The following is a 57,671-nucleotide window of genomic DNA, read 5'->3' as shown; positions in this document are numbered from 1 at the left end:
CACCCTCGTCCTCGGCCTTGGCCTTGCGCTCGACCGCGAAGGACTCGGCGTCGTTGCGCACCTGCTGGGCGGCGGACTCGGCCAGCTCGCGGTGCTGCTCGGCGGCCCGCCGGGCCTCCTCGCGCAGCTCCTTGGCCTCCTCCTCCGCGAGGCGGAGGATCTTCTCCACGCGCGCCCCGAGACCCGCGTAGGAAGGTTCGGCGTCGGTGACCTGAGCCTGGGCGTTCTGCGTCTCGAGGTGCAGCTCCTCGATGCGCTTCTCCAGCGAGGTGATACGGGCCAGCGCGCTGTCGCGGTCCGCGACGAGTTTCGTAATGCGGTCATCCACCTGACCGCGGTCGTACCCACGCCGCACGAGCTCGAAGCCGAAGGGGGAGGAAGTGTCGCTCATGGGGTTCCTGTCGAAAGAGACCGGTGAGGTGATAAGGAGAATCCTAGGGGTCTTAACGGCGTGTCATCGAGTCATTGCGCGTTTGAAGTGGAGAATGACCCCTCATTTGAGTGGCTACCCTTCAGACGGCTTGCCACTCGAACGAGTTGTCCCGGCCCCCGCGGCGGCCTTCACCGCCCCGCCCCCCTTGCCGTCCCCGCCCTGTGTGGGCACCTCGAACGACTCCAGCGCCTCCAGCACGTCCTGGACGCGGGAGATTTCGGTGTTGATGTCCTCCCGGCGACGGACCAGCACCTCCAGCTCGTGCTTGCCCTCCGCGACGATCCGGGCGGCCTCCTCCTTCGCCTCGGCCCGCATCTTCTCCGCGTCGCGCACCGCGGCGGACTTCTTGTTCTCGGCCTCCTTGATCAGGCCCTCGGCCTTCTTCACCGCGGCGATCCGGACCTTGCTCGCCTCGCTGTTGGCGTCCGCCATCAGCTTGTCGGCCTTCTCCTCGGCCTCCACCTGCTGCGCGGTGGCCTGCGCGATCAGCTTGTCGACCCGCTCGCCGGCGCTCTTCATCGCCTCCGCCGACTCCCGACGGGCCCGCTCGTGCAGCTCCTCGACCTCGGACTCGACCCGGACCCGCAGCTCCTCCGTGCGCTCCCTTATGGCCGTCGCGTCCCGACGCGCCTCACCGAGCAGCGTGTCCGCGTCCGTACGGGCCTTCTCCACCCGCGCATTGCCGTCGGCCGTGGCCTCCCGGACGATCCGCTCGGCCTCCTTGCGCGCCGCCCCGACCATCGTGTCGGCCTGCTCCTCCGCGCCGGTCGCCGTCTTCAGCGCCTCCTCCTGCGCCTTGGCGATCAGCTGGTCGGCCTGCTCCGCCGCGTCGCCGCGACGCTTGGCGGCGTCCTTGCGGGCCTCGTCCAGCAGCTGGTCCGACTCCTCCAGCGCCTCCGTACGGGTGAGGTCGGCGGCCTCCTCGGCCTCCTCGCGGATCTTCGCGGACTCCGCGCGCGTCCGGCTGGCGTGCTCCTGCGCCGCGGTGACGGTCTCCGCCGCCTCCGCGCGCAGCCGGTCCGCATCCGCGGTCGCCGTCGCGATCATCCGGTCCGCCTGCTCACGGGCATCGGCCCGGGTACGGTCCGCCTCCCGCTCGGCCTCCGCGGAACGCTCCGCCGCCTCCGAGCGCAGCCGCTCCGCCTCGCCGGCCGCCTCCGCCACCAGCTCGTCGGCCTGCGTCGCGGCGTCGCCCCGCGTCTTGTTGGCCGCCGAACGCGCCTCGTCGGCGGTCCGCTCGGCGTCCGCCCGGGCACCCTCCAGCACCTCGGCCGCCTCGGCCCGCAGCCGCTCCGCCGCCTCGGTGGCGTCCGCCACCAGCCGCTGCGCCTGCTGCTCGCCCTCCGCGCGCAGCCGGTCGGCGGCCTCCTGGCCCTCCCGGACCGTGCGGTCCGCGTCGTCCTGCGCCGAAGACGTCAACTCGGTCGCCTCGGTGACGATCCGTTCGGCCTCCGCGCGCGCCTCGGTCAGCAGCCGATCGGTCTGCTCCGCCGCCTCGGACCGCATCCGGTTCGCGTCGTCCCGCGCCTCGGCCCGGGCCCGCGCCGCGTCCTGCTCCGCCGACGCCAGCGCGTCCGACGCGTCGGTGCGCAGCTGCTGCGCCTTCGCCGTGGCGTCCCCGACCAGCTTCTCCGCCTTGGCGGTGGCGTCCGTGACGAGCTTTTCGGCCTCGGTGGTGGCCTCGGTGAGCAGGCGGTCGGCCTGTTCGGCGGCCTCGGTGCGTGCCGTGTTGGCGTTCCGACGTGCCTCGTCGAGGACCTCGGCCGCCTCCGCCCGCAGCTCCTCGGCCTTGGCGGTGGCGTCCGTGACGAGCTTTTCGGCCTCGGTGGTGGCCTCGGTGAGCAGGCGGTCGGCCTGTTCGGCGGCCTCGGTGCGTGCCGTGTTGGCGTCCCGGCGTGCCTCGTCGAGGACCTCGGCCGCCTCCGACCGCAGCCGCTCGCCCTCCTCGATGGCCTCCGAAACCGTGCGCTCGGCAAGGGACTTGGCGGCCTCCGTCGCCTCCTGCGCCTCGCGCCGGACCCGCGCGGCGTCCTCCGACGCCCGCTCCCGCTCCGCGTAGGCGTCCGCGCGGACCCGGTCCGCCTCCTCCTGCGCCTCGGACTTCGTCCGCTCCGCGGCGTGCTCGGCCGCCGAACGCAGCCCGGCGATCTCCTCGTTGGCCTGCTCGCGCAGCCCCGAGACCGCGTCCCGCACCTGCTGCGCGGTCTGCTCGGCCGTCGCCACCAGCTCCGCCGCGCGCCGGTCCGCCTCCTCGACCAGCCGCTCGGCCTCCGCCTGCGCCTCACTGACCCGCGTACGGGCCGACGCCAGCAACTCCTCGCTCTGCTCCCGCGCGGCCGTCCGCTCCTGATGAGCCTCCTCGCGCGCCTCGCCGAGCAGCTGCTCGGCCTCCCGGCGCCGCCGCGCGGCCTCCTCCTGCGCCTCGGCGAGCGCCTCCGCGGCCTCCGTGCCCGTACGCTCCGCGGCGGCCGCCGCCTCCGCACGCACCCGGTCCGCGGTCTCCTGCGCCTCCGCCTTGAGCCGCTCGGCCTCGGCCGCCGCCTCGCTGCGCAGCCGCGCCGCCGCCGCCTCGGCCTCCGACCGGGCCGCCGAAGCGTCCCCGGCCGCCTCCGACCGCAGCCGCTCGGCCTCGTCCTCGGCCTGCTGCTGCAACGACCGACGCCGCTCCGCGGCCTCCGCCTTGAGCCGCGCGGCCTCCTCCTGCGTCTCCCGACGCAGCTGCTCGGCCTCCGCACGCGCCTCCCGCAGCGACTCCTCGGCCGCCGCCAGCTTCTCCTCGGCCTCGCCGCGCAGCCGGTCCCGCTCCGCCTGGGCCTCGGCCCGGCGCTCCTCGGCGGCCTCCTCGGCCTCCGCGCGCAGCTTCGCCGCGCTCTTCTCCGCCTCGCCCGTCAGCTCCTCGGCGGCCTGGGTGCCCTCCAACAGCAGCTGCTCGGCCTCGTTACGGGCCCGCTCCAGCGCCTCCTCGGCCTGCCGTCGCAGCGCGGCCGCCCGCTCGATGGCCTCGGTCCGCACCCGCTCGCTGTCCGCGACCGCACCCGAACGGGTCTCCTCGGCATCGGACTTGGCCTTCGCCAACAGGTCCTCGGCGGTCCCGGCCGCCTCCTCGATCTGCTGGACCGCCTCCCGGCGCGCCTCACCGCGGATCCGCTCGCCCTCGGCGACCGCGTCCGCCCGCAGCTGCTCGGCCTCGCCGCGCAGCCGCCGTGCCTCCTCCTGGAGTTCGGCGGTCTTGGCGCGGTACTCCTTGGTGTCGTTCTTCGCCGCGCCCTTGAGCTGCTCGGCGGTGTCGTGCGCCTGCTCGCGCAGCCGGTCGGCCTCCGCCTCGGCCTCGTGGCGCAGCCGCTCGGCCTCCTCGACGGCGGCCTTCGTGGTGGCCTTGGCGTCCTCGGACGCCTTGGTCAGGATCTCCTCGGCGGCCCGCGCGGCCTTCGCCAGCTGCGCGGCGGAGTCCTCGGCGGCCCGCGACCGCGCCGACTCCTGCGCCTCGGACAGCAGTCGCTCCGACTCGCCCCGGGCGTCCGCCCTCAGCGCCTCGGCCTCGGCCCGCAGCGCCTCGGCCTCCTTGGTCGCCTCCGCGACCAGTCGGGCCACCTCCGCCTTGGCCGTACGGGTGCGCTGCTCGTTCTCCGTCTCGGCCGCCGACAGCCGCTTCGCGGCCGACTGCTGCGCCTCCTCGACGAGCTTCTCCGCCTCGGCGCGCGCCTCGCGCAGCGCCGTATCGGCCTCCTGCACCCGCGCCTCGGCGGACCGCGTCAACTCGGTCGCCTGCCGGCGTGCTTCGTCCGACTCCGCACCGGCGGTCGAACGCAGCTGCTCCGCCTGGTCGGTGGCCTCCTGGGCCTGGCTCGACGCCGCGTTCAGCAGTCGCTCGGCGTCCGTCCGCGCCCGGCGCAGGATGGATTCCGCTTCGGCGCGGGCCTCTTCCGCGGCGGTGCCCAGCCGCTCCCGGGCCCGGTCGGCCAGCCGCTGCGCCTCGGCGCGCGCCGCCGTCAGCGCCTGCTCGGCCTCCGCCCGGGACTCCTCCATCAGCCGACGGGCCTGGGACTCCGTACGGGCCCGCAGCTGTTCCGCCCACGCGACGTTCTCGTTGACGTGCGACTCGACGGTCTGCCGGCGCTCGTTGAGTTCCTCGTCGAGCCGCTGCCGACGGCTGACCGCCTCGGCGTGCAGCTCGGCCTCCATCCGGGCCTGCCGCTCGGCCGACTCCTGGAGCAGCCGTTGGGTCTGCGCGCGTGCCTCGCGCACCTCCCGCTCGGCGTCCGAACGCAGCTGGTCGGCCTGGATCTGCGCGTTGCGCAGCAGCTGTTCGGCCTGGTGGCTGAGGTTGTCGTAGGCAGGCCGGGACGCGAGGTTGCGGCGCGCCTCGTGGAGCTTGGCGCGCAGCACCTCGACCTGGTACCCGAGGTCGTCGGCGTGCTGGACGGCCTTGTCCCGCTCGGTCTTCAGCCGCTCCATCTCGGCTTCGAACTGCGAGAGGTGGTCGACCTCAGCCCACTGACGCTCCTGGCGCTCGTTGCCCCGCACTGCGCGGTCCCATCCGTCCCCTGGTCATGGCGGCGGCCGGCTCCGGCGCTGCAGCGCGGGTTCCGTACACGTCACCGCGTACCGAACTCGCGCCCTTCGGAGCTGACCCTTCCGAAGAAATGGTGTCAGATCATCGGCAGAGTATGGACCGAGCCCCATTCCCGTACCCCGACCGAAGGTGCACTCTACCGGCCGGGGAAGCGGAAGGTCAGTGGTCAGTCGCGTCCGGGGGCGCGGCGGTGACGAGTTCGGTCAGCACACCGTGGCAGTCCTTGGGGTGCAGGAAGGTGATCCGCGACCCCATCGAACCCCGTCGCGGTTGGTCGTAGAGCACCCGGACGCCCTTGCCCCGGATGGCCTCGGAGTCCTCGTCGACGTCGGCCGTGCCGAAGGCGATGTGGTGCACGCCCTCGCCGTTCTTGGCCAGCCACTTGCCCACCGCGGAGTCCTCCCGGGTCGGCTCCAGCAGCTGCAGGTACGAGGCGCCGCCGTCCGACGTCTCGTTGATCTTGAGCATGGCCTCGCGGACCCCCTGCTCCTCGTTGACCTCGGTGTGGAACACCTCGAAGCCATACGTGGCACGGTAGAACTCGACGGTCTTGTCGAGGTCGAAACAGGCGATCCCGATGTGGTCGATTCGCGTCAGCATGGCTCCAGTGCACCGCCCGCACGGCTGGTTACGCAACGTGCGCGCGATCACACCCGCTTGCCGGTGACCCGGCGACTACCCCTCAGTACATTGACGGGAACCCTCGTTAACTTCCCTGCAAAGGAAGGCCGCATCGTATGTCTGCAACGAACGGCACCACCTCGGTCATCGTGGCCGGCGCCCGCACGCCCATGGGCCGGCTCCTCGGCTCACTGCGCACCTTCTCCGGGGCCGACCTGGGCGGGGTGGCCATCAAGGCGGCGCTGGACCGCGCGGGTATCGGCGGCGACCAGGTGCAGTACGTGATCATGGGCCAGGTCCTGCAGGCCGGGGCCGGGCAGATCCCGGCGCGCCAGGCCGCGGTCAAGGCCGGCATCCCGATGAACGTCCCCGCGCTGACCGTCAACAAGGTCTGCCTCTCCGGCCTGGACGCCATCGCCCTGGCCGACCAGCTCATCCGCGCGGGCGAGTTCGACGTCGTCGTCGCCGGCGGCCAGGAGTCCATGACCAACGCCCCGCACCTGCTGCCGAAGTCCCGCGAGGGCTTCAAGTACGGCGCGGTGGAGATGCTCGACGCGATGGCGCACGACGGCCTGACCGACGCCTTCGAGGGCATCGCGATGGGCGAGTCGACCGAGAAGCACAACACCCGTCTGGGCATCGGCCGCGCCGAGCAGGACGAGATCGCCGCGCGCTCCCACCAGCGGGCCGCGGCCGCCCAGAAGAACGGCCTGTTCGAGGCGGAGATCACCCCCGTGGAGATCCCGCAGCGCAAGGGCGAGCCGGTGCTCTTCAGCAAGGACGAGGGCATCCGCGCCGAGACCACCGCGGAGAGCCTCGGCAAGCTGCGGCCGGCCTTCGCCAAGGACGGCACGATCACCGCGGGCACGTCCTCGCAGATCTCCGACGGCGCCGCCGCCGTGGTCGTCATGAGCAAGGCCAAGGCCGAGGAGCTGGGCCTGGAGTGGATCGCCGAGATCGGCGCGCACGGCAACGTCGCCGGCCCGGACAACTCCCTCCAGTCGCAGCCGTCCAACGCCATCAACCACGCGCTCGCCAAGGACGGCCTCGGCGTCGAAGATCTTGACCTGATCGAGATCAACGAGGCGTTCGCGGCGGTCGCCGTGCAGTCAATGAAGGACCTCGGGGTCTCCCCGGAAAAGGTGAATGTCAACGGTGGTGCCATCGCGCTGGGACACCCGATCGGCATGTCCGGCGCCCGTATCGTGCTGCATCTCGCGCTGGAGCTGCGGCGGCGCGGCGGCGGCATCGGTGCCGCGGCCCTGTGCGGGGGCGGCGGCCAGGGCGATGCGCTGATCATCCGCGTACCGGGCAAGTGACGGGCCCGCGCGCCGGCCGGGTGCCGGCGCGCGGCGCGGGAGCAGCGCGTACCAGCCAGTGAGTCGAGGTCGAAGGAGCCGAGCGCGATGGTGGACGTCCCCCAGCTGGTGGAGCAGGCCCGGCAGGGCCGCCCGAGGGCGGTGGCCCGGCTGATCTCCCTCGTCGAGGGAGCGGCGCCGGAGCTGCGCGAGGTGATGGCGACACTGGCGCCGCTGACCGGCGGCGCGTACGTGGTCGGACTCACCGGGTCGCCCGGCGTCGGCAAGTCCACCACGACGTCCGCGCTGGTCACCGCCTACCGCAAGGTCGGCAAACGGGTCGGCGTGCTCGCCGTCGACCCGTCCTCGCCGTTCTCCGGTGGCGCGCTGCTCGGCGACCGGGTCCGGATGAGCGAGCACGCCTCCGACCCCGGCGTCTACATCCGCTCGATGGCCACCCGCGGCCATCTCGGCGGGCTGGCCTGGGCCGCCCCGCAGGCGATCCGGGTGCTGGACGCCGCCGGCTGCGACGTGATCCTGGTGGAGACCGTGGGCGTCGGCCAGTCGGAGGTCGAGATCGCCTCCCAGGCCGACACCAGCGTGGTGCTGCTGGCCCCCGGGATGGGCGACGGTATCCAGGCGGCCAAGGCCGGGATCCTGGAGATCGGCGACGTCTACGTCGTCAACAAGGCGGACCGGGACGGCGCCGACGCCACCGCGCGCGAGCTGAACCACATGCTGGGCCTGGGCGAGTCCCGGGCGCCCGGCGACTGGCGGCCCCCGATCGTCAAGACGGTGGCGGCGCGCGGGGAGGGCATCGACGAGGTCGTCGAGGCCCTGGAGAAGCACCGGGCCTGGATGGAGGAGCGGGGCGTGCTGGCGCGGCGACGGCTGGCGCGGGCGGCCCGCGAGGTCGAGACGATCGCCGTCACCGCGCTGCGCTCCCGGATCGGCGACCTGTCCGGCGACCGCCACCTGGACGCGCTGGCCGAGCGCATCGTCGCCGGCGACACCGATCCCTATCGGGCGGCGGACGAACTGGTGGAGGGGCTGACGAACGGGGCCTAGGGCGCTTCGTGAGCCTCGGGCGTCGGGGCCGCGGTGGCCTCCCGTGCCGCCGGGCCCTGGCGGTGCCGGGGGCCCGCCTGCGGCCCCGGTGGCGGCGCGGTGGTCGGCGTCAGGGGTTGCCGCGGTGCTTGCGCAGGTGCTCCGCCACCGGGGCGAGGGAGGAGCGGAAGGACTCCAGGTCCTCGGCGGCGAACAGGTCGATGAAGTGGCGGCGGACCGAGGCGACGTGGTGCGGGGCGACCCGGCGCATCGTCTCCCAGCCCTCTTCGGTGAGGACGGCGTAGAGTCCACGACGGTCCGACTCGCAGCTTTCGCGGCGCACCAGGCCGGCGTTCTCCATGCGGGTGATCTGGTGCGAGAGGCGGCTCTTGGACTGCAGCGTGCTGGCGGCCAGGTCGCTCATCCGCAGCCGGTGGTCCTCGGCCTCGGAGAGGTTGACCAGGATCTCGTAGTCGTTGTTGGTCAGGCCGAACGGCTGGAGATCGCGCTCCAGTTGGTGCATCAGCAGTCTGCTGACGTCCAGATGGGTGCGCCAGGCACGCTGCTCCTGGTCGGTCAGCCAGGGAGTGTCGCTGTCGGTCGTCATGGATGAATTCTACCCGTGAAAGTTGAATAGTGAATTAGTTGTCCGTGTGACATTGCGGAAGTCGGCCGGGGCCCGCGGTTGGTCAGACGTTCGAGGTCACCGTCCGCAGACTACCGTTCACAGCCCGAAGCGGCGCTGAAGCCCCCCGAGGCCGCCGGGCGACTGCGGCAGTTGTGAGCCACTTTCCACAGTCGGCGCGCCGCCGCCCGGCACGCCCTCCTCCGCCGGCAGCGCACCGGTCGCCCGCTCCGGCATCAACTGCTCCGTGGACTGCAGCAGAACCGTGCCGGCACCGGTGAACTCGAACTGGTGCTCCTCGCCGGAGGCGCCGCCGATGCCGGTGTGGGCACGCAGGCCGCCCAGGAATCCCCGCAGGTACTGATGGTCGTAGTGGTGGCAGGGGGAGGGGCAGTCGGCCCAGCCGACGAGGGCCTGCGGGTCCACCCGGATCGGGGGCTCGACGAACACCACGGGACCGTTGGAAGCGGCCACGAACTTGCCCGTGCCGATGAGCGTGAGGAAGCCCGGGATGATCGATTGCTTCAGCGACAGAGATGGCTGAAACGCGAGCACGTTGCCGGAGCGAATAGTGAGGTTGCCCTCATCCAGATCATAGGAATTGATGTCGAACGACCGGTCAGCGAGGAGCATCTTGCCCCGGCCCTCGGCGACCACCCAGTCCGCTGCGTGCAATGGCGAATGGAAACTTCCGGCGATCAGGCGGTCCAGGCGGCCGTGTCCGATGCCGTGGAAGTCGATCTGCCCGTAGTAGGCGATCATCTTCCCCTTCTGGAGGAACCACTGGCCGTCGAGGTCGACGCTGAAGGCGTACGGATTGACGTTGTCGTCGGAGGGCAACGAGTGGACGTCGTGGACGACGGGACCGTTCACAGCTTCTCCTCCGACGCCTGTACGTAGACGGTGCCCCGGCCGGACAGCTCCAGTTGGAACGCCTCGCCCGAGCCGCGGCCGATCATCTCGCGCCAACCGATGGCGGTGGACAGGCGGTTGCGGACGTCGCCGCGGTGCGCGACATACGCCTGCGGGTCGACGTGGACCGGGCGCTCGGGGGTGATCGGCAGCTCGATGACGCCGCCGTGGGCCATCACCGCGACCGAACCGTGGCCCTGCAGGGTGGTGGTGAACAGGCCCTGGCCGGTGACCTGTCCGCGGACCATGCCCATCACCCCGCCCTGCGCGCCCATGAACATCGTGCCCTGGGACAGCGAACCGTCGAAGGCCAGCAGGCGGTCGGCCTCCACATAGAGCGTGTCGCCGGTCAGATCGACGACCTGGACGTGGTGGCCGCCGTACCCGAACATCACCGTGGCGGTGGGGGTGCCTCCCCGGCCGTGCAGACCTTGGGCGACCTCGACGGTCATCAGGGGCGTCGCCTCGCCGGCGATCCGGCGGCCGATCATGGAGCCGAGGCCGCCCTGACCGCCCTGGATGTTGGGGGTGAAGGTGACCTCGCCGCGGTAGGCGAGCATCGCGCCGCGCTGGCTGAACAGCCGCTGCCCGGGGACGATCCTGGCTTCCACCATGCGGGAGTTGAGGGCCGTGAACGGCATCAGACCTCACCTCCCACGGTGTTGCGCTCGCTGGGCTGCACATAGACCAGCCCCTCGCCCTCGAAGCGGATCTGGAACGCCTCGCCGGAGCCCTCGCCGAGGAACGTGCGGAAGTTCACCCCGGACTGGAAGTGCTGCTTCAGATGGCCGGTGTGCGCGATGTACGCGCCCGGGTCGACCTGGAGGGGGTACTGCTTGGTGACCCGCAGCACCACGGCCGGGCCGTCGGAGGTGAGCGCGGCCTGCCCGTGGCCCTCCACGGTGGTGGTGAACAGGCCGTTGCCCTGCGAGGCGCCGCGCAGCCCGGTGAACGTCGTGCCGGTGTGCAGCGCCGCCTCGGTGCACAGCAGGTTGCTGGCCTCCACGAACAGCTTCTCGCCCTGGAGGCGGACCAGGTTGATCTCGCTGGCGCGGTCGGCGAAATAGCAGGTCCCCTGGCCCTTCACCTCCATCACGGTCATCTGCTCACCCGTCAGCCGCCGGGTGACCATGCCGCGCAGCCCCTCGCCGCCGCCGGTCATCTTCTTGAAGGTCATCCGGCCGTCGTAGGCGACCATCGCGCCGTTCTTCGCCTTGACGGCGTCGCCCGCGAGGTCGACGGCGAGCACCTTGCTCCCTTGGAGCCGAAACTGAGCCACGGGGCAGACGGTAGTGGGCGCAGGGCGGGCAGGACAGGGCCTTTGTCCCGGAGTCGACCCCGGCCTTTCCCCGAGCTCGCCCGGATCGACCCCGTCCGCGCCCCGCTCGCCCGCGGGCAGCGGTCCGCGCGCGCCCGACCGCCCCGGGCGCGGTGATCGCCGGAGCGGCTGTAACAATGGGGCGGATGCTTGTGAACTCTTGCACAAGCAGTGTGACGCCCGCCTCCCCCTCCGCCCGAACGAGGTTCCCGTGGACATCAAGACCGCCGCCGCCCTGCACCGCCTGCGCCTGGCATCCATCCCGGAGGCGCTCTCCTTCCCGGCGCTGCTGATATTCGGCACGGGCTTCCGGATCTTCCTGGGCTACGACAAGCTCGTCATGCCCCTCGGCCTGCTGCACGGCATCCTGTTCACCATCTTCCTGGTGCTGCTCCTGGACGCCTGGAACCGCACCAAGTGGCCCTTCAAGCGGGTCGCGTTCCTCTTCGTCCTCGCGGTCCTGCCGTTCGGCGGCCTGTACGCGGACAAGGTGCTCAAGCGCGAGGAGGAGGCCGGTGTGATCGCCGCCCGCGCCCGCCGGGAAGGTACGGTCAACGCATGATCGTCGCCTTCTCCGTGAGCCCGCTGGGCGTCGGCGAGGACGTCGGCGAGTACGTCGCCGACGCCGTCCGGGTCGTCCGCGAGTCCGGCCTGCCCAACCGCACCGACGCGATGTTCACCTCCGTCGAGGGCGAGTGGGACGAGGTGATGGACGTCGTCAAGCGCGCGGTGGCCGCCGTCGAGGCGCGCGCCGGGCGGGTCTCGCTGGTGCTCAAGGCCGACATCCGGGCGGGCGTCACCGACGGCCTCACCTCGAAGGTGGAGACCGTCGAGCGCTATCTGGCCGGGGACGAACAGGGCTCCTGACGGGCCCGGCCGTCAGCCGCCGGCCATCAGGGCGATGCCCAGCGGCGTCCGCTCGTAGCGCACCTGATGACCGTGCCGGCGCGAGGTCAGCAGCCCGGCGTCGCGCAGCACGGACAGATGCGCCGAGACCGAGGAGACGGCCAGCCCCAGCCGGTGCGCCAGCGCCGAGGTCGTCGCCGGCGCGTCCAGCGCGGTCAGCACCGCGGCCCGGTTGGCGCCCAGCAGGCGCGCCAGCGCCGGGCCGCCGGCCGGCTCCTGCCACAGCCCGCCGATGCCGCGCGCCGGGTAGAGCACCGTCGGCTGCCACGGCGGATCGAAACCGCTGATCACGTCCGGCCACACGAACACGCTCGGCAGCAGCAGCACCCCCCGCCCGTCCAGGTCCTGCATCTGCGCGAAGTCCGTACGGGTGCGGACGGTCAGCGTGCCGTCGTCCGACCAGGACAGCCGCGGGTGCAGATCGGTGAACAGGCGGCGCAGCCCACCGCTCGCCAACTGGTGCGAGCGATAGGCGATCTCGGCCTCCAGCAGCGTCCGCAGCCGGGGCCAGTCGGGCGCCACCAGGGCCTCCCAGGCCCGTTCGGTGACGTCCGCCAGCTCCTGCACCGCCCGCGCCGGGTCCGCCAGCGCCGCCCGGCCGCGCGGCGACCGTGCCGCCCCGGGCGTACAGGCCAGCGACTTGGCCATCTCGGCGCGGGCCAGCGCCGGATCGGTGGCCCGTAGGCGCGCCAGCTCCGCGGCGAAGTCGGCCAGCGGCACCTCCGGCGGCCGGCCCAGGAAATCGGGGGTGTAACCGGGCCGCGACGACGGCATGAACAGCCACACCGGCGACAGGTCCAGCCCCGCCACCCGCTCCCGCATCCGCCGCAGCCACGGCAGGTGGTAGCCGTGCCGGTCGGTGCGCCGCAGGGTCCGCAGCGCCTCATGGGTCTCGCACAGCGGCGAGATCGCGAACCGGATCCGCAGCAGGTCGTCCGCGCCGAAATGCAACTCCAGCGGCATCGCCGGGCCCTCCCCTCACCGACTTTCGGCTGGAGCCGAAACACTACGGTCCGTCCGGCGGCGTCGGCAGCCTGACTCCATGCCGACGCCTTCCGGGCCCGCACGACCGGGCCCCGCTCCCGCCTGTCCGCCCGCCTCCGGCCCGGGCGGCCCGCCCGCCCAGGACGCCGCCGGGCCGACCGGCACGGGTTACCGCGCCGTCTTCGCCGTCCCCGAATTCCGCTTCGTCTTCGCCGCCCACCTGCTCTCCTCCCTGGGCGTGGTGGTCTGCGAGATCGCGCTCTCCGTCCTCGTCTACCGGCTCACCGACTCGCCGCTGCTCAGCGCGCTGACCTTCGCGCTCGGCCTGCTGCCGTACCTCCTCGGCGGGACCCTGCTGTCGGCTGTCGCCGACCGCTACCCGGCCCGGCGGGTGCTGGTCGTCTGCGACGCGGTGTGCGCGCTGGCCGCCGCGGCGATGGTGCTGCCCGGGACGCCGGTGGTCGTCCTGCTCGGGTTGCGCTGCGCGATCGCGGCGGTCGCGCCGGTTTTCGCCGGCACCCGGGCCGGGACGCTCGGCGACATCCTCGGCGAGGGCGAGCCGTTCGTCCTGGGGCGCTCGCTGATCCGGATCGTCAACCAGGGCGCGCAGTTGGCCGGGTTCGCCGCCGGGGGACTGCTGCTGGCCGCCGTCACACCGGGCGCGGTGCTCGGCATCACCGCGGCGACGTTCACCGCCTCGGCGCTGCTGCTGCGGTGGGGTACCGCCGCCCGCCCGGCCCGCGGAGGCCGGGTGACGGCGGGGAGGGCCGGTGGTGGCGCCCTGCTGGGCGCCTCGTGGGCCGGCACCCGGCGACTGCTGGCCGACCGGCCGATCCGGGCGCTGCTGCTGCTCGCCTGGGTGCCGCCGGCGCTGGTGGTCGTCCCGGAGGCGCTGCTGGTCCCGTACGGGGATCTGCTGGGGGTGGGCCCGGCCGGGCAGGGGCTGTTGATGTGCGGAATGCCGGTCGGGGCGGTGGTCGCCGAGACCCTGGCGGGGACGCTCCTGGGGCCGCGCGCCCGGACCCGGCTGACCTTCCCCATGGGGGTGTTCACGGTGCTGCCCTCGCTCGGGTTCGCCGCCCGGCCGTCGCTGGGCTGGGCCCTGGTGCTGCTGGTGCTGACCGGCACCGGCATCTCGTACAACTTCGGCGTGGACCGGTGGTTCGTCGCCGCGGTCCCCGAGGAACAGCTGGGGCAGGCGATGACCGTGATGCAGGCGGGCCGGATGACGATCATGGGGCTGGCGATGGGGCTGGCCGGGGTGGCCGCCGAGTACGCGCCGCTGCCGGTGGTGATGCCGGCCGCGGGGGTGCTGGGGGGCGCGGCCGTGCTGGCGGTGATCGCCGAGGTGCGGCGCTCCGGGGCGCGGACGGCGCGGGCCGACGGGCCGGTGCCGGCCATTCCCTGAGACCGGAAGTTGAGACAGGGCTGACCAGCATATGACCGGCGGGTAGGGTCGGAAGCGTGCCGAAGCCGCTCAGCCTTGCCTTTGACCCCATCGCTCGCGCCGACGAACTCTGGAAGCAGCGATGGGGCTCCGTGCCCTCCATGGCCGCGATCACCTCGATCATGCGGGCCCAGCAGATCCTGCTGTCCGAGGTGGACGCGGTGGTCAAGCCGTACGGACTGACCTTCGCGCGCTACGAGGCGCTGGTGCTGCTGACGTTCTCCAAGGCGGGCGAGCTGCCGATGTCGAAGATCGGCGAGCGTCTGATGGTGCACCCCACCTCGGTGACCAACACCGTGGACCGGCTGGTGAAGTCGGGCCTGGTCGCCAAGCGGCCCAATCCGAACGACGGCCGGGGCACCCTGGCGTCCATCACGGACAAGGGCCGCGAGGTGTGCGACGCGGCCACCCGCGACCTGATGGCGATGGACTTCGGGCTCGGGGCGTACGACGCCGAGGAGTGCGCGGAGATCTTCGCGCTGCTGCGTCCGCTGCGGGTGGCGGCGGCCGACTTCAAGGACGAGTGAGCAGCACGCCGGAGGCGTTCCCCGGAGTGCTCCCGGATGCCTGCGCGAACGCCTTCCTGGGCCTGTTTCGGGCCCGGGGTTGACGCGTTCTGCCAGGTCCGTGGCGTGGTCGTGGGGGCGGTGTGCGGTGGCTCGCCGTGGAACGGGGGGTGGCGAAGATCGCCCCGGAAGGGGCCGTTACGCTCGGGGGCATGAAGCGAAGCGTGCTGACCCGTTACCGGGCGATGGCCTACATCACCGCCGTGATGCTGCTCGTGCTCTGCGCCTGCATGGTTTTCAAGTACGGCTTCGGGATCGGCAAGGACCTGACCCTCGTCGTCGCGCAGGTCCACGGCGTGCTCTACATCATCTACCTGATCTTCGCCTTCGACCTCGGTTCGAAGGCGCGCTGGCCGTTCGGCAAGCTGCTGTGGGTGCTGATCTCCGGGACGATCCCGACCGCCGCGTTCTTCGTGGAGCGCAAGGTGGTCCGCGAGGTCGCGCCGCTGCTGGCGGAGGCCGCGCCGGAGCCGGTCAAGGTCTGACGGCGGCGGCCGGGCCGTCGGGCCCGCGCCTCTTCCGTTGCACGCGCCGCGCCTCTCCCGTTGCGGGAGGGGCGCGTTTGTGCTGTCCGCGGCCGTGTCGTCCGCGGCGTTTCCGCCGCGCGGGTGCCGGGCAGCCCCCCGGTGGGGGAATGCGCGACCCCTAGGGGGTCGCCCCGGCGGGTGTCAGGGAGGGTTCGGGGTCGATTCCCATCGACAGATAGTAGGACGTCCTAGTAAATTCATCGGCATGGACGCTGACGCGATCGAAGAGGGCCGCCGCCGCTGGCAGGCCCGGTACGACACCGCCCGGAAGCGCGACGCCGACTTCACCACGCTCTCCGGCGACCCCGTCGAGCCGGCGTACGGGCCGCGCCCTGGCGACTCGGTCGAGGGGTTCGAGCGGATCGGATGGCCGGGGGAGTACCCCTTCACGCGCGGCCTGTACCCGACCGGCTACCGCGGCCGGACGTGGACGATCCGCCAGTTCGCCGGCTTCGGCAACGCCCAGCAGACCAACGAGCGCTACAAGATGATCCTCAAGGCCGGCGGCGGCGGCCTCTCGGTGGCGTTCGACATGCCGACCCTGATGGGGCGGGACTCCGACGACCCGCGCTCGCTCGGCGAGGTCGGGCACTGCGGTGTCGCCATCGACTCGGCGGCCGACATGGAGGTCCTGTTCAAGGACATCCCGCTCGGCGACGTCACGACGTCCATGACGATCAGCGGGCCCGCCGTGCCGGTCTTCTGCATGTACCTGGTCGCCGCCGAGCGCCAGGGCGTCGATCCGGCGGTGCTCAACGGCACCCTCCAGACCGACATCTTCAAGGAGTACATCGCGCAGAAGGAGTGGCTCTTCCAGCCCGAGCCGCATCTGCGGCTGATCGGTGACCTGATGGAGCACTGCGCGCACGGCATCCCCGCCTACAAGCCGCTGTCAGTCTCCGGCTACCACATCCGGGAGGCCGGCGCGACGGCCGCCCAGGAGCTGGCGTACACCCTCGCCGACGGCTTCGGCTACGTCGAGCTGGGCCTCTCCCGCGGACTGGACGTCGACACCTTCGCGCCCGGCCTGTCGTTCTTCTTCGACGCCCATGTGGACTTCTTCGAGGAGATCGCCAAGTTCCGCGCCGCGCGCCGGATCTGGGCCCGCTGGATGCGCGACGTCTACGGCGCCCGCACCGAGAAGGCGCAGTGGCTGCGGTTCCACACCCAGACCGCAGGCGTCTCGCTCACCGCCCAGCAGCCGTACAACAACGTCGTCCGCACCGCGGTGGAGGCGCTGGCGGCGGTGCTCGGCGGCACCAACTCGCTGCACACCAACGCCCTGGACGAGACCCTGGCGCTGCCCAGCGAGCAGGCCGCGGAGATCGCCCTGCGCACCCAGCAGGTGCTGATGGAGGAGACCGGCGTCGCCAACGTCGCCGACCCGCTGGGCGGTTCCTGGTACATCGAGGCGCTGACCGACCGGATCGAGGCGGACGCCGAGAAGATCTTCGCGCAGATAACGGAGCGCGGGGCGCGGGCGGTGCCGGACGGGCAACACCCGATCGGCCCGATCACCTCCGGCATCCTGCGCGGCATCGAGGACGGCTGGTTCACCGGCGAGATCGCCGAGTCCGCGTTCCGCTACCAGCAGGCCCTGGAGAAGGGTGACAAGAGGGTCGTCGGCGTCAACTGCCACGAGGGCTCCGTCACCGGCGACCTGGAGATCCTGCGGGTCAGCCACGAGGTCGAGCGGGAGCAGGTGCGGGTCCTCGCGGAGCGCAAGACGGCCCGCGACGACGCCCGGGTGCAGGCCGCGCTCAAGGAGCTGCTGGCCGCCGCCCGCAGCGACCGCAACATGATCGAGCCGATGCTGGCCGCGGTCCGCGCGGAGGCGACCCTCGGCGAGATCTGCGGCGCGCTGCGCGACGAGTGGGGGACGTACACCGAGCCGGCCGGCTTCTAGGGCCTGCCGGCACGACGGGAGCGGCCGGTCCCGGGCGGGCGGCCGCGCCGCCGCCCGGGGATCGGGAGCCGGAGCGCTGTCCCCTCACCCGGCCCCGGTGGGGGGCTCCGCGCCCCGCATCCGCAGGCGGAACAGCGCGCCGCCGCCCGGTGCCTGCTCCGCGGTGAGCTCGGCGCCGTGCGCCCGGGCGATCTGCCGCGCCATGGCCAGGCCCAGGCCCGAGCCGGGCAGGGCCCGGGCGGCCTGGGCGCGGTAGAAGCGGTCGAAGACGTACGGCAGGTCGTCCGCGGCGATCCCGGGGCCGTGGTCGCGGACGGTGAGGTGCAACTCGCCCGCCACGGGCGCGAGTTCGGTCTCGACCGGGCCGCCCGGCGGGGAGAACTTGGCGGCGTTGTCCAGGAGGTTGGACAGCAGCCGGGCCAGTCGGGCGGGGACGCCGGGGAGCGTGGTGTCCGCCGCCTCGGGGGCGATGTGGGTGGTGAAGGCGACGTCCGGCCAGTGTTCGCGGGCGGCTGCCACCGCGTGTTCCAGCAGAGGGGCCGGGCGGACCTGTTCGAGCAGCGGCCGGGGCTCCTCGTCGCGGGCGAGTTCGATGAGGTCGTTGACGAGGGTGGTGACCTCGCGGAGCTGGCGGGTCAGTGCACCCGACGCCCGATCCCGCTGAACATCCGTCAGGCGGTCGGCGCGGGCCAGGAGTTCGGCGTTGGTGCGGAGCGCGGTGAGCGGGGTGCGCAGCTCGTGGGAGGCGTCGGCGACCAGCCGGCGCTGGGCGGTGACGGACTGCTCCAGTTCGCCGAGCATGGTGTTGAAGCTGGCGGCGAGCCGGGTGATCTCGTCCTCGTGGCCGGACGGTCCCGCCGGGAGGTCGATGCGGTGCCGGGGGTCGCGGGTGGTGGCGATCCGCTCCGCGGTGGCGGTGAGCCGGGCGACCGGGGCCAGGCCCGTGCGGGAGACCCAGTAGCCGAGGCCGGCGGCGAGCAGCACGCCCGCGCCGCCGACCGCGCCCAGGGCCCAGGCGGCCTGCCGCACCCCGCGTTCGACGGTGTCGGAGCGCAGGGCCACCTGGAGCACCTCGTCCCGGTGGGGGACGCGGGTGGTGAACACCCGGACGGGGTGGGAGGCGACGGTGAAGTTGGTGTAGTAGGGCCTGCGGTGGCCGGCGGCCACCTCGCGGGTGGCCGCGGAGACCGGCAGGACGTACGGGCCGCGGGCGTCCTTGGCCGGGTCGGCGGGGACGATCTGGACGCAGGCGGCGGCCGGGTACTGGCAGGAGGCGTCGCCCGGGGTCGGGCCCCAGTTGCGCATCCGCTGGAGGAGCTGGGTGGCGGTCTGTGCCAGGTTGAGGTTGAGCTGACGGGTCATCTGCACCCGCAGGACGACGAACGAGGCCGCGCAGACGCCGACCGCGACCAGCGCCACCGCGGCGGAGGCGGCCAGCGCCAGCCGGGTGCGCAGCGGTCGGCGGCGGACCCAGCGGCCGCCCAGGCGGCGCCGGCCGCTCATGCCGAAGGCTCCCTTCGGTCGCCCTCGCATGCGCGAGGCGCGCACCTTTCCATGATTCGCTCGCTCCGCTCACTCATGCCGAAGGCTCCCTTCGCTCGCCCTCGCATGCGCGAGACGCGCACCTTCGCGTGATTCGCTCGCTCATGCGCCCTCCGGCCGGTCGAGGCGGTAGCCGATGCCGTGCACGGTGTGCACCAGCCGGGGCTCGCCGCCGGCCTCCAGCTTGCGGCGCAGATAACCGATGTAGACGGCCAGGGAGTTGGAATCCGGGCCGAAGTCCCGGCCCCAGACCCGCTCCAGGATCGTCTCCCGCGGCAGCACCTGGCCGGGGTGCTGGAGCAGCAGCTCCAGCAGCGCGTACTCGGTGCGGCTGAACTCCAGCGGCCGGCCGCCGCGGTGGCCGCTGCGGGTGGCGGGATCGACGACCAGGTCGGCGAAGGCCAGTCGGGAGTCGGCGGCGGCGGAGGCCGCGGCCCGCCGCAGCAGGGCGCGGACCCGGGCGATCAACTCGTCCAGGGCGAACGGCTTGACCAGGTAGTCGTCGGCGCCGGCGTCCAGCCCGTCGACCCGTTCGCTGACCGAGTCCAGGGCGGTCAGGACCAGGATCGGGGTGCGGTCGTCGAGGGCGCGCAGCCGGCGGCAGACCGCCAGGCCGTCCAGCACCGGCATCATCACGTCGAGGACGAGGGCGTCCGGCTGCCAGGTGGCGACCTCGGAGAGCGCGGCCAGGCCGTCGGCGGCGCCGCGGACCGCGTAGCCCTCGACGGCGAGGCCGTCCGCCACGGCGGCGCGGACCTCCGGTTCGTCGTCGACGACCAGGATCCTGGGGGCGGCGGCCGGCGGGGAGTCGCCGGTGGCGGGCGCGGCGGAGGGGTGTGCGGTCATGGCTCCAGGCTCCCAAACGCTGTCTTAGAACGTTCTTAAGGCGTCGGACGAGCGTGGCGGCCATGCGCACACCACTCTCGGTCGTGATCGGTGCGGGCGGCACCGGCGGCCACATCTATCCCGGAATCGCACTCGCCGACGCGCTGCGCCGGGCCGTGCCGGACGCGGTGATCTCCTTCGTGGGGACCGACCGCGGCCTGGAGACGCGGCTGATCCCGCAGGCCGGCTACCGGCTCCACACCGTCGACATGATCCCCTTCGACCCGGCGCTGGGCGCCAAACGCTATCTGCTGCCGGCCGCGCTGCTGCGCTCGGGCGCCCAGTGCCGGGCGATCCTGCGGGAGCAGGGCGCCCAGGTCGCCGTCGGGATGGGCGGCTACCCGAGCGCTCCGGTGATCGTCGGGGCCCGGATGGCGGGACTGCCCAGCCTGATCCACGAGTCCAACGCGGTGCCCGGCCGGGCCAACAAGTTCGCCGCCCGGCTCACCCCGCACATCGCCCTGGCCTTCGACCGCAGCCGTCCCCACCTGGCGGGCGGCGCGCAGGCCGAGACGGTCGGGATGCCGCTGACCGGGCCGCTGGCCGGCCTGGACCGGGTGGCCCTGCGGTCGGCCGCCCGGTCGGCCCTGGGGATCCCGGAGGAGGCGCGGCTGCTGCTGGTCAACGGCGGCAGCCTGGGCGCCGCCCGGCTCACCGAGGGCGCCGTCGGCCTCGCGGCCCGCTACCTGGGCCGGAACCGGATGCGGCTGCTGATCAAGACCGGGCCGGCGGCGCTGGACGCCACCCGGGCCGCCCTCGAAGCGAACGGCGGGGCGGCGGTCGCCGAGGCGGTGCCGTACCTGGACCGGATGGACCTGGCGTACGCGGCGGCCGACCTGGTGCTGTGCCGGGCCGGTTCGGCGACCGTCGCCGAACTGGCCACGATCGGGATGCCGGCCGTCCTCGTCCCGTACCCGCACGCGCCCGGCGACCACCAGACGCACAACGCCCGGGTGCTCTCCGACGCCGGGGCGGGACTGCTGCTGCCCGACGCGGAGGTCACCGCCGAGCGGCTGGACGCGCTGGTCACCCCGCTGTTGGCCGACCCGGCCCGGCTGGCCGCGATGGGCGCGGCGGCCGACCCCGGCACGCACTCCCGGGCCGCCGACCTGCTGGCCGCGCGGACCCTGACGCTGGCCGGCCACCCCCACCCCCACCACCTCGTCACCGCACTGAAGGAGTCAGCATGAGCACGCAGAGCACCGCGTCCCGGCCGTGGGCCGGTCGGAAGGTCCTGGTCACCGGGGCCGAGGGGTTCATCGGATCGACGCTGGTCGATCTGCTGGTGGAGGCCGGCGCCGAGGTGCGCGCCTTCGTCCACTACAAGCCGTACGCGGAGAAGGGGAACCTGGCCCGCTACCTGGTGCCGGGCGGCCCGGTGGAGATGGTCGCCGGCGACGTCCGGGACGCCGGCCGGGTGATGGACGCCGTCGCCGGCTGCGACACCGTCTTCCACCTGGCCGCGCTGATCGGCATCCCCTACAGCTACGACTCGCCCGGCGCGTATGTGCAGACCAACGTGGTGGGCACCGAGAACGTCGCCGAGGCGTGCCGTCGGCACGGGGTGCGGCGGATGGTGCACACCTCCACCAGCGAGGTGTACGGGACCGCGCGGACCGCGCCGATCAGCGAGGAGCACCCGCTCCAGCCGCAGTCGCCGTACTCCGCCTCGAAGATCGGCGCGGACATGATGGCGCTGTCCCACTGGCACGCCTTCGAACTGCCGGTGACGGTGGTGCGGCCGTTCAACACCTACGGGCCCCGGCAGTCCGCCCGCGCGGTGATCCCGACGATCCTGGCCCAACTGCACTCCGGCGCCCGGCAGATCAAGCTCGGCTCGCTGACCCCGACCCGGGACTTCACGTTCGTCACCGACACCGCGGCCGGGTTCATGGCGCTGGCCGACTGCGACCGGGCGCTGGGGCAGGTCGTCAACCTCGGCAGCGGTCGGGAGATCACCATCGGGGCGCTGGCCGAGGCGCTGATCGCGGCCTCCGGGCGGGACGCCGAGGTGGTGGTGGACGCCGAGCGGCTGCGGCCCTCGGGCAGCGAGGTGGAGCGGCTGCTGTCGGACAACTCCCGGGCCCGGGAGTGGGCTTCGTGGCAGCCGGAGGTCACCCTCAAGGAGGGGCTGGCGCGGACCTCGGAGTGGGTGGCCGAGCACCTGCACCTGTTCCGGGCGGAGCGCTACCAGGTGTGAGGCGGCACGGCCCCGGTGGACGCCGGCCGGGCCGCGGCGGTGGCCGTGACTAGGGCGCTTCTGACGGATCTCCGTGGAAGAAGGAGCGGCGCCTGGTGCGTGCGATCGCAAGGCGCCGGGATGTCTTCATAGCGGAGCTATGGGGACATTTCGGCAACGCAGCGAGCGTGCGTGCCAGGCGCCGCGACGCCGCGGAGATCCGTCAGAAGCGCCCTAAGGCTTCAGCCCGGCCAGGCCGGCCAGCAGCAGCGTGGTGAACTGCCGTGCCCAGTCGGCGTCCACCGGCTCCGCGCTCACCAGGAGCCGGTGCACGACGGCCCCGGCGATGACGTCGAAGATCAGGCCCACGGTGCACTCGGCGGCCTCTTCGCCCTCGGGTCCGCCGGCGTCCGGCGGCAGTTCGCCGCGCGCCTGCGCCCGGGAACGGCCCAGCAGCACCAGCCGTTTCTGCCGGTCCACGATCGCCGAGCGGATCCGCTCGCGCAGCGCGTCGTCGGTGGTGGACTCGGCGACCACCGCCATCAGCGCGGTCTTGGTCTCGGGCCGGGCCAGCAGCGCGCCGAACTGGAGCACCACGCCCTCGATGTCGGACTGCAGGCAGCCACGGTCGGGGAGTTCCAGTTCGTCGAAGAGGACCGCCACGGCGTCCACGACCAGTTCGCTCTTGTTGGCCCAGCGGCGGTAGAGGGTGGTCTTGGCGACCCCGGCGCGGGCGGCGACCTCGCCCATGGTGAGCCCGCCCCAGCCCACGTCCACGAGCGCGGCGCGGGTGGCGTCGAGGATCGCGTGATCGGTCTCGACGCTGCGGGGGCGGCCCGGGCGGCCTTTCGGGGAGCGGGCGGACTGGTGCATGCCGGCGACCATACCGGCCGGTAGGCGATCCGGACCCCGTCCGGTGGTGCGGTCCGTGAGGGAGATCACCCGGCGAGCGGGGGGAGGTGGTTGCCGGGCGGGGGGCGTCGCGAGTTACGCTACGACCCGTAGCGAAAGAGCGATAGCCACTGGCCGTGGGTGGGGACCCATGGCCGCGCACAGCGGCCCCTCGGGGCCGTCCATCGGGCACCGGATCCCCGGGCACGGACCGCACTCCAGCGGGGCCTGCCGACGGGGCGTGGGCCCGCTTTCCGGATCGCTTTCCGGAACCGGCCGCTCAGGGGGGAGGATGGACCCATGCAGCCACGCAACATGTCCATGAGTGGAGTCGTCGACCTCGCCGCGGTGAAGGCGGCCGGCGAAGCGAAGCAGAAGGCCGAGCAGGCCCGCGCCGAGGCCGCCCGCACGGGCGCGGCGCCGGCCGGTGCCACCCGCCTGGTGTTCGACGTCGACGAGGCGGGGTTCCAGCAGGACGTCCTGCAGCGTTCCACCGAGGTCCCGGTCGTCATCGACTTCTGGGCCGAGTGGTGCCAGCCGTGCAAGCAGCTCGGTCCGCTGCTGGAGAGCCTCGCGGCGGAGTACGCCGGCAAGTTCGTCCTCGCCAAGATCGACGTCGACAGCAACCAGATGCTGTTCCAGCAGTTCGGGGTGCAGGGCATCCCGGCGGTGTTCGCGGTGGTCGCGGGCCAGCCGATCCCGCTCTTCCAGGGCGCGGTCCCCGAGGCGCAGCTGCGGCAGGTGCTGGACCAGCTGGTGCAGGTCGCCGAGCAGCAGTTCGGCATCGTGGGCGCGCCGGTCGATCCGGCGGCGGCCGAGCAGGCCGATGCCCCGGCCCCGGCGCCGGTCGGCCCGTACGACGCGGCGCTGACCACGGCGGCCGACGCGCTGGACGCCGGTGACCTCGGCGGCGCCATCCGCGCCTACCAGAACGTCCTCTCCGACGACCCGACCAACCCGGAGGCCAAGCTCGGTCTGGCCCAGGCCGAACTCCTCCAGCGGGTGCAGGACCTGGACCCGCAGGCGGTGCGCCAGGAGGCCGCGGAGCGCCCGGCCGACGTCCGGGCGCAGATCAGGGCCGCGGACCTGGACCTGGTGGGCGGCCACGTCGAGGACGCCTTCGGCCGGCTGGTCGACGCCGTGCAGCGGACGGCCGGGGAGGACCGGGAGGCCGCGCGGGTGCGGCTGCTGGAGCTGTTCGACGTGATCGGCTCGGACGACCCGCGGGTGACCAAGGCGCGCACCGCGCTGGCGCGCGTCCTGTTCTGAGCCGGCGCGTTCCCCCGCCACCACCCCCGGGAGACGGCGCTCCGCGCCGAATTTCCCCTCGTGCCAGGTCTTTTCCGGCACATTTCCGTCCCGTCCGGTTCCGTCCTGTGGCAACTCCCGCACACACGTCCGGCAAACGGAGCAGCGGCCGCGCTTTACCGAAACTTGGTAAACGCGGCCGCTGTTACTTGGAGTAAGAGCAGACGGCCAATTTGCCGGATTCTGTTCGGAATTGCCCCTTGTTTGGGCGTCATCAAGGACGACGCTGGGTGCCCGGGTGATCTCCGTGCGTCGCGGCGTAGTTATCGGCCCGTTACCCGCAAGTAACGAGGGCCTTGTGCGCCGGGCGGGAATGGACGACGATCGGCCACGCTCGGTCCATTCCCGCAGCCCGGCATCCGGTCGGCGCCGCGGGGTACTTGGGTCCCCACCGAGTGGGTCGGCGGCAGTGGCGCCGACCGCGGACAGGGGGGTCTCTGCCCTTGGGCAGGGCCTGTCCGGTGAGGTTGCGCGAGAGCGTGGCCAGTGGTTGTCGCTCGGGGGTGATCGCCGGTGTTCGGATACACGCTGTGCCTCCGAGACGGGCGCTCTCCTTCCCGAGGACGTAGCACTTCTCCCATCCCAGGTACGGCTGCCTTCAACGGAGGCGGCGCGTACTGGAGATGTACGTCCGAGAAGGAGGAAAGTCATGGAGTCCCTGGCTCGTGGCGGGACCAGATGGAAGCGGTTCGCCGTCGTCATGGTGCCGAGTGTCGCGGCCACCGCCGCGATCGGCGTCGCCCTCTCACAGGGTGCCCTGGCGGCGTCGTTCAGCGTGTCCGGCCAGCAGTTCAAGGTCAGCACGGACCGGTTGGACGGCACCGGCTTCGTCCAGTACGGGGCGGTCGACGCCCAGAAGAACGGCACGAACGTCCCGGTGGCGGTCTCGGCGTTCAGCACCGCCAAGATCCGCAACCTGTGCCAGTCCGTCGTCGTGCCCGTCCCGCTCTTCGGCGACGTGTCGATGAAGCTCCAGGCCGGCGGCGGCAAGGACCCGGTGGAGGCCAAGAACCTCTACATCGACCTGGACCAGCTGAACGCGGACGCGACCTTCAACAACATCAACATCGGTGTTGCGGCGGGTTCGACGTCCAAGGGCCCCGGCATCAAGAAGGGCGACAAGGCCGACCCCGGCTCCTTCGCCCAGGAGGCCGACACCGCCACGCTGACCAAGGTGCAGCAGCGTGCCTGGGCCACCACGGCCGGCACCTTCAAGCTCAGCGGCCTCAAGATGAGCGTCAGCAAGGGCAAGAACGAGTGCTACTGATGCGCTGAGCGTGCGGGCGCGGGGAGAGCTGTACGGCGCGAGCCGTTCCCCGTGCCCGTGTGCCCGGTAGCGCTGAAGTGCCTGCAGAACCACCGATTTGCCAGTCCCGAGGAGCCGGACGACATGAGTGACTGGAGCACGGGGGTCTCCTCCCCGGCCGGAGGCTGGGGGAGAGTCGACAACACGTACGCGCGGCGCGGATGTGGGCCCGCCGACCGCAAGGAGGCTGGCGCATGAGCGCGGAACAGCGACCTGAGCCGAACGACACCCGAGGCGGGAAGCGGCAGGCGTTCCGGGAGTGGCGCGGACAACGCCCGTTCTGGGGCGGACTGCTGACCATCCTGGCCGGCGTCCCGATCATGTATCTCCCCTACGCGAACCTCACCATCGGGTCGCTCACCGTCCGCATGGCGACCACCGCCGGCGCCGGCTCGCTGATCATCGGCGTGCTGCTGGTGGTGCTCGGCCTGACCATGTGGTTCCAGCCGGCCTCGCGGGTCTTCGCGGGCGTCGCGGCGATCCTGCTGGCCCTGGTCTCCATCGTCGTCTCGAACTTCGGCGGCCTCGTGGTCGGCTTCCTGATGGGGCTGATCGGCGGCGCGCTGAGCGTCTCCTGGGCGCCGGGCCGGCCCGCGCAGAGCGAGGAGGGGCCCGGCGAACCGGACCGCGTCGTCGGGCCGTCCCCCACGCCTGAACGGCGCGGGGGGACCCCCCTCGCCACCAACCCCGCACCGGCGGCCGGTGGCCCCGGGTTGGGCAACGGACTGGACAACCTGTCAGGAACGAGCCCGACCAACGGAACGAACGGGAGGCACCGTGCCGGGTGACGAGCTGCACGAGGACGGCGCAGCCGCCGGGGCGAGGGGAGTCCCCCCGCGTCGTCCAGGCGTGGGGGGCGGGCCGAAGCACGCGGCGCCCCGAAAGCCGCTGCTGAGCCGCCTGCATGTGCCCGCGGGCAAGGCGATCGCCATCGCGGCGATGCCGTCCGCCGTCCTCATGGGCATGGGGCTGACGCCCCAGATGGCGATAGCCAAGCCGGCGCCGCCGGAGAGCCCCTTCAGGAACGGCCCCTGCGTCACCGCCCCGGACACGTCCGGCCAGGACGCCAAGGCCAAGGACGGCGCCAAGGACACCAAGGACGCCAAGGACGCGGCGAAGGGCGGTGGCAAGGGCACCGCCGGGGACACCGCCAAGGACGGCACGCCGTCCGCGAAGCCCAGCGCCTCGCCGTCGCCGTCGGCCGGCCAGGACGCGGGGAGCACCAAGCCGGTCGCGCCGTCCGCCTCCGCGACCCCGTCGCCCTCCGCCACCCCGGAGAAGAAGGACGACGGCGGACTGCTGGGCGGTATCGGCGATGCGCTCGGCGACCTCTTCGGCGTGCACAAGAAGACCGCGGAGCCGTCCGCCTCGCCGAGCCCCTCGCCGTCCGCGTCCGCGACGAAGGCCCCGTCGCCGTCGCCGGACCCGTCGTCGCAGGGCTCCGGGCCCGGCCTGGACGAGGTCACCAAGCCGGTCGGCGACGCGCTCAAGAACCCCTCGAAGGCGGTCAACGACACCGTGCACGGCGCCGTCGGCACGGTCGACAACGCCCTGCCCGGCGGTGGGCTCGACGGCAAGGACTCCAGCGGCAAGCCGGCGTTCCCCTGCGTCGTCGAGAACAAGCAGAAGGGCACGGACGAGCAGACGCCCGACACCCTGCCGAACCTGCCCTGGCACCTGGAGTCCAGCGGGCTGACCCTGCGCGGCCTGGACTACGCGGGGGTGGTCAACGTCATGACCCAGGACGGCCACACCAAGCAGGCCCTGAAGTTCACCGCGGACAGCATCGACATCGGCGACCTGCACCAGATCGTCGACGACCCGGCGTCCGGCAAGCACTACCACGTGCGGTCGACCCCGGGTTCCACGTCCACCATCCGCGGCGGCAAGGTGACGCTGTACACCGAGCGGCTGCAGGGCAATCTCTTCGGGCTGATCCCGATCGTCTTCGACCCGGAGCACCCGCCGCCGCTCAACGTCCCGTTCGCCTATTTCAGCAAGGTGAAGCTGGACCAGGCGGGCCAGTTCGGCGGCAACCTCCACGTCCCGGGCATGCGGGTGTCCATCGAGGACTGACCGGCCCGGCCGGATCCGGTACGACCTTTCCGGGAGCCGCAGGAACGGCGGTGGGCCGCCCCCTGATCAAGGGGCGGCCCACCGCCGTTCCTGCGTCCGGGGACGGCGCGTCAGGCGCGCTCGCCGCCGAGGTGGTGCACCCGGACCATGTTGGTGGTGCCGGGGACGCCGGGGGGCGAACCGGCGGTGATGATCATGGTGTCGCCCTCGCTGTAGCGCTTGAGCTTGAGCAGCTCGGCGTCCACCAGGTCGACCATCGCGTCGGTGTTGTCGACGTGCGGGACGACGAAGCTGTCCACGCCCCAGCTCAGGGTGAGCTGGTTGCGGGTGGCGAGGTCGGTGGTGAAGGCCAGGATCGGCTGGGCGGCGCGATAGCGGGACAGCCGGCGGGCGGTGTCACCGGACTTGGTGAAGGCGACCAGCGCCTTGCCGTCCAGGAAGTCGGCCATCTCGCAGGCCGCCCGGGCCACCGCACCGCCCTGCGTGCGCGGCTTCTTGCCGGGCACCAGCGGCTGGAGGCCCTTGGACAGCAGCTCCTCCTCGGCCGCCTCGACGATCTTCGACATCGTCTTGACGGTCTCGATCGGGTACTGGCCGACCGAGGACTCCGCGGAGAGCATCACCGCGTCCGCGCCGTCGAGGATGGCGTTGGCGACGTCGGACGCCTCGGCGCGGGTGGGCCGGGAGTTGGTGATCATCGACTCCATCATCTGGGTCGCGACGATCACCGGCTTGGCGTTCCGGCGGCACATCTCGACCAGCCGCTTCTGCACCATCGGGACCTTCTCCAGCGGGTACTCCACCGCCAGGTCGCCACGGGCCACCATCACCGCGTCGAAGGCCATCACGACCTCCTGCATGTTGGCGACCGCCTGCGGCTTCTCGACCTTGGCGATGACCGGGACCCGGCGGCCCACCTCGTCCATGACGCGGTGCACGTCCTGGACGTCCTTGGCGTCCCGCACGAAGGACAGCGCGACCATGTCGCAGCCCATGTGCAGGGCGAACTTCAGGTCCTCGATGTCCTTCTCGGACAGCGCCGGGACGTTGACCGCGGCGCCGGGCAGGTTGATGCCCTTGTGGTCGGAGATGACCCCGCCCTCGATGACGATGGTGCGCACCCGCGGGCCGTCGATCTCGACGACCTGGAGGGCGACGTTGCCGTCGTTGATCAGGACCGGGTCGCCCTTGGAGACGTCGCCGGGCAGGCCCTTGTAGGTGGTGCCGCAGATGTGCTTGTCGCCGGGCACGTCCTCGGTGGTGATGACGAACTCGTCGCCGCGCACCAGCTCGACCGGGCCGTCGGCGAAGGTCTCCAGGCGGATCTTGGGGCCCTGGAGGTCGGCCAGCACGCCCACGGCGCGGCCGGTCTCCTCGGCGGCCTTGCGGAGGCGGTGGTACCGCTCCTCGTGCTCCGAGTGGGTCCCGTGGCTCATGTTGAAGCGGGCCACGTTCATACCGGCCTCGATCAGCGTCTTCAGCTTCTCGTAGGAGTCGACGGCGGGGCCCAGGGTGCAGACGATTTTGGAACGGCGCATGTCTCGATCCTATCGGTTTGTTTCGGAGCGGAATATTTCGCTCTGCTTCAAAGGCCCTTTAGACGACGCGAGGCGACGCGAGCGGAGCGAGCGGGTCCCGGTGCGGGATCCGCGGGCCAGCGCAGGACTAGGCGGTGACCAGGGCGTATGTCTGCTGGGCGATCTCCAGTTCCTCGTCGGTGGGGACCACGGCGACCGCGACCCGGGCGTAGTCGGGCGAGATCAGCCGCGGCTCGTCGGACCGTACGGCGTTGAGCGAGGCGTCCACCGCCATGCCCAGCTCCTCCAGGCCCGCGACGGCGGCGGCCCGGACCGGGGCGGCGTTCTCGCCGACGCCCGCGGTGAAGGCCACCGCGTCGACCTTGCCGAGCACCGCGGTGTAGGCGCCGATGTACTTCTTCAGCCGGTGGATGTAGATGTCGAAGGCGAGCGCGGCGCGCTCGTCGCCGCCGTCGATCCGGCGGCGGATCTCCCGCATGTCGTTGTCGCCGCACAGCCCGAGCAGGCCGCTCTTCTTGTTGAGCAGCTCGTCGATCTCGTCCGCGGACATCCCGGCCACCCGCTTGAGGTGGAAGGTCACCGCCGGGTCGATGTCACCGGAGCGGGTGCCCATGACCAGGCCCTCCAGCGGGGTCAGGCCCATGGAGGTGTCCACGCACCGGCCGCCCCGGACCGCGGACGCGGAGGCGCCGTTGCCCAGGTGCAGCACGATCACGTTGATGTCCTCCGGTGCCTTGCCGAGCAGCTCCGCGGTGCGGCGGGAGACATAGGCGTGCGAGGTGCCGTGGAAGCCGTAGCGGCGGATGCGGTGCGCGTCGGCGGTCGCCACGTCGATGGCGTAGCGGGCCGCGGACTCCGGCATCGTGGTGTGGAAGGCGGTGTCGAAGACCGCGACCTGCGGGAGGTCGGGGCGCAGCGCCTGGGCGGTGCGGATCCCGGTGATGTTGGCCGGGTTGTGCAGCGGGGCCACCGGCACCAGCCGCTCGATCTCCTTGAGCACCGCGTCGTCGATGACGGTCGGCGCGGTGAACTTCAGCCCGCCGTGCACCACCCGGTGCCCGATCGCGGCCAGCTCCGGGGAGTCCAGGCCGAGGCCGTCGGCGGCCAGTTCGTCCGCGACCGCCTTCAGTGCGGCCTGGTGGTCGGCTATCGGGCCGGTGGTCTCGCGGGTGGCGCCGCCGGCGGCCAGCGGGGTGTGGGCCAGGCGCGAGGTCGCCTCACCGATCCGCTCGACCAGGCCGACGGCGAGCCGGGCCGCGCCGGAGCCGCTGTCCGACCGGGCGTCGCCCATGTCGAGCAGCTGGTACTTCAGCGACGAGGAGCCGGAGTTGAGGACGAGGACGCGGGTGGCTTTGGCAGTCATGAAGGGGCTTTCCGGTGGGGGGAGGAGGTCAGGCGGTGTGGCCGGCGCCGGGCTCGGCGCCCTGGGCCTGGATCGCGGTGATGGCGACGGTGTTGACGATGTCCTGGACGAGGGCACCGCGGGAGAGGTCGTTGACCGGCTTGCGCAGGCCCTGCAGGACCGGGCCGACCGCGACCGCGCCGGCGGAGCGCTGGACGGCCTTGTAGGTGTTGTTGCCGGTGTTGAGGTCCGGGAAGATCAGCACGGTGGCCTTGCCGGCCACCTCGGAGTCCGGGAGCTTGGTCCGTGCGACCGCCGCGTCCACCGCCGCGTCGTACTGGATCGGGCCCTCGACCAGCAGGTCCGGGCGCCGCTCGCGGACCAGCTCGGTGGCCTTGCGCACCTTGTCCACGTCGGCGCCGGAGCCGGAGGTGCCGGTGGAGTACGACAGCATCGCGATCCGCGGCTCGACGCCGAACCGGGCGGCGGTGGTGGCGGACTGGATGGCGATGTCGGCCAGCTGCTCGGCGTTCGGGTCCGGGTTGACCGCGCAGTCGCCGTAGACCAGCACCCGGTCGGCCAGGCACATGAAGAAGACCGACGAGACGATCTGCGCGCCCGGCTTGGTCTTGATGATCTCGAAGGCGGGGCGGATGGTGGCGGCGGTGGAGTGCACCGCGCCGGAGACCATGCCGTCGGCCAGGCCCTCCTGCACCATCAGGGTGCCGAAGTAGGAGACGTCCGCGACCACGTCGTAGGCCAGCTCGTAGCTGACGCCCTTGTGGGAGCGGAGCGTGGCGTACAGCTCGGCGAACCGCTCGCGCAGCGCGGAGGTCTGCGGGTCGATGATCTGGGCGTCCGCCAGGTCGATGGCCAGGTCGGCGGCGCGCTTGCGGATCGCCTCCTCCTCGCCCAGCAGCGTCAGGTCGCACACGTCGCGGCGCAGCAGCACGTCGGCGGCGCGCAGCACCCGCTCCTCGGTGCCCTCGGGGAGGACGACCCGGCGGCGGCCGGCACGGGACCGCTCGATCAGCTCGTGCTCGAACATCATCGGCGTGACCCGGCCGGAGCGGGCCACCGAGATCCGGTCGGTCAGCTCCGCGGTGTCCACGTGCCGCTCGAACAGGCCGAGCGCGGTCTCCGCCTTGCGCGGCGAGGCGGCGTTCAGCTTGCCCTCGATGGCGAACAGCTCGGCGGCGGTCGGGAAGGATCCGCCGGGGACCGAGACGACCGGGGTGCCGGGCGCCAGGCGGGCGGCCAGCGCCATGATGTCCGGGCCGGGGCGCTCGTGGAGGGTGAGGAGCACGCCGGCGATCGACGGGGCGCCGGCGCTGTGCGCGGCGAGCGAGCCGATGACCAGATCTGCGCGGTCCCCGGGCGTCACCACGAGGCAGCCGGGGGTGAGCGCCTGGAGGAAGGTCGGCAGCATCGCGCCGCCGAAGACGAAGTCCCGGGCGTCCCGGGCGAGCCCGGAGTCGTCGCCGAGCAGGATCTCGGCTCCCAGCGCCTGCACGATCTGGCCGACGGTCGGCGCGGAGAGCGAGCCGTCCTCGGGGAGCGCGTAGCAGGGCACCGGCAGTCGGGCGGCGAGCCGCTCGACGATCGCGGTGCGCTGCTCGGGCGCGACGCGGTTGACGACCAGGGCGACGACGTCGCAGCCCAGCGTGGTGTAGGCGCGGTAGGCGTTGCGGGCCTCGGCGCGCACCGACTCGGCCTCCTGGCCCTGGCCGCCGACGACGGGTATCACCGCGGCGCCGAACTCGTTGGCCAGCCGGGCGTTGAGCGCCAGCTCGTCCGGCAGGCTGGTGTCGGCGTAGTCCGAGCCCAGCACGAGGACGTACTCGTATTCCCGGGCCACCTGGTGGAAGCGGTCCACGAGCCGGGAGACCAGCTCGTCGGTGCCGCGCTCGGCCTGGAGGGCGGCGGCCTCCTCGTAGCTGATGCCGTAGACGGAGTCGGCGGGCTGGGCGAGGCGGTAGCGGGCCCGCAGCAGTTCGTACAGGCGGTCGGGGCCTTCGTGGATCAGCGGGCGGAACACTCCCACCCGGTCGACGTGGCGGGTCAGGAGCTCCATGACTCCCAGCTCGATGACCTGGCGTCCGTCGCCGCGGTCGATACCGGTCACGTACACGCTGCGGGTCACGCGTGGTCTCCGTCCATTCGATGGCCGCGAGGCGCCTGCTCGCGAGTTTTCCCTGCTCACAAGGTCAAAATGAGCCATTATTCTGGGCTTGCCCCTCTTGACAATACCTGCGCGGATGGCTAAGTCGCTCTCCCAGTTTCCCTGTGGGGGCCGGGGCGGGGACAGTGGGGGGTGGTCCCCTCATGCGGCCGGGGTCGGGGTTGCACCGACGAACCCGTGAAACAATCGGACCGGCTCACACGAACCAACAGCGAGCACAGGAGACACAGCACGATGCGTATCGGAGTCCTCACCGCAGGCGGCGACTGTCCCGGCCTGAACGCTGTGATCCGGTCCGTCGTCCACCGCGCCCTCACCGGCCACGGAGACGAGGTCATCGGTTTTGAGGACGGCTTCAAGGGCCTGCTCGACGGCCGCTTCCGCAAGCTCGACCTGGACGCGGTCAGCGGCATCCTCGCCCGCGGCGGCACCATCCTCGGCTCCGCCCGCCTGGAGCGCGCCCGGCTGCGCGAGGCGTGCGAGAGCGCCAAGGACTTCTCCCGCGAGTACGGGATAGACGTCCTGATCCCGATCGGCGGCGAGGGCACGCTCACCGCCGCCCGGATGCTCGCCGACGCCGGCATGCCGGTGGTCGGCGTCCCCAAGACGATCGACAACGACATCTCCTCCACCGACCGCACCTTCGGCTTCGACACCGCCGTCGGCGTGGCCACCGAGGCGATCGACCGTCTCAAGACCACCGCAGAATCGCACCAGCGGGTCATGGTCGTCGAGGTCATGGGCCGGCACGCGGGCTGGATCGCGCTGGAGTCCGGGATGGCCGGCGGCGCCCACGGCATCTGCCTGCCGGAGCGCGAGTTCGACGTCAACGACCTGGTGAAGATGGTCGAGGAGCGGTTCGCCCGGGGCAAGAAGTTCGCGGTGGTCTGCGTCGCCGAGGGCGCCCACCCGCTCGCCGGCACCATGGACTACAAGAAGGGCGCCATCGACCAGTTCGGCCACGAGCGGTTCTCCGGCATCGGCACCGCCCTCGCCCACGAACTGGAGAAGCGCCTGGGCAAGGAGGCCCGCCCGGTCATCCTCGGCCACGTCCAGCGCGGCGGCACCCCCACCGCCTACGACCGGGTGCTGGCCACCCGCTTCGGCTGGCACGCGGTCGAGGCCGCGCACCGCGGCGACTTCGGGAAGATGACCGCGCTGCGCGGCACGGACATCGTCATGACCCCGCTGGCCGAGGCGATCACCGAGCTCAAGCGGGTCCCGGCGGACCGCATGGACGAGGCCGAGTCGGTCTTCTGACGGACGCTGTCGTCAACTCGGCGCGGGCGGCGCACCGTTGAGGTGCGCCGCCCGTTTTCCCGGGGTCGCCCGTTTCTCCGGCCGCTGATGGACGGTCCGGCTACTGGTGGACGGTCCAGTGGTCGTCGGCGCCCGCCTGGACGAACTTCAGCGGCGGGCACAGGAACGCGTTCGGATCGGGGGCGGTGTCGGTCCACGGCGAGTCGGACGGGCTCGCCGGCTTCCAGGCACCGTTCCTGCGCAGCTGCACGGCGCTGCTGTCGAAGCTGGTGCGCTGCGCCTCCGTGCAGTAGTACCCCTCTCCCGTGGCCGGGTCGACGCTCGCATAGATCTCGAACATGTCCCAGCCGTGGTCCAGCCCGCTCTGGTCCGTGCCCGACTGCCGGAACAGCAGGTCCCAGGCGGCGGTGCGGTAGTTGTAGAGGTAGGCCGACCAGCGGTTGGCGGCGTTGTCGTCCCGCACCATCTGCACGCTGTACGCGGCCGGCCCGCCGTTGCCGGGGGTGTAGTTCTTCAGGAAGGCGTCGTCGATCGGGACGGTCCTGGCCGGGCCGACCGTCCCGCACCAGTCCCACGCCCAGATCTCGTTGCCGGTGTTGGTGTACGCGGTCACCACTTCCATGCACGAGTTCTGGGCCTTGGTGGTGGGCGCGTAGGTGACGTTGTCGGCGTTGGTGACCGTGTAGGACGGGTCGACGGTGTGGGTGGCCATGATGCCGTCATGCGTACCGGGCTGGGGGAAGACGCCCCACCAGTTGTGGGTGACGTCGGCGGCCCGGGTGGCCGGGGTGGCCGTCCGGCCGCCGGTGAGTCGCGGGTGGTGCGTCCATGCCTGGTCGGAGATGGCGCGGCGCCCTTCGAGGAACGTACGGGCGGCGCGCTCGCGCCCCGGGGTCCGGGCCGGTGTGCGGGCCCCGGCGACGACGCCGGTGTGCGGGGCGGTGGGGGACGGCTGTGAGGGCCGGGGCGTCGGCGGACGGGCGGTGGTGGCGGTGGCAGGCGTGGCGGCGAGGGCCAGTGCGATCGCGGCGGCGAGGGCCGAGGCCGCGAGGGTGAGAGAGGCGAGGGGGGAGCGGGGTCTGGGGCGGGAGGTGGACACGGCGTCCTCCAGGGGCCTGTGGGGGGGGGTTGGTTGGCCTGGACCAACTGGGGCCTAGGGGAATGTCCATGACAAGCGTGGGGATGTCAAGGACCGGCGGGGGAGTTGTGACGATGCGCCAGCTCCTGAAGCGCACGCAGCCGGCGTGGCAGCGGGCAGGCCCCCGCCCCGGTGTCGGGGACGGGGGCCTGCCCGGCGTATGCGGCGCGGAGCACCGGCCCACGGCCTACTGCGCGCTGATCGACTCCAGCATGTTGAGGCGGGCGGCGCGGCGGGCGGGCCAGGCGGCGGCCAGGACGCCGACCACCAGGGCGATCGCGAAGAAGAGCGCCAACCGGCCCCAGGGCAGGACCATTTCGTAGGTCGGGAGGGAGGAGGCGGTCATGCTGCCGCCGGCCCAGGCGAGGAAGACACCCACGCCGATGCCGAGCACCGCGCCGAACAGGGAGATGACCACCGACTCCAGACGGACCATCTGCTTGATGCCGGAGCGGGCCAGGCCGATGGCGCGGAGCATGCCGATCTCGCGGGTGCGCTCGAAGACCGACATCGCCAGGGTGTTGACCACGCCCAGCACCGCGATGACCACGGCCATGCCGAGCAGCCCGTACATCATGTTCAGCATGGTGTTGATGGCACCGGCGTCCTGGTTGCGCAGGGCGTCGCGGTCCTGGACCTTCAGCAGCGGGCTGTTGCCGAGGGCGTCGCGGATCTCCTTGTCCAGACCGGTGGACTTGCCGTCGGCGGCCTTGACCAGCACCGCGTCGTCCTTGAAGGGCTTCTTGTGCGGGTCGACCAGGGAGGCCGCGCCCAGTGCGTCGCCGACGACCTGGTTGTCCTCGTAGATGCCGGCGACCGTCAGCTTCTGCTTCTTGGCCGTGCCGCTGAAGAACTCGGCCGCGAGGGTGTCGCCGGGCTTCAGGCCCAGCTCCTTGGCCTTGGTGCGGGACACCGCGATCCCGTTGCCCCGTACGGCGTCGTAGGAACCGCTGTCGAAGCGGACGTCGGTCACCTTCGGGAGTTGGGAGAGGTCCGTACCGGTGAGGGAGAGGAACCCGGTGCCCGTCGTCGTGACACCGACGCGCCGCAGCGGGGCGACGGCCTCGACGCCCGGCACCTGCGCCGCCTTCTTGGACAGCTCGGGGTCGAGGCCGTCGAAGTGGGAGGTGGTGACCTTGTAGTCGGCCTTCAGGTCCTTGGCGACCATCTCGTCCATGGCCCGCTGGACGGAGTGCCCGCCCACCGTCATGCCGGTGATCAGTACCAGGCCGATCATCAGGGCCGATGCGGTGGCGGCGGTCCGCCGCGGGTTGCGCAGCGCGTTCTCCTTCGCCAGCTTGCCGGTGACACCGAAGAGGCGGGTGGTGACCTTGCCGGCCAGCGCCACCAGCGGACGCGACAGCAGTGGGGCCAGGATGATCATGCCGGCCAGGGTGAGGGCCCCGCCGAGCATGGCCATGGGCAGCGCATCGGCGTTCTTCTGGGCGTAGACGTACAGCATGACCGCCACGCCGAGGGCGGTGACCACCGCGCCCAGGCTGTTGCGGAGGACCAGGCCACGCTGGGTCGGCGGCGCCTCGACGGTGCTCAGCGCCTCGACCGGGGCGATCTTCGCCGCCTTGCGGGACGGCAGCCAGGCGGCCAGTACGGTCACCAGGACCCCGACGCCGAGGGCGGCGAGCACCGCGGCCGGGCTGATGACCAGCGGGCCGTCGGGGAAGCCGGCGCCGGTGGCGTTCAGCAGCGGCCGCAGGCCGACCGCGATCCCCAGGCCCAGTGCGAAGCCGACGGCCGAGGAAGCCAGGCCCAGCAGGCCCGCCTCGGCCAGCACCGCGCGCACCACCTGGCGGCGGGAGGCGCCGACCGCGCGCATCAGCGCGATCTCGCGGCTGCGCTGGGCGATGAGCATGGTGAAGGTGTTGGCGATGATGAAGACCCCGACGAACAGCGAGATGCCCGCGAAGGTGAGCAGCATCTTCGTCAGCGAGCGGGTCTGCTCGGTGATCATCTTCGCTTCCTGGGCGGCGAGTTCGGTGCCGCTGGTGGCCTCCGCGCGGTCCTTGGGCAGCAGCCGGCGGACCTGGTCGGTCAGGGCCTGGTTGTCGGTGCCGGGCTTGGCGGCGACCACCAGCTCGTCGTACTGACCCGGGTGCAGGAACAGCTTCTGCGCGGTGGCGGTGTCGAAGAGCGCGAGACTGGCGCCCGACGTCACCTGCGGGTCATCCGTGCCCACGATGCCGACCAGCTTCTTGGTCAGCGCCGGGCCGTCGGTCGCGAAGCGCACGGTGTCGCCGAGGGCGTAGCCGCCGCGCTGCGCGGACTGGGCGTCCAGCGCCATCTCGCCGGCGGAGGCCGGCGCGCGGCCCTCCTTCAAGGGGTAGCGGCCGTCCTTGCCGTCCTGGTCCGCGACGTAGTTGACGCCGAGGTTCCCCCACTCACGGCCGAGCGGCTGGTTGTCCTTGCCGACCACGACGGCACTGCCGGACAGGGACGGGCGTACGGACGCCACGCCCGGCAGCGCGCGGATCCGGTCCGCGAGCCTGTCGTCGAGGGCGGTGCTGCGCCGGCCGTCCTCCGGTTCGGCGCCGTCGGCGTCGCGGGGGGACTGTGCGTGTACGGAGACGGCCACGTCCTTGAGGTTCTTGGACATGGCGTTGCGGTACGCCGCGCCGACGGTGTCGCTGAAGATCAGCGTGCCGGAGACGAACGCGGTACCGAGGACGACCGCGAGCGCGGTCATCATCAGGCGGGCCTTGTGCGCGACGATGTTGCGCAGAGCTGTACGAAGCATGGTGGTGGTGTTCAGTCCTGAGGCTGGGCTGGGGCCTGGGGCCGGCCAGGGGCGGGGAGGGCTCGGGGCTCGGGCGTCGGCTCGTACGGCCTTCAGCTCGTACGGCCCTTGGCGTCGAACATGCGCATCCGGTCCAGGACGGCGTCCGCGGTCGGCTCGTGCAGCTCGTCCACGATCCGACCGTCGGCCAGGAAGATCACCCGGTCCGCGTAGCCGGCGGCGACCGGGTCGTGGGTGACCATCACCACGGTCTGCTCCATCGCCCGCACCGACTCCCGCAGGAAGCCCAGCACTTCGGAGCCGGAGCGGGAGTCGAGGTTGCCGGTCGGCTCGTCCGCGAAGATGATGTCCGGCTGGGCGGCCAGCGCCCGCGCCACCGCGACCCGCTGCTGCTGACCGCCGGAGAGCTGGGCCGGCCGGTGCTTCAGCCGGCCGGACAGGCCGACGGTCTCCACGACCCGGCCGACCCACTCCTGGTCCGGGCGGCGGCCGGCGATGTCCATCGGCAGCGTGATGTTCTCCAGCGCGGTCAGCGTGGGCAGCAGGTTGAACGCCTGGAAGATGAAGCCGATCTTGTCGCGGCGCAGCCGGGTCAGCTGCTTGTCGTTCAGTGACGCCAGCTCGACGTCGCCGATCCGGGCGGAGCCGGACGATATAGAGTCCAACCCGGCCATGCAGTGCATCAGGGTGGACTTGCCGGAGCCGGACGGCCCCATGATCGCGGTGAACCGGGCCCGGCCGAACTCCACGCTGACGGAGTCCAGCGCGACGACCCGGGTCTCGCCCTGGCCGTAGACCTTGCTCAGATCCGTGGCCCGGGCGGCGACGGCCGTGGTGGTGCGGGTGGGGACGGCGGGACGGGGGACGGCGGCGTGCGGCACCACAACTCCTGGCATGGGACGGTCCCTGAACGGGACGGAAAGAACGATGTCCCCATCCTCGATCCGGCAGACCGCCCGGTCGTCGGCCCCAGGAGCCGAAATCCGTACCGCCCGGAAGTGCGAGACCGGGGGCCGGTGTCATCCTCTGGACGGACATGCCTCCGCCCGCAGACCGACGGGACGCGTCAGGGTCCGCGCCCGCGCGGTGTCAGGGAGCCGCTTCGCCGACCCGCCGCCAGAACTCCGCCGCGATGTCGTCGAGGAACTCCCGGCCGGCCCGCCCGGCCTCGCCGGCGGCGTCCCCACCGGTCCAGCTGAGCGAGGCGGTCATCCGCGCGTGGTACTCCTCGTGCAGCTCCTGGAGGGCCTGCTGGAGCCGCTCCTTGGGCAGCGGCGCGAGCTTGCCGACCGGGCGGACGTAACCCTGCCAGCGGGTGGTGGCGGCGCTGGTCAGCAGCTCCACGAGCCGGTCCTGCTGGCCGGTGAAGCGGATCAGCGCGGGCAGCGGCAGCCTGAGCTCGGCGGCCAGCGTCGCGGCCTGCCGGTCGGTGCCGGTCCACCGCCCACCGGCCTCCAGCCGCTCGTACGCCGCCTGGTCCATGCCGATCCGCAGCGCCAGGTCGGCCGGCGCCAGACCGAGCGCCAGCCGGAATTCGCGGAGCGTGCGGGGAGCGCCGAGGAGTTCGGCGGGGGCGCACCACAGGGCGCCGGCCAGCGCGGTCAGCTCGGTCTCGGTGGGGGCGCCCTCCCCCAATTCCCAGGAGGCCACCGTCGCCGGTTCCAGCCGAATTCCATAGGCGGCCCAGATTCCGTAGGCGACATGCGCGTGGGTCATACCGAGGGCCTCGCGCAGCCGGCGGGCGGCGGCGGCGTTGAAAGGGGGCCTGACTGCATCCCCATCGTGCGTGTTCACCGGCACACGGTAAGTGACGGGGTGGCCGGACTCCTATCGTGCGGATATCCAAGTTTGCCGGTTGGAGGAAGCTACGGAGTGTTCGCCGTGCCTGCGCCGACTTTCGGCCGTTTCCCGGCAATTCTCGCCGATCATGCCGCTGGCCAGCGGCATCGCGGTGAAGGGTCAGCCCTTCACGGCGCCGCCCAGGGTGAAGCCGCCGCCCAGCCGTCTGGAGATAAGGATGTACAGCAGGATCACCGGTGTCGAGTACAGGACGGAGAATGCGGCGAGTTCCCCGAAGGCGATCGCGCCGTAATTCCCGAAGAAAGTGAAAATGCTGACGGACGCCGGGAGTTGCTCCGGCGAGAGCAGCAACATGAACGGGACGAAGAAATTCCCCCACATCATGATGAAGGTATAGACCGCGACGACCGAGAGGCCGGGCCCCATCAGCGGCAGGATGATCCGCAGCAGGGTCTGGAACCAGGAAGCGCCGTCGGTCCACGCCGCCTCCTCCAGCGCCGCCGGCACCCCGTCCATGAAATTCTTCATCAGCCAGACCGCGAACGGAAGTTGGGCGGCGGCCAGGAACAGCGCGGTGCCGTACCGGGTGTCGATCAGGTCCACCCGGACGAACAGCGCATAGACCGGCACCATGATCGCGGTGACCGGCAGGCACGCCGAGAACAGCACGGTGAGCAGGTACGGCCGGGCGAAGCGGGACCGGAAGCGGGACAGCGGGTAGGCGGCCAGCGCCGCGCAGCCCACCGTGAGCAGCGTCGCCCCGCCGCAGATCAGCAGGCTGTTGAGCATCGGCGTGAAGGTGATCTCGTCGGTGAGCACCGCCGAGAAGTTGTGCAGCGTGGGGGCGGCGGGCAGCCGCACCCGGAGCGTGGCCCGCTCGTCCAGCGACGCCAGCACCAGCCACGCCAGCGGCACCGCGAACGCCACCGCGACCACCAGCAGCGCGGCGTCGGCGGCCGCCCGGCGCCGGACCGCCCGCCGCGCGAGCGGCCACCGCGCCCGGCGCCGTCGCCCGCCCCGCATCAGACCTCCTCCCGCAGCAGCCGCAGATACACCGCCGAGAACAGCGCGCCCACCACGAGCAGCAGCAGCGCCACCGCCGTGCCGTACCCGATCAGCGACTTCACGAACGCCTGGTCGTACATGAACACCGGCAGCGTCTGGCTCCGGTTGCCGGGGCCGCCCCGGGTGAGCGCCCAGATCAGCCCGAACACCGAGAGCGTCTGGAGGGTGTTGAGCATCAGGTTGGTGCCGATGGAGCGGCGGATCATCGGCAGCGTGATGTGCCACAGCCGCCGCAGCCCGCCCGCGCCGTCCACCTCCGCCGACTCGGTGACCTCCTGCGGGATCTCGGCCAGCGCCGCCGAGTAGACCAGCATCGAGAACGCCGTGCCGCGCCAGACGTTGGCGAATGACACCGCCAGGATCGGCAGCGTGAACAGCCAGTCCTGGGTGGGCAGATGGAGCCAGGCCAGCACGGCGTTGAGGGTGCCGCGCCGCTCGAAGAAGGTGTACAGCAAAAAGCCGGCCACGATCTCCGGGAGCACCCAGGCGGTGATCACCACCGCGCCGGTCACCGTCCGCACGGGCCGCGAGGCGCGCCGCAGCAGCCCGGCCAGTGCCAGCCCCAGCGTGTTCTGCCCCAGGAGCGCCGAGACCACGGTGAACACCAGGGTCAGCAGCACCGCGTTGCGGAACTCCGGATCGGCCAGCGCGTGCCGGAAGTTGGCCAGGCCGACGAAGGACGCCGACTCCTGGCCGGTGAGCTGCGTGTCGGTGACGGCGAGGTAGCCGCAGTAGCCGACCGGGCCGGCCAGGAAGAGCACCAGCAGGACGGTGGCCGGCGCCAGCGGCGACCAGCGCAGCAGCCGGCGGATCACGGCTTGGTGAGGGCGGCGCCGCCCGTCAGGGAGCGCACCGTGTCGTCGTAGCGGGCGGCGGCCTGCTCCGGCGTGGCGTCACCGGCGGTGACCGCCTCCGTCGCCTCGCCGATCGCGGCGGCGACCTGCGGGTACTCCGGCAGCGCCGGCCGGTACCGGCTCACCGCGACCAGCTGCGTGAAGAAGCCGATCCCGGGCACGGAGGTGAGGTACCGCGGATCGGCCGCGACGTCCTTGCGGACGGCGAGCTGGGCGCCCCGGGTGCACCACTCCAGCGCGTTGGCCTTCGACTGGAAGGTCTCGATCAGCTTCCAGGCGAGCGCCGGCTGCGGCGCCCGGGCGGGGATCGACCAGGTCCAGCCGCCGGCCAGGCTGACCCGGCCGGGCGGGGCGCCGGCCTGCGTCGGGAACGGCGCCTGGCCCAGCGTCCGGGCCCACTGCGGCCAGGGGGTGCCGCCGGTCTTCTGCCACTGCTGGCCGAGCCAGGAGCCGTCGAGGTCGATGGCGAGCTTCTGCTCGGGCAGCAGCTCGGCGGCCACATTGGTCTGGATGTTGGGGCTGAGCGCGTCCGAGACCTCCGGGCCCAGCTTCTCCCGGTAGACGGTGTCCAGGAAGCGGAGGCTGTCCTTGAAGCCCCGGGTGCCGGTGACCCACTTCTTCGCGGCCGGGTCGTAGAGCTGGTCCGGCCCGGTGCCGTAGAGCAGCATCTCGAAGCCCTGCATCACCGCGGCCTCGCCCGCGCCCTTGCCGGTGAAGACGTTCAGCGGGATCACCCCGGGCACCTTCCGCCTGATCGTGCGGGCCGCGTCCAGGACCTCGTCCCAGGTGTGCGGGTGCCAGTCGGCGGGCAGGCCGGCCTTGGCGAAGACCGTCCGGTTGAACCACAGCCCGCGGGTGTCCGTGCCGTCCGGGACGCCGTAGGTGCGCCCGTCCTGCCCCCGGGCCGCGGCCTTCGCGGACGGCTCGAACTGCCGCCAGTCGTCCCAGGACTTCAGATACGGGTCCAGCGGGCGCAGCAGCCCCGCCCTGATGTCGGAGCTGATCAGGAAGGTGTCCTCGTAGACCAGGTCGGGTGCGGTCTTCGGGGAGCGCATCATCTGCTGGATCTTGGTGTAGTAGTCGTTCTCCGACGCCTGGACCGGGATCAGCTTGACCTTCTTGCCCGGGTTGGCCTTCTCGAACTGCCGCGCCACCAGGGCCACATAGTCGTCCCGGACCTTCACCCGGTTGTTGGTGTCCTTGATGAAGGCGACCTTGACGGTGTTCCGGTCGGCCCCGGACCCGCTGCCGCAGCCGGTGAGCGCCCCGGCGGCCAGTACGGCGGCGGTGAACAGGACGACGGGGGTGGTGGAGCGCACGGCACGACCTCCAACGAACCGCGGCCGGCCCGCACGGGCCGGCCGGTCACGGTCAACTGGCCACGGCTTGCTCCCTGCTGAAAGTAAGTCACCGGTCACCCCCGGTCAATGCCCCGACCAGCGGTAGCGCAGCTCCGGGCGGCCGACCTGCCCGTACTGCGGGGCCCGGGCGGCCCGGGCGGTGTCCACCAGGTGCTCCAGATAGCGGCGCGCGGTGATCCGGGAGATGCCCACGTCCGCGGCGGCCTCGGTCGCGGTCAGCCCGTCCGCGGCGGACCGCAGCACGTCCGTCACCGCCCGCAGGGTGGCCGCGGTCAGTCCCTTGGGCAGCGCCGCCGGCCGCGGGGCGCGCAGCGCCGCCAGTGCCCGGTCCACCTCGTCCTGCCCACTGGCCTCCCCGGTGGTGGCGCGGAACTCGGCGTAGCGCAGCAGCCGGTCCCGCAGCGTCGCGAAGGTGAACGGCTTCAGCACGTACTGGACGACGCCCAGCGAGACGCCCTCGCGGACCATCGCCAGATCGCGGGCGGAGGTCACCGCGATGATGTCCGCGGCATGCCCGGCGGCGCGCAGCGTCCGCACCAGCTGGAGCCCGTGGCCGTCCGGCAGGAACAGGTCCAACAGCAGCAGGTCGACCGGGTGGTGGTCGAGGTGGCGGCGGGCCTCGGTGCCCGAGTGCACGGTGCCGGACACCGCGAAGCCCGGCACCCGCCCCACGTACAGGGCGTGCGCCGCGGCGGCGACCGGATCGTCCTCGACGACCAGCACCCGGATGACCCCGGCGCTCATCGGACCGCCCCCGCGGCCGCCCGCAGCGGCAGCCGCACGGTGAACCGCGCGCCGCCCTCCGGCCCCCGGTCCAGCCCGATCGTGCCACCGTGCCGCCGCACCGCCTGCGTGACGAGGGCCAGCCCCAGCCCCCGGGCGCCGCCGCCGGCGCGCTGCTTGGTGCTCCAGCCGCGCCGGAAGACCTCCTCGGCGGTGTCCCCGGCGACCCCCGGCCCGTTGTCCGCGACGCACAGCAGCAGTTCGTCGCCGTCCGCCCGCGCGGTGACCCGCACCTGCGGCGGGGCGTCGTGCTCCTGGGGCGGGGCGGCGGCGTCGAGGGCGTTGTCGATGAGGTTGCCCAGCACCGTCACCAGGTCGCGGGCGGGCAGGTCCGGCGGGATCACCCCGTCGTCGATCCGGCTGTCCTCGGTCAGCACCAGCTCCACGCCGTGCTCGTTGGCCTGCGCCGCCTTGCCCAACAGCAGTGCGGCCAGCACCGGTTCGGCGACCGCGCCCACCACCCGGTCGGTCAGCGCCTGCGCCAGCTCCAGCTCGGCGGTGGCGAACGTCACCGCCTCCTCGGCCCGGCCCAGTTCGATCAGCGAGACCACGGTGTGCAGCCGGTTGGCGGCCTCGTGCGCCTGCGAGCGCAACGCCTCGGCGAAGCCCCGTACGGAGTCCAACTCGCCGGAGAGCGCCTGGAGTTCGGTGTGGTCGCGGAGGGTGACGACGCTGCCGCGGTGCTGACCGCCGGAGACCGGGGAGGAGTTGACGACCAGCACCCGCTCGCCGGTCAGATGCAGCTCGTCGACCCGCGGCCCGGTCGCCAGCAGCGCCTCGGTCAGCGGCTCCGGCAGCCCCAGCTCGGCGACCGGCCGACCCACCGCGTCCCCGGCCGGCCCCAGCAGCTCCCGCCCGCCGTCGTTGATCAGCGCCACCCGGCCTGTCCCGTCGATCATCAACAGCCCCTCGCGGACGGCGTGCAGCGCGGCCTCGTGGTAGTCGTACATCCGGCTCAGCTCGGCGGCGTTCATCCCGTGCGTGTGCCGGCGCAACCGGGCGTTGACCACGTACGTGCCGGCGCCGCCCAGCGCCAGCGCCGCGGCGGCCACCCCGACCAGCGCCAGGACCTGGTCCCGCAGCTGCTGGCTGATGGTGGCGATGGTGATCCCGGAGCTGACCAGCGCGGTGATCGCGCCGCCCCGCCCGGGGTCGCGCACCGGGGCGACGACCCGCACGGACGGGCCGAGCACCCCCATGTGGGTCTCCGGGAAGATCTCGCCGCGCAGCGCGGGGCCGATGTGGCCGAGGTACTTCCCGCCGATCGCGGACGGCTCCGGGTGCGTCCAACGGGTGCCGTCCGGCGCCATCACCACGACGAAGTCGACCCCGGCGTCCCGGCGCAGGCGCTCGCTGTACGGCTGGAGCGCGGCGGTCGGGTCCTTGGTGCGGGCCGCGGTCACCACGGCCGGGGAGTCGGCGACGGCGGTGGCCGCCGCGGTCGCCTGCCGCCGCGCGGTCTCCTCCGCCTGCCGTTCGGCGTTCACGTACGCGAAGACCGCGCAGCCCAGGACCACCACCGCCACCAGGACCACCTGCATGGCGAAGAGCTGCCCGGCGAGACTGCGGGGGCCGCGCAGCCGCCGTGACGGGCGGAAACGGGGGAGGCGCATACAGAACAGTCTGCCGGGTCACTTTTACGTGAACGAAATGTACGCAAGGGTGACGGGCGCCACACCGCCGTGCATAGTCGCCGGGACTTGTTGTGCGCCGCGAGCCGCGAGAGCGGTGCGCAACCGTGACCCCCGTCAGGAAAGGTAGGGCAGCCGTGGCTGCACAGATCCCGTCGTCCCGGGGCACGGCCGAGGACACCCCACCGGCCAAGCGGGACCGGACCCATTTCCTGTACCTCGCCGTGATCGGCGCCGTGCTGCTCGGCATCGTCGTCGGACTCGCCGCCCCCGGTGTCGCCGTCCAGCTCAAACCGCTCGGCACCGGGTTCGTCAACCTCATCAAGATGATGATCTCGCCGGTGATCTTCTGCACCATCGTGCTGGGCATCGGTTCGGTCCGTAAGGCGGCCAAGGTCGGCGCGGTCGGCGGGCTGGCCCTCGGCTACTTCATGCTGATGTCCACCGTCGCGCTGGCGATCGGCCTGCTCGTCGGCAACCTCCTGGAGCCCGGCTCCGGCCTGCACCTGACCGAGGCGCTCCGGCACGCCGGCCAGGCCCAGACCGCCGGCGGCCACGAGTCCACCTCCGACTTCCTCCTCGGCATCATCCCGACCACCCTGGTCTCCGCGTTCACCCAGGGCGAGGTGCTCCAGACCCTGCTGGTGGCACTGCTGCTGGGCTTCGGACTGCAGGCGCTCGGCCCGGCGGGCGAGCCGGTGCTGCGCGGCATCGGCCATGTGCAGAAGCTGGTCTTCCGGGTGCTGTCGATGATCATGTGGGCGGCGCCGGTGGGAGCCTTCGGCGCGATGGCCGCGGTCGTCGGCGCCACCGGGCTGGCCGCGCTGAAGTCGCTGGCCGTCATCATGGTCGGCTTCTACCTGACCTGCCTGCTCTTCGTCGTCGTGGTGCTCGGCACGCTGCTCCGGCTGGTCGCCGGGGTGAACGTCTTCGCGCTGCTGAAGTACCTCGGCCGGGAGTTCCTGCTGATCCTGTCGACCTCCTCCTCGGAGTCGGCGCTGCCCCGGCTGATCGCCAAGATGGAGCACCTGGGCGTCAGCCGCCCGGTCGTCGGCATCACCGTCCCGACCGGCTACAGCTTCAACCTCGACGGCACCGCCATCTACCTGACCATGGCCGCGCTGTTCGTCGCCGAGGCGATGGACAAGCCGCTCTCGCTCGGTCAGCAAGTCTCGCTCCTGGCCTTCATGATCATCGCCTCCAAGGGCGCGGCCGGGGTCACCGGCGCGGGCCTGGCGACGCTGGCCGGCGGCCTCCAGTCGCACCGGCCCGAACTGGTCGACGGCGTCGGCCTGATCGTCGGCATCGACCGCTTCATGAGCGAGGCCCGGGCGATGACCAACTTCGCCGGCAACGCGGTGGCCACCATCCTGATCGGCACCTGGACCAAGGAGATCGACCGCGACCGGGTCACCGAGGTGCTGGCCGGCCGGCTGCCGTTCGACGAGCGGACGCTGTCCGCCGACGGGCACGGCACACCGTCCCCCGCCGAGGCCGCCCCGTCGGCCGACGGCGGCAAGACGTCCGTCGGGGTCTGACCGGACGCGCAGGAGGGGAGAAGGGGCGGGCGCCGCGTGCGCCCGCCCCTTCGGGCGGACGACGGGAGAACGACGGGAGTTTGACGACAGGACCTAGGCGGGCAGCAGCCAGATCGTGGCCAGTGGCGGGAGCACCGCCGCGATCGAGGTGCGGCGGCCGTTCCAGGGGACCGGCTCGGTCTTGAGCGGATCGGGGTTGGTGACGCCGCTGCCGCCGAAGCGCGGGTCGTCGGTGTTGAGGACCTCGCGCCAGACGGGCACGTCGCCGGGGACGCCCAGCCGGTAGTCGTGCCGGACGACGGGGGAGAAGTTGGTGACCGAGATCAGCGGACCGCCTCCCCCCGTGCCCGAACCGCCGGGGCGGTGCCCCGATGCCGCGTGGCGGAGGAAGGAGAAGACGTTGTCCTCGCCGGCGTCACCGTCGATCCAGGAGAAGCCGGCCGGGTCGGTGTCGCGCTCCCACAGCGCGGGCGTGGCCGCGTAGCGGCGGTTCAGCTCGCGCACCAGGTCGCGGACGCCCCGGTGGTCCGCCTCCGCCTCGTAGGACGGGTCCAGCAGCCACCAGTCCGGGCCGTGGCTCTCCGCCCACTCCGCGCCCTGGGCGAACTCCTGCCCCATGAAGAGCAGTTGCTTGCCCGGGTGGGCCCACATGAAACCCAGGTACGCCCGGTGGTTGGCGCGCTGCTGCCACCAGTCGCCGGGCATCTTCGACACCAGCGCCCGCTTGCCGTGCACCACCTCGTCGTGCGAGATCGGCAGCACGTAGTTCTCCGAGTAGGCGTAGATCATCGAGAAGGTCATCTCGCCGTGGTGGTACTTGCGGTGCACCGGCTCCTTCTCGACGTAGCCCAGGGAGTCGTGCATCCAGCCCATGTTCCACTTCAGCCCGAAGCCCAGCCCGCCGAAGCCGCCCGGCCCCACGTGGTGCGTGGCGCGGGTGACGCCGTCCCAGGCGGTGGACTCCTCGGCGATGGTGACGACGCCGGGGCAGCGACGGTAGACCGTCGCGTTCATCTCCTGGAGGAAGGCGACCGCGTCGAGGTTCTCCCGGCCGCCGTGGACGTTCGGCGTCCAGCCGCCGTCCTCCCGCGAGTAGTCGAGGTAGAGCATCGACGCCACCGCGTCCACCCGCAGCCCGTCGATGTGGAACTCCTCGCACCAGTACACCGCGTTGGCGACCAGGAAGTTGCGCACCTCGGTGCGGCCGTAGTCGAACTCCAACGTGCCCCAGTCCGGGTGCGCGGCCCGCGCCGGGTCCCCGGGCTCGTACAGCGGCCGCCCGTCGAACTCCGCCAGCGCCCAGTCGTCCCGCGGGAAGTGCGCCGGCACCCAGTCCATCAGCACCCCGATCCCGGCCCGGTGCAGCGCGTCGATCAGGAACTTGAAGTCGTCCGGGGTGCCCATCCGGGCGGTGGGCGCGTAGAAGCCGGTCACCTGGTAGCCCCAGGAGCCGCCGAAGGGGTGCTCGGCCACCGGCATGAACTCGACGTGGGTGAAGCCCAGGTCCTTGACGTAGGCGGGCAGCTGGACGGCGAGCTGACGATAGGTCAGGCCCGGTCGCCAGGAAGGGAGATGAACCTCGTAGACGGAGAACGGCGCGGTGTGCACGGGGCGCGCGCCGCGCCGGCCCATCCATACGGCGTCCCGCCACTGGTAGTGCGAGGCGTGCACCACCGAGGCGGTGGCCGGCGGACACTCGGTGCGCCGGGCCATCGGATCGGCCCGCACCGTCTTCGAGCCGTCCGGCCGGGTGATCTCGAACTTGTACAGCTCGCCCTCGCCGAGGTCCGGCAGGAACAGCTCCCACACCCCGGACGAGCCCAGCGAGCGCATCGGGGTGCCGGTGCCGTCCCAGTAGTTGAAGTTCCCCACCACCTGCACGCCCCGGGCGTTGGGCGCCCACACGGTGAAGCGGGTCCCGGCCACCCCCTGGTGCGTCATGACCCGCGCACCGAGCGCCTGCCACAGCTGCTCGTGCCGGCCCTCGGCGAACAGGTGCAGGTCCAACTCCCCGAGCGCGGGCAGGAAGCGGTAGGGGTCCCGCACGGTCGGCGTGGTCTCGCCGTAGTCCACCAGCAGCCGGTAGTCGGGGATCTCCCGGAGCGGCAGCACCCCCGCGAACAGCCCGTCCCCCTCGGCGCGCAGTGTCGCCCGCAGCCCCGGCGCCACGACCGTGACGCTCCGGGCACCCGGCCGCAGGGCCCGGAACAACAGTCCGCCGGGCAGCGGATGCGCGCCGAGCAGCGCGTGCGGGTCGTGGTGCGCCCCGGCGAGCAGCCGCCCGCGGTCCTCGTCGGACAGCGGCGCGGCCCGCCGCACGCCGCGGCCGGCGGCGCTCTCCGCGGCGGTCCGCGCGCCGTTCGGCGGCGGGCCGGGCGTGGGCACGGGGGCGGTGGGCCGGGACGGCGGTGCGGCGGCGGGCTCGCCGCTCTGGGGGGCGGCGGGAGAGGGGCGGGCGGTCACGGGTGGGGCCTCCTCGGGGCGGGGATCGGTCGGTCGGTTCCGGACGGGCGGACGGGGCGGGGCCGACGGGGCCGCCACGCGGGCGCGGGCTCAGCCGGCCCCCGGATCCCCGCAGGCCGCCAGCCGCCGGATCGCCGCCATCGGCACCGACAGCCAGTCGGGCCGGTGCCGCGCCTCGTACAGCACCTCGTAGACGGCCTTGTCGGTCTCGTAGGCCCGCATCAGCTCCGGCGCGGAGCGCGGATCCGGCCCGCCGGCCTCGGCGTAGCCCAGGCAGTACGCCGCGCGGGTGCGACGGGCCCAGTCCAGCGCCCAGGGGTCGCCGCCGGCCGGGCCGCTGCGGGCGGCGTAGTCGAACGAGCGGAGCATCGCGGCGACGTCCCGGACGGCCGGCTGCGGGCGGCGCCGCTCGGCCAGCGGCCGGGCCGGCTCGCCCTCGAAGTCGATCAGCGCCCAGCGGCCCCCCTCGACGGAGCGCAGCGTCTGCCCCAGGTGCAGATCGCCGTGGATGCGCTGGGCGGCCCAGCTGCGGCCGTCGTGCCCCAGCGCGACGAGCGCGTCGAACGCGGTGCGCAGCCGCACCCGGTAGGGCTGGAGCACCGGCACCGCGCGGGCGGTCGCCTCCAGCCGCTCGTTCATCTGGGCCGCGATCGCGTCCAGCTGCGGGCGGCGCAGCTCGGTGGTGGGCAGCGCCTGGGCGAGCGCGGTGTGCACCTCGGCGGTGGCGTGGCCGAGCGCCCGCGCCGAGCGGGTGAAGTCGGCACGCACCGCCAGCGCGTTGAGCGCCAGCTGCCAGCCGTCGGTGGAGCCGGCGAGGAAGGGCTGGAGGACGCCCAGGGTCGTCGCCTCGCCGTCGGGCTCGGGGTGCGCCGACTCGAACCACGCGGCGGGCGCCGGCACCCGCGCGCACCGGGCGCCGGCCAGCGCCCGCGGCAGCTCCAGATCGGGGTTGACGCCGGGCTCGATCCGCCGGAAGACCTTCAGAATGAACGTATCGCCATAGACGATCGAGGAGTTGGACTGCTCCACCGCGATCGGCCGGGCGGTCAGCCCCGAGGGGATGTCCACGTCCGGTTCGCGGCAGAACCGCAGCGCCCCGATCCGGCCGGGCACCCGCAGCCGCTCCAGCAGCAGCCCGCACAGCCGGTTGTCCAGCAGCGCGTCGTAGACGGTGCGCCCGCGCAGCGGTCCGCCGGCCGGGCGGCCGAGCACCGCGGGCGCCAGGTGTGGCGGCGGCGCGGGGTGGGTGCCCAGCAGCAGTTGGTAGCAGTCGCCGCCGGCCGGGGTGCGGCTGGGCGGGGCGCTCTGCTGGGCGCGGACCAGCAGCTGGAGCAGGCCCGGTGCGTTGCCCTCGCCGGCGCACGGCAGCAGTTCGGTCGCCGCGACCAGCGTGAAGCCGGTGAGCAGCCGTCCCTTGCCGGCGAACCAGCGCTGCCGCGGCACCCACTCGGCCAGCAGCGGCACCAACGAGGAGAGCAGATCGGGTGCGGTGACCGGCGAGCGGTCGGGGGTGTGGCGGGTGGCACGGGTCGAGGCGGTGTCCGACATGGCGTCGCGTCCTTTCCCCGGGCACACGACAGACAGGGCAAAGTGTCCCGGAATGCGGCCTTTACGATGCAGCGGTGTGGGACGTGTCGGGCGAGATCGTCCTTACGCGCGAGCGTTTTCGGCGTTTCTCGGCGTTCGCTTCGTGCGGTGGTGCCGGTCCCCGAGCTCCGACGGGCGGGAGGACCCCACCCGAGCCGGAAGACCGTCCATGGCCCACCCGGCCCGTGCGGTAGTAGGGAGGTTGCCCGAGCGAAAGGTCGAAAAACGCCCGTACGCGCCGGACGATCGCGTACGGGCGGGGGAACCCCAGGGGCCCGTGCCCGGTACGGCGGGCTCCCTCGGTTCCCCGGGGCCTGTCGTCGCCCTCCGGTCCGCGGGCGACGACGGGACGGTGACGACGGCACCTAGACCGCGTTGGGCGCCTGCTGTGTGTTCCTGCGGAGCCGGAACCAGTAGAAGCCGTGGCCCGCCAGGGTCAGCAGGTACGGCAGCTTGCCGATGGCCGGGAAGCGGACGCCGCCGATGAGCTCCACCGGATGGCGACCGCTGAACGCCTGGAGGTCCAGCTCCGTCGGCTGCGCGAAGCGGGAGAAGTTGTTCACGCACAGCACCAGGTCGTCGTCGGCGCCGTCCTTGCCCGGGGATTCCCGGAGGTAGGCCAGCACCGCGGGGTTGGACGAGGGCAGCTCGGTGTAGCTGCCGAGCCCGAACGCCGGGTTCTGCTTGCGGATCTCGATCATCCGGCGGGTCCAGTGCAGCAGCGAGGACGGCGAGCTCATCGCGGCCTCGACGTTGGTGACCTGGTAGCCGTAGACGGGATCCATGATGGTCGGCAGGAAGAGCCGGCCCGGGTCGCAGGAGGAGAACCCGGCGTTGCGGTCCGGGGTCCACTGCATCGGGGTGCGCACCGCGTCCCGGTCGCCGAGCCAGATGTTGTCGCCCATGCCGATCTCGTCGCCGTAGTAGAGGATCGGCGAGCCGGGCAGCGACAGCAGCAGCGCGGTGAACAGTTCGATCTGGTTGCGGTCGTTGTCCAGCAGCGGGGCCAGGCGGCGGCGGATGCCGATGTTGGCGCGCATCCGCGGGTCCTTGGCGTACTCCGCGTACATGTAGTCGCGTTCCTCGTCCGTGACCATTTCGAGGGTCAGCTCGTCGTGGTTGCGGAGGAAGATGCCCCACTGGCAGCCGAACGGGATCTGAGGGGTCTTGGCGAGGATCTCCGAGACCGGGTAACGGGATTCCCGGCGGACCGCCATGAAGATGCGCGGCATGACCGGGAAGTGGAAGGCCATGTGGCACTCGTCGCCGCCGACCGTGTAGTCGCCGAAGTAGTCGACCACGTCCTCCGGCCACTGGTTGGCCTCGGCCAGCAGCACGGTGTCCGGGTAGTGCGCGTCGATCTCGGCGCGGACCCGTTTGAGGAACGCGTGCGAGGACGGCAGGTTCTCGCAGTTGGTGCCCTCCTCGGCGTAGAGGTAGGGCACCGCGTCCAGCCGGAAGCCGTCGATGCCGAGGTCGAGCCAGAAGCGCAGGGCGGAGATCATCTCCTCCTGGACCGCCGGGTTCTCGTAGTTGAGGTCCGGCTGGTGGGAGAAGAAGCGGTGCCAGTAGTACTGCTTGCGGACCGGGTCGAAGGTCCAGTTGGAGACCTCGGTGTCGACGAAGATGATCCGGGCGTCGGCGTACTGCTTGTCGTCGTCCGCCCAGACGTAGTAGTCGCCGTACGGGCCGTCCGGATCGGTGCGGGACTCCTGGAACCACGGGTGCTGGTCGCTGGTGTGGTTCATCACCATGTCGATGATGACCCGCATGCCGCGATGGTGGGCGGCGTCGACGAACTCCACGAAGTCGGCCAGATCGCCGAATTCGGGGAGGACCGCGGTGTAGTCCGCGACGTCGTAGCCGCCGTCCCGCAGCGGGGACTTGAAGAACGGCGGCAACCACAGGCAGTCCACCCCCAGCCACTGGAGGTAGTCGAGCTTGGCCGTGATGCCCTTGAGGTCCCCGATACCGTCACCGTTGCTGTCCTGGAAGGAACGGACCAGGACCTCGTAGAAGACCGCCCGTTTGAACCACTCGGGATCGCGGTCCTTCGCCGGGGTGTCTTCGAACGTGTCGGGAACAGGCTCATTGACGATCAATTGGGTGACCCTCCGATCGGTGAGGACGGTCGCAGCGACAGCACATGAGCCGGCGCGAGCGAGCTGCCCGGCTCCAGGCGCACATAGTTGTCCCTGCCCCAGTGGTAGGTGTCGCCGGTGAGCTCGTCGCGCACCGGGAAGGACTCGTGCCGGCCAAGGCCGAGTTCCGGCATGTCCAACGACACCGTCGCCTCGTGGGTGTGGTGCGGGTCGAGGTTGACCACCGTGAGCACCGTGTCGGCCCCGGCCCCGTGTCCCACGCGCTTGGAGTACGCGAGGACGGCGTCGTTGTCGACCTGGTGGAAGTGCAGGTTGCGCAGCTGTTGCAGGGCGGGATGGCGGCGGCGGACGCGGTTGAGCGTGGTGATCAGCGGGGCGATGGTCCGCCCCTCGCGGGCCGCGGCGTCCCAGTCGCGCGGCCGGGGCTGGTACTTCTCCGAGTCCAGGTACTCCTCGCTGCCGGGCCGCAGCGGGGTTCCCTCGCACAGCTCGTAGCCCGCGTAGACGCCCCAGGCGGGGGAGAGGGTGGCGGCCAGCACGGCACGGATCTCGAAGGCGGGGCGACCGCCCTCCTGGAGGTAGGCGTGCAGGATGTCCGGGGTGTTCACGAAGAAGTTGGGCCGCAGGTAGGAGGCGCTCTCACCGGACAGTTCGGTGAGGTACTCGGTCAGCTCCTCCTTGGTGTTGCGCCAGGTGAAGTAGGTGTAGGACTGCTGGAATCCGATCTGGGCGAGGGTGTGCAGCATCGCCGGGCGGGTGAACGCCTCGGCCAGGAAGAGCACATCGGGGTCGGTGCGGTTGATGTCACTGAGGACCTTCTCCCAGAACGCCACCGGCTTGGTGTGCGGGTTGTCCACCCGGAAGATCCGGATGCCCCTGGCCATCCAGAAGCGCAGCAGCCGCTCGGTCTCCCGGACCAGTCCGCGGAAGTCGGTGTCGAAGGCGAGCGGATAGATGTCCTGGTACTTCTTCGGCGGGTTCTCCGCGTAGGCGATGGAGCCGTCGGCGCGGTGGTGGAACCACTGCGGGTGCAGGGCGACCCAGGGGTGGTCCGGGGAGCACTGGAGGGCGAAGTCCAGCGCCACCTCCATCCGCAGGTCGCGGGCGGTCCGCACGAAGTGGCCGAAGTCCTCGAAGGTGCCCAGGTCCGGGTGGAGCGCGTCGTGGCCGCCGGCCGGCGACCCGATGGCCCAGGGGGAGCCGACGTCGCCCGGGCGCGCGGCGAGCGCGTTGTTGGGGCCCTTGCGGTGGGACGTGCCGATCGGGTGGACGGGCGGCAGGTAGACCACGTCGAAGCCCATCGCGGCGACCGCCGGCAGCCGCTCGGCGGCGGTGCGCAGGGTGCCGCCGAGGCAGCTGCCGTCCGGTGCGGTCACGGCGCCCTCGGAGCGCGGGAAGAGCTCGTACCAGGAGCCGTACAGGGCTCTTCGGCGCTCGACGGTCAGCGGCATCGGGCGGGAGACGGTGATCAGTTCGCGCAGCGGGTGGCGGTCCAGCGCCTCGGTGACCTCCGGGGCGAGCGCGGTGGCCAGGCGGGTGGCGGCCGGCAGGGTGGCGTCGCGCAGCGCGTCGACGGCGGCCAGCACCGCCTCCCGGCCGTCGCTCTTGGGGACCTCGGAGGCGGCCCGTTCGTGCAGCGCGGCGCCCTCGGCGAGGACCAGCTCGGTGTCGATCCCGGCCGGAATCTTCACCCCGGCGTGCCGGCGCCAGGTGGTGACCGGGTCGGACCACGCCTCGACGGTGAACGTCCAGCGCCCCTCGACGTCGGGGGTGACCTCGCAGGTCCACCGGTCGGTGCCCGGTTCCCGCTCCCGCATCGGGGTCCAGGGGCCGCACCGGCCCGCGGGGTTGCGCAGCACCACGTTCGCGGCGACCGCGTCGTGGCCTTCGCGGAAGACCGTCGCGGAGACCTCGAAGGTTTCGTCCACCACGGCCTTGGCCGGGCGGCGGCCGCAATCGATCTGCGGGCGGATGTCCAGTACAGGGATGCGACCGATCATGGGCTCACCTGGGATTGTGATGCTTTGCGGGGTTTTGTCCTTTCTATCCGCTCCACGGCGGGGGGACCGGGTGCGGGCATGGGCGCTCCTGTCCGCTTTCACTCTGCTGGCGGACGGCACGGCGGCCCCGAACGGGCCCCGCCGGCCGGGTGCGCGGAACGGCGTACCGGGTGAGGCTTCCCGTGCGCGGCGGCCGGGAAAGCCACGGGAATGTGAACTACCGATTCGTAACCGCTCACGCCGGGCGCTCCGGTGGGCAGGGGCCGCCGCCCTGGTGGGCGGCCGCGGCTCGGTGCTGACACGGTCGGCGTTCGCCTCCTCAACTCGGTGCGAGCACAGCGGAGTTGCGGTGTGCGGAAGTCCGTTGCCGCGCCGGGGCCCGTCGGCGCCACCACCGCAGCCTCTCGCCACGCGGGGGTCCGGACAAGAGCGCCTGAGGGGGTGGAATCGGCCATATCGACGGACCGGGCAGTACGGGCTGTCGGCCGCGGGGGGCGGGCGGGCGCGGGCGGGGGATCCGGCCGCGGCGGCGTGGCCGAAAAAAGCCGGCGTGGCCGGGGAGCGAGCCCCGGCCACGCCGGTGCGGTGCGGCCAACCGGCCGCGGTGGTGCGTTACTTGACGTTGACGCCGGTCCAGGCCGACTCGACGCCCTTGACCTCGGCGCTGTCCGCGCCGTAGAGGTCGGTGGCCGCCTTGACGGTCGCCTCGCGGGCCGCCTTGTAGTCGGTGGTCGAGGTCATGTACGTGGTCAGCGCCTTGAACCAGATCTTCTCGGCCTTGTCGCGGCCGATGCCGGTGACCTTGGAGCCGTCCGCGGTCGGGCTGTCGTAGTGGTCGCCGTTCGCGTCCTTCGCGCCGCTGCCCTCGGACAGCAGGTAGAAGAAGTGGTTGGCGATGCCCGAGGAGTAGTGGACGTCCACGTTGCCGGCGTCCGCGCTCCAGTTGTCCAGGGACTGGCCGTCCTTGGAGGGCTTGTCCATGTAGCGCAGCGGCTTGCCGTCACCGTTGATGTCGATCTTCTTGCCGATGAAGTAGCTGCCCGGCTCGGCGGGGTTCTTGGCGTAGAACGCCACGGAGGCGCCGAAGATGTCCGAGGTGGCCTCGTTGAGGCCGCCGGACTCGCCGCTGTACTCCAGGCCCGCGGTGGCGGAGGTGACGCCGTGCGACATCTCGTGGCCCGCGACGTCGAGGGCGGTCAGCGGCTTGTTGTTGCCCTCGCCGTCGCCGTACGTCATGCAGAAGCAGCTGTCGTCCCAGAACGCGTTGACGTAGTTCTGGCCGTAGTGCACGCGGGACGTGGCGCCCTTGCCGTCGCCCTTGATGCCGCTGCGGCCGTGCACGTTCTTGTAGTAGTCCCAGGTCTCCTGGGCGCCGTAGGCGGCGTCGACGGCGGCGGTCTCGGGGTTGCTCGGCTTGCCGTCGCCCCACGTGTCGGTGGAGTTGGTGAAGAGCTTGCCGTCGCCGCTCTCGCTGCCGCTGAGGTTGAACGTCTGGTGGCCGCCGCGGGAGTCGTCGGTCAGCTCGTAGCCGCTGCCGCCCTTCTTGGACGCGAGGTCGACCTTGCCGGCGTACTCGCTGTTGCCGACGCCGGTCTCGATGCCCTGGAACTGGAAGAGCTTCTTGCCGGTGTTGGCGTCGGTGATGACGTGCAGCTGGTTGGGCGTGCCGTCCTTCTGGACGCCGCCGACCACGGTCTCGTACGCCAGCACCGGGGTGCCCTTGGCGGCCCAGATCACCTTGCGGGGCGCGGGCGCGTCGACCTTCTTGGCGCCGATGGTCTTGGTGGCGGTCGACTCGGCGGCCAGCGCGGCGGCCTTCGGGGCGATCTTCGCGGTGAGCGAGGCGACCTTGACGTCCGCCTTGGCCGCCTTGGTGACGCCCTTGACGGCGCCGCCCTTGGCGGTGTGCACGACCAGGTCGCCGCCGAGCACCGGCAGGCCGCCGAAGGTGCGGTCGTAACGGGTGTGCACGGTGCCGTCGGCGTCCTTGATGACGTCCTTGACGACCAGCTTCTCCTGGGAGCCCAGGCCCAGCGCCTTGGCCGTCTGCGCGGTGGCCGCACTGGCGTCGTGGAGCAGCTCGGCGCGGTGCGAGGTGCTGAGCGCGAGCGGCGCGCCACCGTGGGGGGTGGCGGCGGGGGCGGGCGAGGCACCGGCGGTGTTGGCCGCGGTGATGCCGGCGACGAGCAGGGCCGCCGCGGCAACGGCGGCACTGGTCACACGGGTCTTACGAGATATGTGGGGGGTCACGCGTGCTCCTTCAACTTTGCCAAGTGGTGGGGGTGCAAAGCGATGCGGGTGTGACATGCGTCGGGAAGACTGCCATTTGAGCGCGGGCATGTCAGGGGGGTGTTCGAAGATTGGCCGAAAATCGTTCGCACAGAGGTGATCGATGTCCGGATAACGGAGCGGGGCGCCGCCCCCGGTGGATCCGGGGACGACGCCCAACTCGGTTGTGCAGTCGCTTAGTTGACGCGTCAGGTGCGGCGCGGCCGAAGTCGGACCGGCATTTTCACACCAAGGTGACGGGCAGGTTGCCGGCTGGTGTCAGAAGGTCAGCTTCCAGCCGTTGAGGGTGCCGGAGTCGCCCGCGTAGACGTCCTGGACACGCAGCTTCCAGGTGCCGCTCGCGGCCTTCGTCGAGGCGTTGACGGTGTACGTGGCCTTCACGTCGGCCGCCGAGTCTGAGAGGCTGGAGTTCTTCAGCCGGTACGCGGTGCCGTCCGGGGCCAGCAGGTCGATGACCAGGTCACCGCGCCAGCTGTGGGTGATGTCCACCGTCACCTTGAGCCCGCTGGGCGCGTTGCCGCTGCGGCTGACGGGGATCGGCGAGGTGATGGCCGCACCGGCGTCAGGGATGGCCACCTTGGTGGTGTTCTCGTAGACGTTGCCGCCGCCGACCGGGTTGACGGTCCAGGTGAAGGA

At 72.2% G+C, this 57,671-nt stretch carries 45 protein-coding genes (2 of these 45 running past the window's edge); 16 read left to right on the top strand and 29 right to left on the bottom strand.

Annotation, left to right across the window (positions count from 1 at the left end; all coding sequences use genetic code 11):
- The 3 genes from MOV08_RS14490 to mce form a co-directional block, all read right to left on the bottom strand.
- Positions 1 to 391, bottom strand: partial view of a coiled-coil domain-containing protein gene (locus MOV08_RS14490; protein WP_039632736.1) — the 5' end (the start) only. 548 nt of this gene lie to the left of the window's left edge; only the first 391 of its 939 coding nucleotides appear in the window; it begins with the start codon at positions 389 to 391; the stop codon falls past the left edge of the window.
- Positions 392 to 505: 114 nt separating this feature from the next.
- A complete protein-coding gene (gene scy / locus MOV08_RS14485) occupies positions 506 to 4,957 on the bottom strand; it encodes a polarized growth protein Scy (protein WP_275307697.1) in 4,452 nt (1,483 codons plus the stop codon).
- Positions 4,958 to 5,165: 208 nt separating this feature from the next.
- Positions 5,166 to 5,606 (bottom strand): methylmalonyl-CoA epimerase, encoded by a 441-nt coding sequence (mce, locus tag MOV08_RS14480; protein WP_275307696.1) that lies wholly within the window; start codon positions 5,604 to 5,606, stop codon positions 5,166 to 5,168.
- Positions 5,607 to 5,743: 137 nt separating this feature from the next.
- Between mce and MOV08_RS14475 the strand changes: the two genes are divergently transcribed.
- Both MOV08_RS14475 and meaB read left to right on the top strand, forming a co-directional pair.
- On the top strand, positions 5,744 to 6,946 hold the full coding sequence (locus MOV08_RS14475) for an acetyl-CoA C-acetyltransferase (protein ID WP_039632730.1): 1,203 nt from the start codon (positions 5,744 to 5,746) through the stop codon (positions 6,944 to 6,946).
- An 87-nt stretch (positions 6,947 to 7,033) separates the two neighbouring features.
- On the top strand, positions 7,034 to 7,993 hold the full coding sequence (meaB, locus tag MOV08_RS14470; protein WP_039632725.1) for a methylmalonyl Co-A mutase-associated GTPase MeaB: 960 nt from the start codon (positions 7,034 to 7,036) through the stop codon (positions 7,991 to 7,993).
- A gap of 109 nt (positions 7,994 to 8,102) precedes the next feature.
- Here meaB and MOV08_RS14465 read toward each other — a convergent pair whose 3' ends face one another.
- From MOV08_RS14465 to MOV08_RS14450, 4 genes are all read right to left on the bottom strand, one after another.
- Complete coding sequence (locus tag MOV08_RS14465; protein WP_039632723.1) at positions 8,103 to 8,579, bottom strand: MarR family winged helix-turn-helix transcriptional regulator; 477 nt, start codon at positions 8,577 to 8,579, stop codon at positions 8,103 to 8,105.
- Between the two features lie 117 nt (positions 8,580 to 8,696).
- Positions 8,697 to 9,470, bottom strand: a complete 774-nt coding sequence (locus MOV08_RS14460; protein WP_039632721.1) for an AIM24 family protein — start codon at positions 9,468 to 9,470, stop codon at positions 8,697 to 8,699.
- Entirely contained in the window at positions 9,467 to 10,150 is a 684-nt protein-coding gene (locus MOV08_RS14455; protein WP_275307695.1) for an AIM24 family protein, read from the bottom strand. The genes MOV08_RS14460 and MOV08_RS14455 overlap by 4 nt, the downstream gene beginning before the upstream one ends.
- Positions 10,150 to 10,788 carry an AIM24 family protein gene (locus MOV08_RS14450; protein WP_039632717.1) on the bottom strand — a complete coding sequence of 213 codons (639 nt, stop codon included), beginning with the start codon at positions 10,786 to 10,788 and terminating at the stop codon, positions 10,150 to 10,152. The genes MOV08_RS14455 and MOV08_RS14450 overlap by 1 nt, the downstream gene beginning before the upstream one ends.
- Before the next feature lie 250 nt (positions 10,789 to 11,038).
- Here MOV08_RS14450 and MOV08_RS14445 point away from each other — a divergent pair, with 250 nt between their 5' ends.
- Both MOV08_RS14445 and MOV08_RS14440 read left to right on the top strand, forming a co-directional pair.
- Positions 11,039 to 11,389 (top strand): DUF3817 domain-containing protein, encoded by a 351-nt coding sequence (locus MOV08_RS14445; protein WP_039632715.1) that lies wholly within the window; start codon positions 11,039 to 11,041, stop codon positions 11,387 to 11,389.
- Positions 11,386 to 11,694 (top strand): MTH1187 family thiamine-binding protein, encoded by a 309-nt coding sequence (locus tag MOV08_RS14440; protein ID WP_039632713.1) that lies wholly within the window; start codon positions 11,386 to 11,388, stop codon positions 11,692 to 11,694. Before MOV08_RS14445 ends, MOV08_RS14440 begins: the two co-directional genes overlap by 4 nt.
- A gap of 12 nt (positions 11,695 to 11,706) precedes the next feature.
- Here MOV08_RS14440 and MOV08_RS14435 read toward each other — a convergent pair whose 3' ends face one another.
- A complete protein-coding gene (locus MOV08_RS14435; RefSeq protein ID WP_275307694.1) occupies positions 11,707 to 12,696 on the bottom strand; it encodes an ArsR/SmtB family transcription factor in 990 nt (329 codons plus the stop codon).
- A 79-nt stretch (positions 12,697 to 12,775) separates the two neighbouring features.
- Between MOV08_RS14435 and MOV08_RS14430 the strand changes: the two genes are divergently transcribed.
- From MOV08_RS14430 to MOV08_RS14415, 4 genes are all read left to right on the top strand, one after another.
- The gene (locus MOV08_RS14430) at positions 12,776 to 14,125 is read left to right on the top strand and encodes an MFS transporter (protein ID WP_275307693.1); all 1,350 of its coding nucleotides are present in this window, start codon (positions 12,776 to 12,778) and stop codon (positions 14,123 to 14,125) included.
- 56 nt (positions 14,126 to 14,181) lie between these two features.
- Positions 14,182 to 14,691, top strand: coding sequence for a MarR family winged helix-turn-helix transcriptional regulator (locus MOV08_RS14425; protein ID WP_039632708.1), 510 nt, complete (start codon positions 14,182 to 14,184; stop codon positions 14,689 to 14,691).
- 191 nt (positions 14,692 to 14,882) lie between these two features.
- Positions 14,883 to 15,215, top strand: coding sequence for a DUF3817 domain-containing protein (locus tag MOV08_RS14420; RefSeq protein WP_039632705.1), 333 nt, complete (start codon positions 14,883 to 14,885; stop codon positions 15,213 to 15,215).
- A gap of 247 nt (positions 15,216 to 15,462) precedes the next feature.
- Positions 15,463 to 17,163, top strand: coding sequence for a coenzyme B12-dependent isobutyryl-CoA mutase large subunit (locus MOV08_RS14415; protein WP_039632703.1), 1,701 nt, complete (start codon positions 15,463 to 15,465; stop codon positions 17,161 to 17,163).
- A gap of 84 nt (positions 17,164 to 17,247) precedes the next feature.
- Here the strand turns inward: MOV08_RS14415 and MOV08_RS14410 are convergent, their stop codons facing one another.
- Both MOV08_RS14410 and MOV08_RS14405 read right to left on the bottom strand, forming a co-directional pair.
- Positions 17,248 to 18,666, bottom strand: coding sequence for a sensor histidine kinase (locus tag MOV08_RS14410; protein ID WP_039632701.1), 1,419 nt, complete (start codon positions 18,664 to 18,666; stop codon positions 17,248 to 17,250).
- A 141-nt stretch (positions 18,667 to 18,807) separates the two neighbouring features.
- Positions 18,808 to 19,551 (bottom strand): response regulator transcription factor, encoded by a 744-nt coding sequence (locus tag MOV08_RS14405; RefSeq protein WP_052286738.1) that lies wholly within the window; start codon positions 19,549 to 19,551, stop codon positions 18,808 to 18,810.
- Positions 19,552 to 19,613: 62 nt separating this feature from the next.
- Between MOV08_RS14405 and MOV08_RS14400 the strand changes: the two genes are divergently transcribed.
- Positions 19,614 to 20,780, top strand: coding sequence for a UDP-N-acetylglucosamine--N-acetylmuramyl-(pentapeptide) pyrophosphoryl-undecaprenol N-acetylglucosamine transferase (locus MOV08_RS14400; RefSeq protein ID WP_275307692.1), 1,167 nt, complete (start codon positions 19,614 to 19,616; stop codon positions 20,778 to 20,780).
- Positions 20,777 to 21,790, top strand: a complete 1,014-nt coding sequence (locus MOV08_RS14395; RefSeq protein ID WP_039632697.1) for a GDP-mannose 4,6-dehydratase — start codon at positions 20,777 to 20,779, stop codon at positions 21,788 to 21,790. Before MOV08_RS14400 ends, MOV08_RS14395 begins: the two co-directional genes overlap by 4 nt.
- Positions 21,791 to 22,003: 213 nt before the next feature.
- Here the strand turns inward: MOV08_RS14395 and MOV08_RS14390 are convergent, their stop codons facing one another.
- The gene (locus MOV08_RS14390; protein ID WP_239010049.1) at positions 22,004 to 22,642 is read right to left on the bottom strand and encodes a TetR/AcrR family transcriptional regulator; all 639 of its coding nucleotides are present in this window, start codon (positions 22,640 to 22,642) and stop codon (positions 22,004 to 22,006) included.
- A gap of 318 nt (positions 22,643 to 22,960) precedes the next feature.
- Here MOV08_RS14390 and MOV08_RS14385 point away from each other — a divergent pair, with 318 nt between their 5' ends.
- From MOV08_RS14385 to MOV08_RS14370, 4 genes are all read left to right on the top strand, one after another.
- Positions 22,961 to 23,929 carry a tetratricopeptide repeat protein gene (locus MOV08_RS14385; protein ID WP_039632693.1) on the top strand — a complete coding sequence of 323 codons (969 nt, stop codon included), beginning with the start codon at positions 22,961 to 22,963 and terminating at the stop codon, positions 23,927 to 23,929.
- A 688-nt stretch (positions 23,930 to 24,617) separates the two neighbouring features.
- The gene (locus tag MOV08_RS14380) at positions 24,618 to 25,235 is read left to right on the top strand and encodes a DUF6230 family protein (RefSeq protein WP_039632691.1); all 618 of its coding nucleotides are present in this window, start codon (positions 24,618 to 24,620) and stop codon (positions 25,233 to 25,235) included.
- Positions 25,236 to 25,468: 233 nt separating this feature from the next.
- On the top strand, positions 25,469 to 26,062 hold the full coding sequence (locus MOV08_RS14375) for a DUF6114 domain-containing protein (RefSeq protein WP_039632689.1): 594 nt from the start codon (positions 25,469 to 25,471) through the stop codon (positions 26,060 to 26,062).
- A 61-nt stretch (positions 26,063 to 26,123) separates the two neighbouring features.
- A complete protein-coding gene (locus MOV08_RS14370) occupies positions 26,124 to 27,350 on the top strand; it encodes a hypothetical protein (protein ID WP_420834156.1) in 1,227 nt (408 codons plus the stop codon).
- 110 nt (positions 27,351 to 27,460) lie between these two features.
- On the opposite strand, the gene pyk is transcribed toward MOV08_RS14370, so the two are convergent.
- From pyk to pta, 3 genes are all read right to left on the bottom strand, one after another.
- The gene (pyk, locus tag MOV08_RS14365; protein ID WP_039632685.1) at positions 27,461 to 28,888 is read right to left on the bottom strand and encodes a pyruvate kinase; all 1,428 of its coding nucleotides are present in this window, start codon (positions 28,886 to 28,888) and stop codon (positions 27,461 to 27,463) included.
- Between the two features lie 127 nt (positions 28,889 to 29,015).
- Entirely contained in the window at positions 29,016 to 30,251 is a 1,236-nt protein-coding gene (locus MOV08_RS14360; protein ID WP_275307691.1) for an acetate kinase, read from the bottom strand.
- Positions 30,252 to 30,279: 28 nt separating this feature from the next.
- On the bottom strand, positions 30,280 to 32,373 hold the full coding sequence (gene pta, locus MOV08_RS14355; protein ID WP_039632681.1) for a phosphate acetyltransferase: 2,094 nt from the start codon (positions 32,371 to 32,373) through the stop codon (positions 30,280 to 30,282).
- Positions 32,374 to 32,646: 273 nt separating this feature from the next.
- Here pta and MOV08_RS14350 point away from each other — a divergent pair, with 273 nt between their 5' ends.
- A complete protein-coding gene (locus MOV08_RS14350; RefSeq protein WP_039632679.1) occupies positions 32,647 to 33,672 on the top strand; it encodes an ATP-dependent 6-phosphofructokinase in 1,026 nt (341 codons plus the stop codon).
- 100 nt (positions 33,673 to 33,772) lie between these two features.
- On the opposite strand, the gene MOV08_RS14345 is transcribed toward MOV08_RS14350, so the two are convergent.
- The 9 genes from MOV08_RS14345 to MOV08_RS14305 form a co-directional block, all read right to left on the bottom strand.
- A complete protein-coding gene (locus MOV08_RS14345) occupies positions 33,773 to 34,771 on the bottom strand; it encodes a carbohydrate-binding protein (RefSeq protein WP_275307690.1) in 999 nt (332 codons plus the stop codon).
- 226 nt (positions 34,772 to 34,997) lie between these two features.
- Positions 34,998 to 37,562: an ABC transporter permease gene (locus MOV08_RS14340; RefSeq protein WP_275307689.1), complete on the bottom strand. Its 2,565-nt coding sequence runs from the start codon at positions 37,560 to 37,562 to the stop codon at positions 34,998 to 35,000.
- 92 nt (positions 37,563 to 37,654) lie between these two features.
- Positions 37,655 to 38,458 (bottom strand): ABC transporter ATP-binding protein, encoded by an 804-nt coding sequence (locus MOV08_RS14335; protein WP_275307688.1) that lies wholly within the window; start codon positions 38,456 to 38,458, stop codon positions 37,655 to 37,657.
- 193 nt (positions 38,459 to 38,651) lie between these two features.
- The gene (locus tag MOV08_RS14330; protein WP_039632671.1) at positions 38,652 to 39,362 is read right to left on the bottom strand and encodes a helix-turn-helix domain-containing protein; all 711 of its coding nucleotides are present in this window, start codon (positions 39,360 to 39,362) and stop codon (positions 38,652 to 38,654) included.
- Between the two features lie 159 nt (positions 39,363 to 39,521).
- Entirely contained in the window at positions 39,522 to 40,385 is an 864-nt protein-coding gene (locus MOV08_RS14325; RefSeq protein ID WP_275307687.1) for a carbohydrate ABC transporter permease, read from the bottom strand.
- Positions 40,385 to 41,242, bottom strand: coding sequence for a carbohydrate ABC transporter permease (locus tag MOV08_RS14320; protein ID WP_039632668.1), 858 nt, complete (start codon positions 41,240 to 41,242; stop codon positions 40,385 to 40,387). Before MOV08_RS14320 ends, MOV08_RS14325 begins: the two co-directional genes overlap by 1 nt.
- The gene (locus MOV08_RS14315) at positions 41,239 to 42,600 is read right to left on the bottom strand and encodes an extracellular solute-binding protein (RefSeq protein ID WP_275307686.1); all 1,362 of its coding nucleotides are present in this window, start codon (positions 42,598 to 42,600) and stop codon (positions 41,239 to 41,241) included. The genes MOV08_RS14320 and MOV08_RS14315 overlap by 4 nt, the downstream gene beginning before the upstream one ends.
- A 105-nt stretch (positions 42,601 to 42,705) precedes the next feature.
- The gene (locus MOV08_RS14310; RefSeq protein WP_039632664.1) at positions 42,706 to 43,386 is read right to left on the bottom strand and encodes a response regulator; all 681 of its coding nucleotides are present in this window, start codon (positions 43,384 to 43,386) and stop codon (positions 42,706 to 42,708) included.
- Positions 43,383 to 45,038, bottom strand: coding sequence for a sensor histidine kinase (locus MOV08_RS14305; RefSeq protein ID WP_275307685.1), 1,656 nt, complete (start codon positions 45,036 to 45,038; stop codon positions 43,383 to 43,385). Before MOV08_RS14305 ends, MOV08_RS14310 begins: the two co-directional genes overlap by 4 nt.
- Before the next feature lie 155 nt (positions 45,039 to 45,193).
- On the opposite strand from MOV08_RS14305, the gene MOV08_RS14300 reads away from it, so the two are divergent.
- The gene (locus MOV08_RS14300; protein ID WP_039632660.1) at positions 45,194 to 46,594 is read left to right on the top strand and encodes a cation:dicarboxylate symporter family transporter; all 1,401 of its coding nucleotides are present in this window, start codon (positions 45,194 to 45,196) and stop codon (positions 46,592 to 46,594) included.
- 93 nt (positions 46,595 to 46,687) lie between these two features.
- Here the strand turns inward: MOV08_RS14300 and glgB are convergent, their stop codons facing one another.
- The 6 genes from glgB to MOV08_RS14270 form a co-directional block, all read right to left on the bottom strand.
- A complete protein-coding gene (glgB, locus tag MOV08_RS14295) occupies positions 46,688 to 49,057 on the bottom strand; it encodes a 1,4-alpha-glucan branching enzyme (protein ID WP_420834155.1) in 2,370 nt (789 codons plus the stop codon).
- 90 nt (positions 49,058 to 49,147) lie between these two features.
- Positions 49,148 to 50,605, bottom strand: coding sequence for a maltokinase N-terminal cap-like domain-containing protein (locus MOV08_RS14290; protein ID WP_039632659.1), 1,458 nt, complete (start codon positions 50,603 to 50,605; stop codon positions 49,148 to 49,150).
- A gap of 404 nt (positions 50,606 to 51,009) precedes the next feature.
- Entirely contained in the window at positions 51,010 to 52,746 is a 1,737-nt protein-coding gene (treS, locus tag MOV08_RS14285) for a maltose alpha-D-glucosyltransferase (protein WP_275307684.1), read from the bottom strand.
- A complete protein-coding gene (locus MOV08_RS14280) occupies positions 52,743 to 54,746 on the bottom strand; it encodes an alpha-1,4-glucan--maltose-1-phosphate maltosyltransferase (protein WP_275307683.1) in 2,004 nt (667 codons plus the stop codon). The genes treS and MOV08_RS14280 overlap by 4 nt, the downstream gene beginning before the upstream one ends.
- A gap of 612 nt (positions 54,747 to 55,358) precedes the next feature.
- On the bottom strand, positions 55,359 to 56,996 hold the full coding sequence (locus MOV08_RS14275; RefSeq protein WP_275307682.1) for a M4 family metallopeptidase: 1,638 nt from the start codon (positions 56,994 to 56,996) through the stop codon (positions 55,359 to 55,361).
- A 297-nt stretch (positions 56,997 to 57,293) separates the two neighbouring features.
- Positions 57,294 to 57,671 carry the 3' portion of a M4 family metallopeptidase gene (locus tag MOV08_RS14270; protein ID WP_275307681.1) on the bottom strand. The gene runs 1,887 nt beyond the window's last position, so 378 of the gene's 2,265 nt are visible here — the last part of the coding sequence; the start codon falls outside the window, past its right edge; it ends in the stop codon at positions 57,294 to 57,296.

Origin of the sequence: Streptomyces yunnanensis (genome assembly GCF_029011865.1) — a bacterium.
GTDB lineage: Bacteria > Actinomycetota > Actinomycetes > Streptomycetales > Streptomycetaceae > Streptomyces > Streptomyces yunnanensis.
Note: the sequence above shows the minus strand (reverse complement) of the source record. Positions and strands in the feature narration are given on the sequence as shown.

Coding starts and splice junctions, on each gene's coding strand:
- mce (WP_275307696.1), bottom strand. CDS start 5,606: ATGCTGACGCGAATCGACCACATCGGGATCGCCTGTTTCGACCTCGAC.
- MOV08_RS14475 (WP_039632730.1), top strand. CDS start 5,744: ATGTCTGCAACGAACGGCACCACCTCGGTCATCGTGGCCGGCGCCCGC.
- meaB (WP_039632725.1), top strand. CDS start 7,034: ATGGTGGACGTCCCCCAGCTGGTGGAGCAGGCCCGGCAGGGCCGCCCG.
- MOV08_RS14465 (WP_039632723.1), bottom strand. CDS start 8,579: ATGACGACCGACAGCGACACTCCCTGGCTGACCGACCAGGAGCAGCGT.
- MOV08_RS14455 (WP_275307695.1), bottom strand. CDS start 10,150: ATGCCGTTCACGGCCCTCAACTCCCGCATGGTGGAAGCCAGGATCGTC.
- MOV08_RS14440 (WP_039632713.1), top strand. CDS start 11,386: ATGATCGTCGCCTTCTCCGTGAGCCCGCTGGGCGTCGGCGAGGACGTC.
- MOV08_RS14435 (WP_275307694.1), bottom strand. CDS start 12,696: ATGCCGCTGGAGTTGCATTTCGGCGCGGACGACCTGCTGCGGATCCGG.
- MOV08_RS14430 (WP_275307693.1), top strand. CDS start 12,776: ATGCCGACGCCTTCCGGGCCCGCACGACCGGGCCCCGCTCCCGCCTGT.
- MOV08_RS14420 (WP_039632705.1), top strand. CDS start 14,883: ATGAAGCGAAGCGTGCTGACCCGTTACCGGGCGATGGCCTACATCACC.
- MOV08_RS14415 (WP_039632703.1), top strand. CDS start 15,463: ATGGACGCTGACGCGATCGAAGAGGGCCGCCGCCGCTGGCAGGCCCGG.
- MOV08_RS14410 (WP_039632701.1), bottom strand. CDS start 18,666: ATGAGCGGCCGGCGCCGCCTGGGCGGCCGCTGGGTCCGCCGCCGACCG.
- MOV08_RS14405 (WP_052286738.1), bottom strand. CDS start 19,551: ATGACCGCACACCCCTCCGCCGCGCCCGCCACCGGCGACTCCCCGCCG.
- MOV08_RS14400 (WP_275307692.1), top strand. CDS start 19,614: ATGCGCACACCACTCTCGGTCGTGATCGGTGCGGGCGGCACCGGCGGC.
- MOV08_RS14395 (WP_039632697.1), top strand. CDS start 20,777: ATGAGCACGCAGAGCACCGCGTCCCGGCCGTGGGCCGGTCGGAAGGTC.
- MOV08_RS14390 (WP_239010049.1), bottom strand. CDS start 22,642: ATGCACCAGTCCGCCCGCTCCCCGAAAGGCCGCCCGGGCCGCCCCCGC.
- MOV08_RS14385 (WP_039632693.1), top strand. CDS start 22,961: ATGCAGCCACGCAACATGTCCATGAGTGGAGTCGTCGACCTCGCCGCG.
- MOV08_RS14380 (WP_039632691.1), top strand. CDS start 24,618: ATGGAGTCCCTGGCTCGTGGCGGGACCAGATGGAAGCGGTTCGCCGTC.
- MOV08_RS14375 (WP_039632689.1), top strand. CDS start 25,469: ATGAGCGCGGAACAGCGACCTGAGCCGAACGACACCCGAGGCGGGAAG.
- pyk (WP_039632685.1), bottom strand. CDS start 28,888: ATGCGCCGTTCCAAAATCGTCTGCACCCTGGGCCCCGCCGTCGACTCC.
- MOV08_RS14360 (WP_275307691.1), bottom strand. CDS start 30,251: ATGACTGCCAAAGCCACCCGCGTCCTCGTCCTCAACTCCGGCTCCTCG.
- MOV08_RS14350 (WP_039632679.1), top strand. CDS start 32,647: ATGCGTATCGGAGTCCTCACCGCAGGCGGCGACTGTCCCGGCCTGAAC.
- MOV08_RS14340 (WP_275307689.1), bottom strand. CDS start 37,562: ATGCTTCGTACAGCTCTGCGCAACATCGTCGCGCACAAGGCCCGCCTG.
- MOV08_RS14335 (WP_275307688.1), bottom strand. CDS start 38,458: ATGCCAGGAGTTGTGGTGCCGCACGCCGCCGTCCCCCGTCCCGCCGTC.
- MOV08_RS14325 (WP_275307687.1), bottom strand. CDS start 40,385: ATGCGGGGCGGGCGACGGCGCCGGGCGCGGTGGCCGCTCGCGCGGCGG.
- MOV08_RS14310 (WP_039632664.1), bottom strand. CDS start 43,386: ATGAGCGCCGGGGTCATCCGGGTGCTGGTCGTCGAGGACGATCCGGTC.
- MOV08_RS14305 (WP_275307685.1), bottom strand. CDS start 45,038: ATGCGCCTCCCCCGTTTCCGCCCGTCACGGCGGCTGCGCGGCCCCCGC.
- MOV08_RS14290 (WP_039632659.1), bottom strand. CDS start 50,605: ATGTCGGACACCGCCTCGACCCGTGCCACCCGCCACACCCCCGACCGC.
- MOV08_RS14280 (WP_275307683.1), bottom strand. CDS start 54,746: ATGATCGGTCGCATCCCTGTACTGGACATCCGCCCGCAGATCGATTGC.